This window comes from Stenotrophomonas sp. CC22-02 (assembly GCF_004365115.1).
Lineage (GTDB): Bacteria > Pseudomonadota > Gammaproteobacteria > Xanthomonadales > Xanthomonadaceae > Stenotrophomonas > Stenotrophomonas forensis.
In genome coordinates this window covers 2584962-2641549 of the sequence record NZ_SOCO01000001.1, presented here as the reverse complement: position 1 = coordinate 2641549, position 56588 = coordinate 2584962, and the positions used below count along the sequence as shown (strand labels likewise).

The window sequence follows — 56588 nt, the reverse complement described above, 5'->3', positions numbered from 1 at the left end:
CAACTCGACGATTGTTGACCCCAAGCATTTCGACCCGGGCAGTTTCGTGGATATCGTCGGCGACGAGTGCATCATCCCGCCGAACAGCTTCGCGCTGGCCCGGACCGTCGAGTACTTCCGCATCCCGCGCGACACCCTGGTGGTGTGCCTGGGCAAGAGCACCTACGCGCGCTGCGGCATCATCGTCAACGTGACCCCGCTGGAGCCGGAATGGGAAGGCCACGTGACCCTGGAATTCAGCAACACCACGCCGTTGCCGGCGCGCATCTACGCCAACGAAGGCGTGGCCCAGATGCTGTTCTTCCAGGCAGCATCCGATGACGTCTGCGAGACGTCGTACAAGGATCGTGGCGGCAAGTACCAGGGCCAGACCGGCGTGACCCTGCCGCGGACCTGATGACGGTGGGTTGTTGGTGGAGCCGGGCCATGCACGGCTCCAGCTCTGCCTGAAGGAAGGCGGCGCAATGCGCCGCCTTCGTCATTTCCCGCGACCGAACAGCATGGCGATGCCGACGCCCACCAGCGCCACTGGCCACCAGGTCAGCAGCAGCTTGGACAGGTTCAGGTGCGTCCAGCCGAGGTTGCTGGCGAGCATGAACAGGCCGATCAGGATCAGCAGGACGGCGGCAACGAGGTTGAATCGCATCGGGTCGGAAACGCTCAGGACTGGGCTGGATATCCTAGCCGTTCCTTCCAGTAGGCGACATGCTGGTCCAGCGCGCCTGGCTCGTAGCGGTGCGCGGGGCCGCTGCCCCAGACCGGGCCCGGCCACGCGGGGTCGCCGTCATGGCGGCCGATCACATGGAAATGCAGCTGGCGCACGATGTTGCCCAGCGCGCCGATGTTGATCTTCTCCACGCCGTCGGCGCCCTTCAGGGCCTTGCAGGCGCGGTTGAGCTCGGTGCGCAGCTTGTCCTGCTGCTCGCCGTCCAGCTCGATCCACTCGGTCACCCCGGCCAGGCGCGGTACCAGCACCAGCCAGGGGAATCGTTCGTCGTTCATCAGCCGCACTTGCGACAACGGTCCTTCGGCCACCAGCACGCTATCGGTGGCCAGGCGTGAATCGAGTTCGAAATCGCTCATCCAAGATGCTCCGAGAAGAAGTCCAGGGTGCGTTGCAGCGCCAGGGCGGCGCTGTCTGGATCATACGCATGTCCGACCTCGCGGTTGAAGGCGTGATCGGCCGGATAGACGTAGGTGGCCATCTGCGGCAGCTTCTCGCGGTGGGCCTGGACCGCGTCCGGCGGGATGCTCTTGTCCTGGGCGCCGAAGTGGAAGATCACCGGGGCCTTGGGCGTCTCATCGAGGAACTGGACGTTGCGCGCACCGTAGTAGCTGACCGAGGGCAGGCCCAGGCGCACTGCCGACAGCATCGCCACGGTGCCGCCCCAGCAGTAGCCGACCGTGCCGACCTTGCCGTAGGGGGCCAGTCGGGTTGCCGCGGCGCGGACCACTTCCAGTGCCTTCTCCATGCCCAGCGCGTTGACCCGTTCCAGGCCCTGTTTCACGCCGTCGGCGTCGTAGGGCAGGGCATCCGGATCGGCCTCGGCACCGTCGACCAGGTCGAAGAACGACGGCGCCAGCACCGCGTAGCCCTCGGCGGCGAAGCGCTCGGCCACGCTGCGGATGTGCGGGTTGGCGCCGAAGATTTCCTGCACCACCACCAGCCCGCCAAGCGGGGTGCCTTCCGGCAGGGCCTGCCAGGCCCGTACCGGGCCGTGATGCGTATCCAGGGTGATCCACTCGGCCATCGTCATCTTCCTCGTTGCAGGGAACAGGACTGCATTGTCGGCGCTGCGCGGGTTAGCGGCGTGTCAGCGGCTGTGCGGGATCGGGCGGCTGGCCGTTCAGAGCGCCGCGCCCAACCCCGGTATACTGGCGCCCTTTCAGGCCCCGGCCCCCAGGAACCCCTGCCACGCCGGCAGGGGCCCAGGCCCCCAGAGTCCCGCGATTCCATGTCCCAGCTGAACCCCAAAGTCGGCTTCGTCAGCCTTGGCTGCCCGAAGGCCCTCGTCGATTCCGAGCGCATCCTCACCCAGCTCCGCTCGGAGGGCTACGACATCGTCCCGTCCTATGATTCGGCCGACGTGGTGGTGGTCAACACCTGCGGCTTCATCGATTCGGCGGTGACCGAGTCGCTGGATGCGATCGGCGAGGCGATGAACCAGAACGGCAAGGTCATCGTCACCGGCTGCCTGGGCAAGCGCCCGGAACAGATCCGCGAGGCGTACCCGAACGTGCTGGCGGTGTCCGGCCCGCAGGACTACCAGAGCGTGATGGAAGCGGTGCACGAAGCACTGCCGCCCAAGCACGATCCGTTCGTGGACCTGGTGCCCGACTACGGCATCAAACTGACCCCGCGCCACTATGCCTACCTGAAGATTTCCGAGGGCTGCAACCACAAGTGCAGCTTCTGCATCATCCCGTCGATGCGCGGCAAGCTGGTCTCGCGCCCGGTCGACGAGGTGCTGCGCGAAGCCGAGCGCCTGGTGCGTGGTGGCGTGCGTGAACTGCTGGTGGTGTCGCAGGACACCTCGGCCTACGGCGTGGACGTGAAGTACGCCGAGAAGATGTGGCGCGACAAGGCCTACCAGACCCGCCTGAAGGCGCTGTGCGAAGGCCTGTCCGAGCTGGATGCGTGGGTGCGCATGCACTACGTCTATCCGTATCCGCATGTGGACGAAGTCGTGCCGCTGATGGCCGAGAACCGCATCCTGCCGTACCTGGATATCCCGTTCCAGCACGCCAGCCCGCGCATCCTGCGCCTGATGAAGCGTCCGGGTGCGGTCGAGAAGACCCTGGAGCGCGTGCAGAACTGGCGCCGCATCGCGCCGGACATCACCGTGCGTTCGACCTTCATCGTCGGCTTCCCGGGCGAGACCGAGGCCGAGTTCGAAGAGCTGCTGTCGTTCCTCGACGAAGCGCAGCTGGACCGCGTGGGCGCGTTCGCCTACTCGCCGGTCGAGGGGGCCACTGCCAACGATCTGCCCGACGCCGTGCCGGAGGAAGTGAAGCAGGAACGCCTGGCGCGCTTCATGGAGAAGCAGGCGCAGATTTCCGCCGCGCGCCTGGAAGCCAAGATCGGCACGGTGCAGCAGTGCCTGGTCGATGCCATCGAAGGCGACATTGCCGTGGCCCGTTCCAAGGCCGATGCGCCGGAGATCGACGGTCTGGTGCACATCCAGAACGCCGACCAGGTGCCGCTGCGCGTGGGCGAGTTCGTCGATGTGGAGATCACCGAGAGCGACGAGCACGACCTGTACGGTGACGCGCTGGCGGCCGCCACCCGCCCGGCGTTCGATCTCAAGATGCTGTGACCGCCGCCGCCGGTGACAGCGGCGGCTCCCGGCGCTTCGTGCCGCCGCCACGTGCGGCGGTCGATCCGCAGGCATTCAGGCATCCGTTGTTTGGCGGGCTGCAGGACTTCCATGATCTGCTGGACGGCACTGCATGGCCGTCCATCGCTGCGCTCGATGCACGGCTGGCGCTGCCTGGCCGACAGCTGCTCGAGCAGGACGCTGCGCTGCTGGCCGACGGCCTGCACTACGAGGTGCGTATCGCGCAGGGGCGCATCGCCACCCGCGCCGACAACTGGCATGACCTGTTCAATGCACTGGTGTGGGCCCGTTTCCCGCAGCTCAAGCAAGCACTCAACGCGCAGCAATGCCGGCACGTCGAGGCGATGCCGCCGGGCCAGCGCAACCGCGCGCAGGCGGCACTGACCCAGTTCGACGAAACCGGCGTGATCGTGCGTGTGTGCGATGACGCGTTGCTGCGCGCTTGGGATGGGCATGACTGGCCTGCATTGTTCGAGCCGACGCGCTGGCAGAGCGGTGACATCGCCATTGCTGCGGTATTCGGGCATGCGCTGATGGAACAGGCACTGCTGCCGGGGCGATTGCTGGTTGGCAAGTGCGTGGTGGTGCAGGGTGACGACGATGATGACGCCTGCGTCGCAGCGGTGGCCGCGGCCATCGGCGAGGGCAGGGCGATCACCGATCCGGCGCAGCTGCGGCCGCTGCCGCTGGCGGGTATCCCCGGCTGGCATGAAGGGCAGGATGCCGCCTTCTACGCAGACACCGGCTACTTCCGTCCGCTGCGCGCAGGTCGCGCGTACCCGCCGCCGTTGCACGCGGCCCAGTAGAGTCGAGCTCGCTCGACTGCCCCGTTGCGTAGCGTCGAGCTTGCTCGACTGGCTGCAGGTGTAGTCGAGCAAGCTCGACTCTACAACGGTGCGTACTCCACGCCGATCACCGCAAACGTGAACTGCCCGCCGGGCAGCTCCACCGAAAATTCATCATCCAGCCGCTTCTTCAGCAGTGCCCGCGCCAGCGGCGAATCGATGCTGATCCAGCCCAGGCCGGCGTCGGTCTCGTCCGGGCCGACGATGCGATAGCGGCTGGTGTCGCCGCTGTCGACATTCTCCAGCTCCACCCAGGCGCCGAAGAACACCGCCTGTGGGTCGGTCGGGGTGGTGTCGACCACGCGCAGCGCTTCCAGCCGCTTGGTCAGGTAGCGCACGCGGCGGTCGATCTCACCCAGCTGCTTCTTGCGGTAGGTGTATTCGGCGTTCTCCGAGCGGTCGCCCTCCGCAGCGGCCGCCGCCAGTGCCTTGACCACCTCCGGCCGTCGCACCCGCCATAGCTCGTCCAGTTCGGCCTTCAGCCGGGCGTGGCCGGCGGCGGTGATCAGGGCGGTACTCTTTTCTGCGGGGGGACGCCAACGGGACATGCAGTACGACTTCTCTTGCGATAGGAAACGGGCGCGTCGCACCAGGCCTGGCGCGACGCGCGGAAACAACAGGTGACCCTCAGCGCTTGCCGCCGAAGATGCCGCCCAGGATGCCACGCACGATCTGGTTGCCCAGCTTGGTGCCGACGGTGCGCGTGGTCTGCTTGGCCATGGTCTCGATCATGCCCTGGCGGCGCTTGGTGCCGAAGATCGCGTCCTTGATCGACTGGCCGAAGCCTCCTTCCTGCGCCTCGTCCTGCTCGCGGCTGCGTGCGGCAGGGGCCTGCGCCTGCTCGGTCGCCTTCTGCGCGCGCTGCGCCAGCAGCTCCGCTGCCGACTCACGGTTGATCGCGGTGTCGTAGCGGCTGCCGACCGGGCTGCCGGCGCGCACCTGGGCGCGTTCGGCGTCGGTGATCGGCCCCATCCGGCAGCGCGGCGGCGCGATCATCGTCTGCTGCACCGGCATCGGTATGCCCTTGTCCTGCAGCGTGGAGACCAGCGCTTCACCGGTGCCAAGCTGGCTGAGCACCTTGGCCACGTCCAGTTTGGGGTTCGGCACGAAGGTTTCGGCCGCGGTCTTCACCGCCTTCTGGTCACGCGGGGTGAACGCACGCAGTGCGTGCTGCACCCGGTTGCCGAGCTGGCCGAGGATGTTGCCCGGTACGTCGTCGGGGAACTGCGAGCAGAAATACACGCCCACGCCCTTGGAACGGATCAGGCGCACGACCTGCTCGATGCGCTGCACCAGTGACGGCGGCGCATCGTCGAACAGCAGGTGCGCCTCGTCGAAGATGAAGACCAGCTTCGGCTTGTCCAGGTCACCCACTTCCGGCAGCTGCTCGAACAGTTCCGACAGCAACCACAGCAGGAAGGTGGAATACAGCTTGGGTTTGAGCACCAGCTGGTCGGCGGCGAGGATGCCGATCATGCCGCGGCCGTCGTGATTGACCCGCATGATGTCGGCGAGCTCCAGCGCCGGTTCGCCGAAGAAGTGCTCGCCGCCATCCTGGGCCAGGCGCAGCACCGAGCGCTGGATCGCGGCGATCGACTGTGCGCTGACCAGCCCGTACTCGGTGGAAATGTCCTTGCGTTCCTCGGCCACCAGGCCGAGCAGGGCACGCAGGTCGTCCATGTCCAGCAGCAGCAGGCCACGGTCGTCGGCCAGCTTGAACACGATGTCGAGCACGCCGGCCTGGGTGTCGTTCAAGTCGAGGATGCGCGACAGCAGGGTCGGGCCCATTTCGCTGACGGTGGTGCGTACCGGGTGGCCGAGCTTGCCGTAGAGATCCCAGAAAATGGTCGGGCTGGCGGCCGGGGCATAGTCGGCCACGCCGATCTCGGCGGCACGCTGCAGCAGGTTCTCGGCGCCGGTGCCGGGCACGGCCAGGCCGGACACATCGCCCTTCACATCGGCCAGGAACACCGGCACCCCCAGCCGCGAGAAGCCTTCGGCCAGGGTCATCAGGGTCACCGTCTTGCCGGTGCCGGTCGCGCCGGCCACCAGGCCGTGGCGGTTGCCAAGTTTTGGCAGCAGGGTGACGGCAATATCGTCGGTAATGCCTTTGCCGAGCAGAATCGGATCCATGGTCCAGCCCTTGTAGTGAATAGCCCAATGTTAACGGGCAGGGGTGACGGTCCGAAGGTCCGGCTTGCCCCGACCTTGGCGGCGCCGCTACTCTGCCTGCCTGTTTCGCACACAGTGCCATCAATGCCCGTTCCTGTCCTGATTTCCCGCGGTTGGCCGCTGCTGGCCCTGGCCGGCCTGGTTTCCCTGGCGCCTGACGCCCATGCGCAACGGGTCTCGGCCCGGGACAAGGTGAAGGTCGATGCGCTGCAGCAGCGCATGACGGCCGCCGAGAAGCGTTACAGCGACGCCCTGCTGCTGGTCGCCAATGCCGACCCCAAGGGCAGCAACGAGGCCGACGCCGCGCTGGAGGACATGGAAGATGTCCTCAACGACTGCGTGAAGCAGAAGGGCTGCCAGATGGGCACCCTGCTCGCCAGCTACAAGCGCCTGCTCAAGCATGACGCCGATGCGGCGGCCAGCGATGACGTGGCCGACGAGGGCGGCGACCGCCTGGAAGCCGATCCCGACCATATCGGTCCGCTCACCGCCGATGTACCCGAGGCGGCCCGCGCCGCCGCACTGCTGAACGACAAGCGGCACGCCTTCGACACGATGGTCGAGTACAACCCGGCAGTGCAGGCCGGCATCCGCCGCTGGCTGACCGACATGCGCCCGGCGCTGCTGACCAGCTATGAGAACTACCAGAACCTGCGCGCGGTGATGTGGCCGGAGTGGGAAAAGCGCGGGCTGCCCGAGGCGCTGCTGTTCGGCATCATGGCCAAGGAATCCAATGGTCGCGTGCATGCCTCCTCGCGTGCGGGTGCCGCCGGCCTGATGCAGTTCATGCCGGCTACCGGCCGCCGCTTCGGGCTGGGCCCGGACGGCACCGGTTTCGACACGCGTTTCGATGCGCGCAGCGCCGCCGAAGCCAGTGCCAGTTACCTCAACGAGCGCCTGCGCGAACTCAACAACAACGTGGAAATGTCGGTGGCCGCCTACAACGGTGGCGAAGGCCGCGCCGCGCGGGTGTTCAAGCAGAGTGCTGGCCAGAGCTTCTGGACCGACAGCGTCTACAACCAGTTCCCCGGCGAGACCAAGGACTATGTGCCGATGGTGATCGCCGCGGCCTGGATCTTCCTGCACCCGCAGCAGTACGGCGTGGAGTTCCCGAAGATCAGCGCGCAGCCGGCCACGCTGCGCCTGGCCAAGTCCACCACCATCTACGAACTGACCATCTGCCTGGGCAGCCACGGTACCCGTGATGGCTACATGCGCGCGCTGCGCAACCTCAACCCGCGCTATGAAGCCGATGGCTGGATTCCGGCCGGCACGCTGATCAACGCCACCACCCGCATCGCCGGCCTGTACCAGCGCAACTGCGTCAGTGGCCCGCGCGCGGACCTGGCCCGCACCCTGATCACCGCCGACCTGAACGCGGCGATCAAGCGCCCGACCGCGGCCAGCTACACCGGCAGCGTGGCGGTGGGCGGCGTGGTGCCGGTGGCCGACGCCGCAGCCTCGACCAGCGTGCCGACGACCCCGGTGGCGGCGGTGGCGACCCCGCGTCCGGCGCCCGCCCGGGCAAAGCCGGTGCGCAGCCACAAGGTGGGCAAGGGTGAGACCCTGGGCGCCATCGCGGCGAAGTTCCAGTGCGACGTGCCGACCCTGGCCCGCGCCAACGGCCTGAAAGCCCCGTCCTACAGCCTGCGCCACGGCCAGACGCTGAAGCTGCAGGGCTGCGACAAGTAATCCCCACGACCCCTGGAACCCGCATGGACCTCGAAGACACCCGCAACCTGTTCGCCAACCTCCGCGAGAACACCGACTGGGACATCAGCGGCCCGTTGCTGTGGGGCTATTTCTTCGTTCACTCGACCGCCGAGCCGCTGCAGGCCCTGGCCGACCACCTGCAGGCGCAGGGCTACACCTTCGTCGAACTGTTCGAGCAGGAGCCGGAAGAAGGCGACGCGCCGTTCCATGTGCTGCACGTGGAGCGCGTGGAGATCCACGACGAAGCCTCGCTGGACCGCCGCAACCAGGAATTCGCGGCCCTGGCCACGGAAAAGGGCGTGGAAGACTACGACGGCATGGACGTCGGCCCGGCCCCGGCCCTGCAGTAACGACAAAAAGGGGACGGAGGGAATTAAGTCGTTTATGCATAAACGACTTAATTCCCTCCGTCCCCTTTTTGTCAGCGCAGCGTCGCCAGCGCCTGGCCCAGCTGCACCGGGCTTTCGGCGCCCAGCTGCGGGGCGAACTCGGCCACGCCGGGCGGCAGCAGCACGATCACGGTCGAGCCATAGTTGAAGCGCGCCATCTCGGCGAAACGCTCCAGCTGGATGCCCTGGCCGCGGTAGTCCTTGCGGGTGATGCGGTCGCCATAGGCCGGGATCTCTTCGCCGCTCCACACCGTTTCCACGCCGGACACCAGCAGCGCACCGACCATCACGCTGACCATCGGGCCGAAGCTAGTGTCGAAGTGGCAGACCAGGCGCTCGTTGCGCGCGAACAGGCGCGGCACGCCGTTCACAGCAGCCGGGCCTACGCTGAACAGGCGGCCCGGCACGTGCACGGTCTCGCGCAGGGTGCCGGTCCAGGGCATGTGCACGCGGTGGTAGTCGCGCGGCGACAGATAGACGGTGGCATACAACCCGTCGTTGTAAGGCTTGGCATCCTCGTCGCTGCCCAGCAGCTCGGCCGCGGTGAACGACTGGCCCTTGGCCTGGAAGATGCGGCCGGCCTCGATCTTCCCCAGTTGGCTGATGCGGCCGTCGGCCGGCATCACCAGGCTGCGCGGATCGGCATCGGCCACCCGCGCGCCCGGCTTCAGCGCACGGGTGAAGAACTGGTTGAAGGTGGCATAGCTGCGCGGGTCCGGGTTGGCCGCCTCATCCAGGTTGACGTTGAACTTGCGGGTGACGGTATCGATCAGCCAGCGCGAGACGCGCGGATCGTCCGAGTACGCCAGCGAGCGCGCCATCGAAGACAACAGTCGGTGGGGCAGGGCGTACGTCAGGGCGGTGGTGAGACTCATGGGGCGGTTTTCTCGGTCAGCTTCTGCAGGTCGCGGGCGATCGCCGGCGCGTTGAACGGGGGGCGCACCAGGCCGGCGAGGCGGCCCTGCGGGTCGAGCACGGCCAGGCTGGCCGAATGCTCGACGGTGTAATCCTCGGGGTTCTCGTCAAAGTGCTTGCCCGGAACCTTCTGGAACACGAAACCCAGCGAGGTGGCGAAGCGCTCCAGCGAGGGCACATCGGCGGTGGCGGCCAGGGTGTCCTTGTGGAAGCCGTGCACGTACTCGCCCAGGCGCGTGGCGCTGTCGCGGTCGGGGTCGACCGAGATGAACAGCACGCGCGGGCGCAGGCTGTCGGGCAGGGCTTCCCACTGGTTCTGCGCGCCGGCCAGTTCGGCCAGGGTGGTCGGGCAGACGTCCGGGCAGAAGGTGAAGCCCAGGAACACCAGCGTCCAGTGGCCCTTCAGCTCGCCGGGGATCAGGCGTGTGCCATCGGACTGCGCGAGGTTGAAATCGGGAAGCGCACGCGGCTGCGGGTACAGGGTGATCGCTTCGGTGGCCGGGGCGTTGGCCGGCGGCTTCGGCGCGAAGACCTGTTGCGCGGCCAGCAGGCCGAGCCCCGCCGCCAGGGCGATCAGCAGGATGATGCCGGCGTTGCGATTGAACATGGGGGCTCCCGCGCGAAATGGGCTCCATCATACCGGCTGCGGCCCGATCGTTTCCGCCGCAACGGATGCCGCCACGGGCGCCAGCCCCTATAATCGGGGGCCACTTTGCCCGCAGTACCGCCATGACCGCTGAAACGGCCGCCGAACTCCACACGATCATCGATCTGATCCGCTACGGCACCAGCCGTTTCAATGAAGCCGGGCTGACCTTCGGGCACAGCTACGACAACGCGCTGGACGAGGCGACCCAGCTGGTGCTGCACAGCCTGCATCTGCCCCACGACCTCGGCCCGGCCTACGGCCAGGCGCGCCTGCTGCAGGCCGAGAAGCTGCGCGTGCTGGAGCTGTTCCAGCGCCGCATCGACGAGCGCATTCCGGCCGCCTACCTGACAGGTGAAGCCTGGTTTGCGGGTTTGAGCTTCAAGAGCGACAAGCGCGCGCTGGTGCCGCGCTCGCCGATCGCCGAACTGATCGAGTGCGGCTTCGAGCCGTGGCTGGCCGGCCGCGACGTGTACCGTGCGCTGGACCTGTGCACCGGTTCGGGCTGCATCGCCATCGCCATGGGCCACTACTACCCGAACTGGCAGGTGGACGGCGTCGACCTGAGCGACGACGCGCTGTCGCTGGCTGAAGAGAACCGGGAGCGGCTGCAGGCATACAACGTCAACCTGGTGAAGTCGGACCTGTTCAATGGCCTGTCCGGCCGCCACTACGACCTGATCGTCACCAATCCGCCGTACGTCACCAACGACGAGACCGATGCGCTGCCGAAGGAATACTCCTACGAGCCGGACATGGGCCTGCGTGCCGGCGACGACGGCCTGGACCTGGTGCTGAAGATCCTGCGCGACGCCCCGCTGCATCTGAGCGAAGACGGCCTGCTGATCTGCGAAGTGGGCGAATCCGAACAGCATCTGATCAAGCTGCTGCCGGAAGTCGACTTTGCCTGGATCGAGTTCAAGGTCGGCCAGATGGGCATCTTCGCGGTCGAGTGCCGCGAGCTGATCGCCCACAGCGCGCGCATCACCGAACTGGCGGCGCAGCGCCCGTGAGTTCCAATTCGTTCGGCAAGCTGTTCACCGTCACCACGTTCGGCGAGTCGCACGGGCCGGCCATCGGCTGCGTGATCGATGGCTGCCCGCCGGGGCTGGCGCTGGACGCGGCCGAATTCGCCCACGACCTGCAGCGCCGCGCCACCGGCAAGAGCCGGCACACTTCGGCGCGTCGCGAGGCCGATGAGGTCGAGATCCTGTCCGGCGTTTACGAGGGTCTGACCACCGGCACCCCGATCGCGCTGCTGATCCGCAACACCGACCAGCGCAGCAAGGATTACGCCAACATCGGCCAGCAGTTCCGCCCGGGCCATGCCGACTACAGCTACTGGCACAAGTACGGCATCCGCGACCCGCGTGGTGGTGGCCGTTCCTCGGCGCGCGAGACCACCATGCGCGTGGCTGCCGGCGTGGTCGCCAAGAAGTGGTTGGCCGAGCGCTTCGGCGTCACCGTGCGTGGCTACCTGTCGCAGCTGGGCGATATCACCCCGGCCGGTTTCGACTGGTCGGCGGTGGAAGACAACCCGTTCTTCTGGCCGCACGCCGCGCAGGTGCCCGAGCTGGAGGCGTACATGGATGCGCTGCGCAAGTCCGGTGATTCGGTCGGTGCCTGCGTGGACGTGGTCGCCGACAACGTGCCGCCGGGTTGGGGCGAGCCCATCTACGGCAAGCTCGACGGCGAACTCGCCGCCGCGCTGATGAGCATCAACGCGGTGAAGGGCGTGGAGATCGGCGACGGTTTCGCCAGCGCCGCGCAGAAGGGCACCGAGCATCGTGACCTGCTGACCCCGCAGGGCTTTGCCAGCAACCATGCCGGCGGCATCCTCGGCGGCATCTCCACCGGCCAGCCGGTGGTCGCTTCGATCGTGTTGAAGCCGACCTCCAGCCTGCGCCTGCCGGGCCCGTCGCTGGATACGGCCGGTAACGTGGTCGAGGTGGTCACCACCGGCCGCCACGATCCCTGCGTCGGCATCCGTGCCACCCCGATCGCCGAGGCGATGGTGGCGATGGTGCTGATGGACCAGGCGCTGCGCCATCGTGCGCAGTGTGGCGATGTCGGCACGATCACCCCGCGCATTCCCGGGCAGATCGATGGCTGACACGCGGCCGACGGTGTGGGTGAGCCAGCCGCTGATCGATGCGGCCATCGCGCCGCTGCGCGATCGCGTGCAGCTGCGCGTCACCGACACTGTTACCGCCTGGTCGCCCGAGCAGATCGCCGCGCAGCTGGCCAGCGCCGACGGCGCGATCATCACCCTCAACGAGCGCATCGGCGCGGCCCAGGTGGCCGACGCGGCGCAGCTGCAGGTGATCGCCAATGTGGGCGTCGGCTACAACAATCTGGATGTCGATGCGCTCAGTGCGGCCGGCATCCTCGCCAGCAACACCCCGGACGTCCTGACCGAGACCACCGCCGATCTCGGTTTCGCCCTGCTGATGGCCACCGCGCGCCGCATCACCGAATCCGAGCGCTGGCTGCGCGAAGGCCAGTGGCAACAATGGTCGTTCCAGACCATGCTCGGTGCCGACATCCACGGCAGCACGCTCGGCATTCTCGGCATGGGCCGCATCGGCCAGGGCATCGCCCGCCGCGGCGCACACGGTTTCGGCATGAAGGTGCTGTACCACAACCGCTCGCAGCTGCCGGCCGACACCGAAGCGGCACTGGGTGCCTGCTACGTGGACCTGGATACGCTGCTGGCGCAGTCCGACCATCTGCTGCTGGTGCTGCCGTACACCCCGGCGTCGCATCACCTGATCGATGCCGCCGCGCTGGCGAAGATGAAGCCGTCGGCCACGTTGGTGAACATCGCCCGTGGCGGCCTGGTCGATGAAGTCGCGCTGGCCGATGCGCTGGCCAACGGCCGCCTGGCTGCAGCGGGTCTGGATGTGTACGAGGGCGAGCCGAAGGTGCGCCCGGAGCTGTTGGCACTGCGCAACGTGGTGCTCACCCCGCACATCGGCAGCGCCTCGCTGGCCACGCGAACGGCGATGGTACAGCTGGCCGTCGATAATCTGGTTGCCGGGCTCGGCCTGGACGGCGGCCCGTCGCGCATGCCGAGCGCGATCAACGCTGACGCGGCGATGGCCGCGCGCGTGGCTCTGGGCAAAAAAACCGGGAAACGATAGGGAACCTCCGCGCGTCCCGCTTGAGGAGGTTCCCCGAACCCTGCTGTCGTGCGTGATTTTTCCCATCCCCGTTTTCGTGAGAGTTTCCCCCCATGAGCAATGCACAGCGCAGTTTCCACGTCGCCGTCGTCGGTGCCACCGGCGCGGTTGGCGAGACCATGTTGTCGATCCTTGAAGAACGTGATTTCCCGGTGGGTACCCTGAGCGTCCTGGCCTCCGAGCGTTCGGCTGGCGGCGAGATCGAGTTCAACGGCCAGAAGGTCAAGGTGCAGGATCTGGCCACCTTCGACCCGAGCGGCGTCGAGATCGCCCTGTTCTCGGCCGGTGGCAGCGTATCGAAGGAATACGCGCCGAAGTTCGCCGCCGCCGGTGCGGTGGTGATCGACAACTCCTCGGCCTTCCGTTACGACGACGACGTGCCGCTGGTGGTGTCCGAGGTCAACCCGGACCAGGTCGCCAACCGTCCGCGCGGCATCATCGCCAATCCGAACTGCTCGACCATGCAGATGCTGGTGGCGCTGGCGCCGCTGCACCGCAGGTACGGCATCGAGCGCATCAACGTCTCCACCTACCAGTCGGTGTCCGGCGGCGGCCGCTCGGCGATGGAAGAGCTGGGCAAGCAGACCGGCCAGCTGCTCAGCTTCCAGGAAATCGATCCGCAGCGCTTCCCGGTGCAGATCGCCTTCAACCTGATCCCGCACATCGACGACTTCCAGGACAACGGCTTCACCAAGGAAGAGATGAAGCTGGTCTGGGAAACCCGCAAGATTCTCGGCGACGACAGCATCCTGGTGAACCCGACCGCGGTGCGCGTGCCGGTGTTCTACGGCCATTCCGAGTCGGTGGCGATCGAGACCCGCGACAAGGTAACCGTGGCCGAAGCGCGTGCGCTGCTGGAGCAGTCGCCGGGCATCGAAGTGGTGGATCGCCACGAAGCGGGTGGCTACCCGACCCCGGTTACCCACGCTTCGGGCACCGACGCGGTGTATGTCGGTCGCATCCGTGAGGACCTGTCGCACCCACGCGGCCTGAACCTGTGGATCGTCTCGGACAACGTGCGCAAGGGCGCGGCACTGAATGCCGTGCAGCTGGCCGAGCTGGTCGCCGCCGAACAGCGCTGAGCAGCGCGGTTGCCTCACCGGTAGTGCCGGCCGCTGGCCGGCATTGCCGTGATCCATGGGTTGAAGCGATTGCCGGCCAGCGGCCGGCACTCCCTCAAGGATCTTTGCGGTGGGTGCGGACCTTGGTCCGCACGCTTTATAGTGTCGCCCATGAATAAACGGGCCAGGGGCGCAACGCGCCCGCTCAGCTATCTTTCCGCCGCGCTGCTGGCCCTGGCCAGCAGTTCGGCGCTCGCCCTGGGGTTGGGCGACATCCGTGTCCTGTCCAGGCCGGGCCAGCCCTTGCTGGCCGAGATCCCGGTGGTCTCGGCCGACCCGTCCGAGCTGGAAAACCTGCGGGTGGCGCTGGCTTCGCCGGTCACCTTCGAGCGCGTCGGCCTGCAACGGCCGACCGGCCTGGTCAGCGAACTGCAGTTCGAACTGACCCGCAACGCGCAGGGCAGGGCGGTGGTGCGGGTGACCTCGCAGGCGCCGGTCGAGACGCCGTCGCTGAGCTTCCTGATCGAGGCCGACTGGGGCCAGGGCCGGCTGGTCCGCGAATACTCGGCGCTGGTCGATGCCCCCTCCAGCGCGCTGGCCGTGGCCGAGCCGGAGATCGTCGCACCGGCCGGCACCCTGTCCAATACCATCACCCGCGAGCCGGCAACGGCACCGGCACCGGTGGCAGAGGGGGCAGGTGCGCCGCCGTCCGCGCCTGCGCCCACGCCGGCACCGGCACGACCGCGTGCGGCGCCCGCGCCGGTTGCGGCTACTCCGGCCGATGGCAGTGTCACCGTACAGCGTGGCCAGACGTTGTCGCAGATTGCCAGCGCAGTGGCGCGTGGCAACCAGGTCAGTCGTGATCGCGCGATGATTGCCCTGCTGCGCGCCAATCCCGAAGCCTTCATCCGTGGCAACGTGAACCTGCTCAAGCAGGGCGCGGTACTGCGCATGCCAGGCAGCGATGCGCTGGCGGCGGTCGATGCTGCCGAAGCGGCTGCACTGGTGCGCGAGCATGCGGCGCAATGGCGGCAGGCGCGAACCGTGCCGCAGCCGGCAGGTACGGTCGCAGCGGTGGCCAAGGCAGAAACCGCGAACGCCGCGTCCCCGTCGGGGGCCAGCGGCGCACGGCTTGAAATCGCTCCGGCGCTGGCGTCCGACGCCGCGAACGCGGGTACAACCACCGGCACCGCAGCCGGCAGTGAGGGTGACATGATGGGCAACGAGCAACTGCGCCAGGCGCGTGAGGACATCGCTACCCGCGATGCCGAGATCGGCGAGCTGAAGCAGCGCGTGGCCGATCTGGAGAAGCTGAAGGAACAGCAGCAGTCGCTGATCGCGATGAAGGACAACGACCTGGCTGCGGCGCAGCAGCGTCTGGCCCAGGCGCCGGGCAGCCGCGACGCGGCAACGCCGTGGTACTGGCTGGGCCTGCCCGTGCTGTTGCTCGCTGCGGCGGCGGCCTGGCTGCTGCGCCGGCGCAAGCCGTCGCCGTTGCCGCCGCTGCGCGAAGAAGGCGATGCCACTGGCCTGGCTGCGGCGGTGCCGGCGGGTGCGGCGCTGGATACGCTGGCCGAGCAGTCCTCGTGGTCGTCGGTGGTGGACGACGGTGGCCGCCAGGAGCCCGCCATGCCGGCCTGGGCGACCGCAACCGAGGTGCAGGAGGACGTGGCTGCCGAACCGACCGCCGACGTCGCCGCCCAGGCTGACTGGCAGGCGCACACGCTGCGCGATGACGAAGTGGTGGAGCTGCCCGAGGCCGTGACGGATCTGCCGCGCTGGGACGAGCCGGTGCCCACGCAGGACACCCCCGTGCCGGATGAGCCGGTCGCGCAGGCGGTCCCTGACGAGATCGCGGTGCCCGACTATGCGCTGCATGCCGAGCAGCAGCCGCAGTTCCGTGGCGTGTTCGACCTGCCGGCCGAAGCGCATGAGAGCCCGGCGCAGGCCGATGCTCCACACCACGAAGACACCCCGTCGACTGCGGCTGCAGCCGACGGCGACGCAGGTTGGGCGCCGCGTGCCGGCCAGGAACGGCTGGAACTGGCCATCGCCTATCTGGACCTGGGCGATGCGCAGACCGCGCGTACCCTGCTGCTGGAAGTCGCCGAGGGCGGTGATCTGCACAGCCAGGCACAGGCCCGCGAGCTGCTGGCGCGCCTGCCGTGACCGAACCCGCCGACAAGGACCGTGCCATGAGCCGCGAGCGCCGCATCGACTACGTTGAATTCGCCTCCACTGATCCGGCGGCCAGCCGTACCTTCTTCGAGAAGGTGTTCGGCTGGTCGTTCGTCGACTATGGCAGCGACTACACCGCCTTCGACGATGGCCGCCTGCAGGGCGGCTTCTTCCGCGGTCAGCCGCAACGCGCCAGTGACACCGGCGCACCGCTGCTGGTGCTGTATGCCGACCACCTGGCCCCGGTCGAGGCGGCGGTGCGTGATGCCGGCGGCGGGATCGTGCGCCCGGTGTTTTCCTTCCCCGGGGGCAGCCGCTTCCAGTTCGTCGAGCCCGGTGGCAACGAACTGGCGGTGTGGTCCGAACGCGACCCGGCGTGAGCGCCGCCCCACCTGCAGCATCGAGGTAGCACATGCGTTACGCGCTTGGCGTCGAGTACGACGGCAGCGATTTCAGGGGCTGGCAGAACCTGGGCGAAGGTGGCCCCAGCGTGCAGGCCAGCCTTGAACTGGCCCTGTCGTCGGTCGCCGATGCGCCGTTGCAGGTGGTCTGCGCCGGCCGCACCGATGCCGGTGTGCACGGCCAGTGCCAGGTCGTGCATTTCGACACCGACGTGGTGCGCGATCCGCGCGCCTGGATGCTCGGCACCACCACCCGCCTGCCGCGCTCGATCGCGGTGCGCTGGTGCGTGCCGGTGGCCGATGATTTCCACGCCCGTTTTTCCGCGCGCGCGCGCCGCTACCGCTATCGGCTGCTCAACCGCGAAGTGCGGCCGGCGCTGGGCCGCCAGACCCTGAGCTGGGAGCGGCGGGCGCTGGACGAGGCCCTGATGCATGCCGCCGGCCAGGCGCTGCTTGGCGAGAACGACTTCAGCGCGTTCCGATCGGTGCAATGCCAGGCGTTGCATGCGCGGCGTGAACTGCAGTCGCTGCAGATCAGCCGCCAGGGCGAGGTGATTGAAGTGGCGGTGCAGGGCAATGCATTCCTTCATCACATGGTCCGCAATATCGTCGGATCCTTGATCCTGGTGGGCAGCGGCGAAAAACCGGTGGACTGGATCGCCGAACTGCTGGCCGGGCGCGATCGCACCGTAGCCGGTCCCACCGCACCGCCGCAGGGCCTGGTGTTCCTTGGGCCCCTGTACCCCGACAACTGGCATCTGCCCGCCGAGGTCACGCTATGAGCCGCTCCTACTACCGCACACGCATCAAGTTCTGTGGCATGACCCGGGCCGGCGACGTCCGCCTGGCCGGTGAGCTGGGCGTGGACGCAGTGGGTTTCATCTTTGCCCGCGAGAGCAGCCGCCGGGTCGCCCCGGCCGAAGCGCGCGCGATGCGCCAGGCGATCGCGCCGATGGTCGACGTGGTGGCGCTGTTCCGCAACAACAGCAAGGAAGAGGTGCGCGAGGTGCTGCGCACGGTGCGACCGACCCTGCTGCAGTTCCATGGCGAGGAAGACGAGAGCTTCTGCCGCAGTTTCAACATGCCGTACCTGAAGGCGATCGCCATGGGCGGGCGCGAAGAGGTCAATGCCCGTACCCTGCAGCTGCGTTACCCCAGCGCCGCCGGCTTCCTGTTCGACAGCCACGCGCCCGGCGGCGGTGGCGGCACGGGTGTCGCATTCGACTGGGGCCGCATCCCGACCGGCCTGCACCGCCCGTTCCTGCTGGCCGGCGGCCTGAACCCGGACAACGTCTATGACGCCGTGCTGGCCACGTTGCCATGGGGCGTGGATGTCTCCAGCGGCATCGAGCTGGAGCCGGGCATCAAGGATGGCTACAAGATGCGCACCTTTGTCGAGGAAGTACGTCGCGCGGACTGCACCGTTCTGGAGTGATCAGGGAAAGCGGCGGGCTGGCCCAGGTCAGCCCAGCTGCGAGCTGACCCAATCGGCCAGCGCATCCACGCGCGCATCGGCCAGACCTTCCGGCCGCGCCAGCACCCAGAAGCCGCCAGTGGCGGTAAACCCCCACGGCGCGATCAACCGCCCCGCCGCCAGGTCCTCGGCCACCAGCGGCTCGGGCGCGATCGCCGGGCCCAGCCCGGCTACCGCTGCCTCCAGCAGGTAATACAGATGCTCGAAAGCGGTGCCCAACTGCAGCTTCGATGCGTCCAGGCCATGTGCCTGCGCCCAGGCCGGCCACGCCTGCGGTCGTGAGCTGGTGTGCAGCAGGGTTTCCTGCAGCAGTGCCGAGGGTGGGGCATGCCGCAGGCGTTGCGCCGCGGGGTGGGAGGGGGCCACCACCACGCCGACCCGTTCCGGCGCCAGTTCGCGCACCTGCCAGCCGCGCGGCCACGGCCCCTGCGCCAGCAGCAGGACCGCATCCAGCGCGGCCTGGGCCTCGGTGAAGCTGCCGTCCAGTGCCGACCACTGCAGGCGCACGCCGGGCAGGGCGGCCTGCAGCGCGGGCAGTCGCGGGATCATCCAGCGCGCCAGTACGCTGCCGCTGCAGCCCAGCACCAGTGCCGGGGATGCCGTCGGCCGCCGCAGTTCACGCACGCAGTCTTCAATGCCGGTGAACGCCTCGCTGCATGCCACCTGCAGGCGGGTGCCTGCGGCGGTCAGGCGCAGGCCGCGACCGGCACGCTGGAACAAGGCCATGCCCAGATGATCCTCCAGCAGCTTCAGCTGCCGGCTGACCGCACCGTGGGTGACATGCAGGTCCTGTGCGGCGCGGCCGACCCCGCCCAGGCGGGCGGTGGCCTCGAACGCGCGCAGCGCATTGAGCGGCGGAAGCGATGAGCTGCTCATGTGAGATTTCCTGACAAGATGCGCCAGATAATATCCATTTTCCGGTCACGACCCGTGCGCTAGAGTATCCACCTGTCTTGAACCACCGGTCGTCTCCATGTCTGCCTCCCCCATTGCCGACTACCACGCCTTCCCGGATGCCCAGGGCCACTTCGGCCGCTACGGTGGCAGTTTCGTTGCCGAAACCCTGGTCGGCCCGCTGCAGGAACTGGCCCAGGCCTATGACCAGGCCCGCCAGGACCCGGCATTCCAGCTGGCCTACGACCGCGACCTGGCCCATTACGTGGGCCGGCCGAGCCCGATCTACCACGCCCAGCGCCTGAGCGACCATGTCGGTGGCGCCCAGATCCTGCTCAAGCGCGAGGACCTGAACCACACCGGCGCGCACAAGATCAACAACACCATCGGCCAGGCCCTGCTGGCGGCGCGGATGGGCAAGAAGCGCATCATCGCCGAGACCGGCGCCGGCCAGCATGGCGTGGCCAGCGCCACCGTCGCCGCGCGCCTGGGCCTGGAATGCGTGGTGTACATGGGCGCCACCGACATCGAGCGGCAGAAGATCAACGTCTACCGCATGAAGCTGCTCGGCGCGACGGTGGTGCCGGTCACCTCCGGCTCGGCCACCCTGAAGGATGCGCTCAACGAAGCGATGCGCGACTGGGTGACCAACGTGCAGGACACCTTCTACATCATCGGCACCGTCGCCGGTCCGGACCCGTACCCGCGCATGGTGCGCGATTTCAACGCCATCGTCGGGCGCGAAGCACGCGAACAGATGCTGGCCGAATACGGTCGCCTGCCCGATGCGATCACCGCCTGCGTCGGCGGCGGCAGCAATGCCATCGGCCTGTTCCATGCGTTCCTCAACGATCGCCAGGTCGAGATCGTCGGCGCCGAAGCGGCAGGTGATGGCATCAGTACCGGTCGCCATGCCGCGTCGATCGCCGCCGGTCGCCCGGGTGTGCTGCATGGCAACCGCACCTACGTGCTGTGCGACGACGACGGCCAGATCATCGAAACCCACTCGGTCTCGGCCGGCCTGGATTATCCGGGCGTCGGCCCGGAGCATGCGTTCCTGGCCGATACCCGCCGCGCGCGTTACCTCGGCATCACTGATGAAGAGGCCCTGCAGGCGTTCCACCTGCTGGCGCACACCGAGGGCATCCTGCCCGCACTGGAATCCAGCCATGCCCTGGCGCAGGCGATCAAGCTGGCGCGCGAGCGTCCGCGCGACCAGATCGTGCTGTGCAACCTGTCCGGCCGCGGCGACAAGGACGTGCATACCATCGCCGCGCGCGAAGGCCTGGTGCTGTGAATTGCATGCTGCGCCATGGCGGGGCATGGGTGCTGGCGGTCGGCCTGGGCGGCTGCGCGCCACCCGATCCGCCGGTGCTGGCGCCGGCGCCGGCATCCCCGGCGGCGATCGCCCCGGCACGCCAGGTTGCCAGCAACGACGATGCTGCAGCACACCGGCCGATCGAAGACGCACCGTTGCCAAGCGCAGACGATGCTGCCGGTGGCGACAGTGCTCCAGCGGTGGTTTCGGTGGCCCTGGACCATGCCGGCGAGGTGCTGATCGGCCAGCCTTTCAGTGAACTGCAGAGCGAGGGGCAGTGGCACTCGGCCGGGCTGAGCGAGGCAACCTCCGGGCGCTGCGAGTATTACGAGCGCGGCACGCTGCCTGAAGGCGTGGCGATGATGGTGCAGGACGGTGACGTGGTGCGTTTCGACCTGGCCCCCATCGACGATTCGGGCCAGGTGGTGGTCCAGCCGGGGCCGTTCGGCCTGCACCTGGACATGCCGCGCGCGCAGGCCCTGCAGCGGCTGCCCAAGGGCGTCTCCGTCCAGCCCTATGGCAATGACGTGGAGGCCGGCGAGACCCTGCTCTGGCAGGACCCCGGTTCCGACCTGGCGATCCGCGTGGAGATCGTCGACGGCACCGTATCCCGAATGTACTGGGGCGCCAGCGGCGCCGTTGACCTGATCGAAGGATGTACCTGACATGTCCGTATCCCGACTTGATGCCTGTTTCCAGCGCCTGCGCGAGCAGCAGCGCAAGGCGTTGATCCCCTTCATCACTGCCGGCGATCCCTCGCTGGAGGCTACCGTGCCGGTCATGCACGCACTGGTCGAGGCCGGCGCCGATGTGATCGAGCTGGGCGTGCCGTTCTCCGACCCGATGGCGGATGGCCCGACCATCCAGCGCAGCTCCGAGCGCGCGCTGGCGCGCGGTGCCGGCAGCCGCTACGTGCTGCAGGCCGTGGCGCAGTTCCGGGAGCGTGATGCGCAGACCCCGGTGGTGCTGATGGGCTACCTGAATCCGGTCGAGATCCATGGCTACGCAGCGTTCGCCGACGCCGCGGTGAAGGCCGGCGTGGATGGCGCGTTGCTGGTCGATCTGCCGCCGGAAGAAGCCGGTGAAGCACAGCAGGCCTTCGAGGCGGCTGGCCTGGCGCTGGTGCTGCTGGCGTCGCCGACCACCAGTGAAGCGCGTGCCGACAAGCTGCTGGCCCTGGCGCGTGGCTACCTGTACTACGTCAGCTTTGCCGGTGTCACCGGTGCGTCCGAGCGTTTGGACAGTGATGCCGCCAGCGCGCGCCTGCAGGCACTGCGCGAGCGCGCCTCGGTGCCGGTGGTGGCAGGCTTCGGCATCAAGGATGCGGCCAGTGCCGTGGCGATGGCGCGACAGGCCGACGGCGTGGTGGTGGGCAGCGCACTGGTGGCGGTGCTGGCAGAGGCGGGCTCGGCGGAAGAGGCCGCGCAGCGCGCCGGGGCCTTCCTCGCACCGTTGCGACAGGCGCTGGACGGGTAACGGTCGTGCCGGCCACTGGCCTGCATCCTCCGCACCCGCCTGCGTACAGGGGCTGCGGGCCAGCGGCGGGTACCACCCGGACCTAAACGTACGTCCCAGCATGGTTTTTTCCTGCTGGCCCGGGCACCGCAAGGGGTGCACGGGCGGGGGCAGCGGAGCTAGACTGTCCGCCTTTGCGGCCCGCGGGCCGCCCTGAACGGAAGTGTCCTCCCGCATGAGTTGGCTCAGCAAGTTGATGCCGTCCGGCATCCGCACCGACAACACCCCCAGCAAGAAGCGCAGCGTCCCCGAGGGCCTGTGGGAAAAGTGCAGCAACTGCGGCAGCGCGTTGTACCGTCCGGAACTGGAAGAGAACCTGGAAGTCTGCCCGAAGTGCGGCCATCACATGGCGATCCGTGCGCGTGCGCGGCTGGCGGCCCTGTTCGACGCCGACAGCACCACCGAGATCGGTGCGCGCCTGGGCCCGACCGACCTGCTCAAGTTCAAGGACCAGAAGAAGTACAGCGAGCGCATCAAGATCGCGCAGAAGAATACTGGCGAGTACGACGCGCTGATCGCCATGCGTGGCCTGCTCAAGGGGCGTGCGCTGGTGGCTTCGTCGTTCGACTTCGCCTTCATGGGCGGCTCGATGGGTTCGGTGGTCGGTGAGCGCTTCGCGCTGGCTGCCGAAACCGCAGTCGAGATCGGCGCCCCTTACGTGTGCTTCTCGCAGAGCGGCGGTGCACGCATGCAGGAAGGCCTGTTCTCGCTGATGCAGATGGCCAAGACCTCGGCCGCGCTGGGCAAGCTGCGCGAGGCCGGCCTGCCGTACATCTCGGTGCTGACCCATCCGACCACCGGTGGCGTATCGGCATCGTTCGCGATGCTGGGCGACATCAACATCGCCGAGCCGCAGGCGCTGATCGGCTTTGCCGGCCCGCGCGTGATCGAGCAGACCGTGCGTGAGAAGCTTCCGGAAGGTTTCCAGCGCTCGGAGTTCCTGCTGGAGCACGGTGCCATCGACCAGATCTGCGACCGCCGCGAAATGCGCGACCGCCTGTCCGACCTGCTGGCGATGCTGGGCCGTCAGCCGGCGCCGGAGGTGGTTTGATGGGGGGCCGCAAGTACTTCGGTACTGATGGCATCCGTGGCCGGGTTGGCCAAGGCGTGATCTCGGCGGACTTCGTGCTGCGCCTGGGCAATGCCCTGGGGCGCGTGCTGGTCGCCCAGCGCGGCCAGGACGGGCGGCGGCCGATCGTGCTGATCGGCAAGGACACCCGCATTTCCGGCTACATGTTCGAAGCGGCACTGGAAGCCGGGCTGGTCGCCGCCGGTGCCGACGTGCAGCTGCTCGGCCCGATGCCGACTCCGGCGGTCGCATTCCTGACCCGCACGTTGGGCGTGGATGCCGGCATCGTCATCAGCGCTTCGCACAATCCGCACTACGACAACGGCATCAAGTTCTTCTCCGCCCAGGGCGAGAAGCTCGACGATGCCACCGAACTGGCGCTTGAAGCGGCGCTGGATCTACCGTTCACCACCGCCGAATCGGAAAAGCTGGGCAAGGCGGCGCGGGCGCGCGAGGCGGTCGGTCGCTACATCGAGTTCTGCAAGGCCAGCGTGCCGCGCGCCTTCGATCTGCGTGGCCTGCGCCTGGTGCTGGATTGCGCGCACGGCGCCACCTACCAGATCGCACCGCTGTTGTTCCGTGAGCTGGGCGCCGAGGTGATCGGCATCGGCGCCGAACCCAATGGCATCAACATCAACGCCGGGGTCGGGTCCACCCATATCGACAACCTGGCGGCCAAGGTCCGCGAGACCCGCGCCGATCTCGGCATCGCCTTCGATGGTGACGGTGACCGCGTGCTGATGGCCGACGACCAGGGCAATCCGGTTGACGGCGATGACCTGCTGTACATCCTGGCACGTGCGTGGAAGGCCGAGGGTCGCCTGCATGGTCCGGTGGTCGGTACGCTGATGAGCAACTACGGCGTGGAGAAGGCCTTCGCCGACCTGCAGATTCCGTTCGTGCGCAGCAACGTCGGTGACCGCTACGTGCACCAGGCGCTGATCGAAGGCGGTGGCGTGCTGGGTGGTGAAGCCTCGGGCCACCTGCTGTGCCTGGACCGGGCAACTACTGGCGATGGCATCATCAGCGCCCTGCAGGTGCTGGTGGCGCTGCGCAGCAGCGGGCAGACCCTGCGCCAGGCGCTGAAGGGACTGGTGCGGGTGCCGCAGAAGACGGTCAACGTGCGGCTGGGCAATGTCTCGGCCAAGGCCACGGTGCAGGCCGACAGCGTGCAGGCCGCACTGGTCGTCGCGCAGCAGTCGGTGGCTGGTCGTGGTCGTGCGTTCCTGCGCCCGTCCGGTACCGAGCCGGTGGTGCGGGTCACGGTGGAAGCCGATGACGCAGCGCTGATGCAGGAGACGCTGGATCGTCTGTCAGCTGCGGTCCGTGAAGCCGCTGCCTGAGTCCGGCGGCCGTACAACCTGACACCACGACATGGCCGCCTTTGCGGCCATGTCGTTTTCCAGCGAGGGTGACTGAACCGATCGCGACCGGTGATCACGTTCAGCTGTGGCTGTGCGCTTTGTGACATGGCGTGAACGATACGCGGCGTATTCCGGGGATCAGGGTCTCGTGCATGCATGCATGCAGGCGCCGCGCAGACCGGGACCCGGTCGGAGCCGTTCGTGCTCCATCCTTTCACTGTTGTTGCAAGGACCATGACCATGAACACTTCATTGCGCTGCAGCCGCTGCCTGCTGGCAGGTGCGCTGCTGGTGCTGCCGTTGCTGGGTGGCGTCTCCATTGCGAGCGCCGAACGTCGTCCCGAAGGTGGGCCGCACATGTCCGCCCCGCGCGAGGAGCCGATGCGCGCGCCGTGGGGCTACCCAAGGATGGAACGCCCGCGCGAGCTGGGCAATGCACGGCCGGCGTTCCGCGAGGGGTACCGGCACAACTTCCGCGCCGACCATGCCTTCCGCATCGGGCCCTACCATCCACCGGTGGGCTATGCGTACCAGCGCTGGCATTACGGCCAGTTCCTGCCGCGTCCGTACTGGATCGACGACTATATTCTCAACGACTTCTGGCTGTTCGGCCTGGACATGCCGCCGATGGGCTACGAATGGGTGCGCTACGGGCCAGATGCGCTGCTGATCAACACCGGCAACGGCGAGATCGTGCAAGCCGTATACGGGCGTTTTTTCTGAGGCCGTCGCGGGCCTCCCGCGCCGCAGCGGGCGGGGGAGGCCCTTGCGCTCAGGGCCCCGGCACCATCTTCTTCTGGCGCGCCTTGAAGCCATTGAACAGCGGTGCGATCAGCGGGTTGTAGCTCTGCGCGATGCGCTTGCGCAGCCAGCTGGCCGGGCGGTTGCGGATCGCAAACCGGTAGATGCGTTCCGGATCGCCGCCCACCACGTTGCGGCCGAACGGGTGGGTGGTGTGCAGGTAACGGAAACCCTGCTCGCGTGCCACTTCAATGTGGTCCTGGTCGAAATCGCCGTAGGGCCAGCACAGCGTGTCGGATACTTCGCCCAGCTTTTCCTGCAGCACGTCGCGTGAGATCGCCAGGTCGTGGCTCAGGCCGGCGCGGCGCTGTGCACGGTCGAGGTCGTCGCGACGCAGCCAACGGGTATGGGTGTGGGTGTGGCAGTGCACTTCGAAGGTGCCGGCGGCGATGGCTGCACGCGCTTCGCTCCAGCGCATCATCACATCATCGCTGCGGTTCTGTTCGTAGATCGCCGCTTCGCAGCCACGGTGGTCCGGGGTGGCGGGCAGCGACGCTCCGGCGATGCCGGCGTGCGGCCGCTCCGGGCCTTCGCCCATCCAGCCGGTGACCACGAACACCACCGCGTGCATGCCGTACTTCTGCAGGATCGGGTGCGCGTAGACCCAGTTGTCCAGGTAGCCATCGTCGAAGGTGATCACGATCGACTTGCGTGGCACCGGCTTGCCGGCCAGGAAACCGGCGTACTGGTCCAGCGTCAGCGAGGTCCAGCCGTTGCCGGCCAGCCAGGCGATCTGGCTTTCGAAATTCTTCGGCGACACGGTGATCATGCCCGGCGATGGGCTCACGTGGTGGTGCATCAGCACCGGTACGGTTCGGGCATCAGCCATGTCCCAGCTCCTTCAGCCACTGGTGGTAATAGTGTTCGGTGGTTTCGCCGTGGCCATCCGGGGTGAAACGGTGCGCGCTGCGCATCCAGTCCCACCCGGCGCGGCCCATCTGCCGTCGCCGTTCCGGATCGTCCACCAGCAGGCGCAGGGCGCCGGTCAGGGCTGCATTGTCGCCCAGCCGGGTGAGGATCGCATTGCTGCCGTCGACCACCATCTCCGGTACGCCACCGACGCGGGTGGCCACGATCGGTACGCCGACGTAGGCCGCTTCCAGGAATACGGTACCGGCGGCCTCCTTGTGCGAGGCCAGCGCGAAGATGTCGAACCCGGCCATCAGCCGGCAGGCCCCATCGCGGTAGCCGAGCAGATGCACCTGCGCCTGCAGTCCATGCGCGTCGCGCATCGCCTGCAGTCGATCCATCACCGGCTGGCCGTCACCCACCACCACCAGATGCACGTTCGGGTTGGCCTTGCACAGCGGCACCATCGCCTGCAGCAGATCGGCGTGGCCCTTGGGCTCGCGGAGCACCGCCACGCATCCCACCACCACGTCCTGTTCGCCGAAGCCCAGCTCGGCGCGGACTTCGGCGCGTACTTCCTGCAGTCGCTGCCACGGGTTGTCCAGGTGGATGTCGCTCCAACGCGGCGGCACCGCGATCGGCGGCACGATACCGATGTGCTCGGCTGGAATGCCGCGGTCGGCCAGCAGCTGCTTGACGAAGCTGCTGACCGTCAGCACCCGGTGCGGGAGCCGGGTATAGGTCAGCAGTGAATTGACCGGGCTCATCAGGTGGCGCGAGCGCACCACCAGCGGGGCTCCGCCCAGGCGTGCACCGGCGGCAGCGATCAGTGCGTCGCGGCGGCTGGTCGTGTTGACCACGTCGTAGCGTTCGCGGCGTACCAGCCGCGACACCGACCAGATGCCGCGCAGCAACCGGGCCAGGCCGCCCATGCGCAGGGTGTGCACGGTGAAGCCATCATCGCGTGCCAGGGTGGCCAGCCGCGCATCGGGCTGGCACAGCAGCGACACCGCGTGGCCGCGTGCGCGCATCACCTGCATGTGGCGGAAGATGTAGATCTCCTGCCCGCCCATGCCTTTGGCGGCTTCGGTGTGCAGGATGCGCAGCGGACGGTTCATGCGGGTCGATCCTTGAGGCTCAGCGGTTGCGGAAGCGGGTCAGCGCTTCCCATGCAGTGCGGACAGCGCCCGCATCGGGGGGCTGCTGTGGCAGCGGGCGGTAATGCAGGTCCAGCGCGGTCGCGTTGCCGAACTTGTCGAACACGTAGATGGCATCGCCATCGCGCACCGCGCGCTGCGACCAGCTTTCGACCACCAGCGCGCGCCTGCCCTGCGGTTCGGCCAGCAGGTCGTGGCCGGTGCTGTAATCGGTCAATGCGTTCTCGCAGCCCAATGCATGGCGCATCAGGGTCGGTACCCAGTCCTCGTGTGAACTGGTGCGTGATTCACGACCGCTGGCCTGGCCCGGCCAATGCAGTACGAAGGGGACCTGCAGCTGATAGTCGGAGAAGTTGCCGTTGTGACCCCAGTAGTTCAGCTTGAGGTCGTTGAATTCCTCGGCATGGTCGCCAGTGACCAGCACGATGGTGTCTTCGGCCAGGCCTTGCGCGCGCAGATCATCAAGCAGCGTGCCGATCAGGCTGTCGGCATAGTGCACGGCGGTGCGGTAGCGGTTGAGTTCCGGCGTCGGGTCATGCTCCGGGCCGAATTTGAGGAAGTCGATGTCCGCAGCCATGGGCGTCGCCACCGGCGGGTAGCCGTCGGGCATGTGGTAGGGCGCGTGGGTGGAATCGAGGAACACGAAGCCGAACCACGGGCGCTGCGCGGCCTGGCTGGCGCGGATGTCCTGCTGCAGTGCGCTGATGATCGCGCGGTCGCGGCCGTCGGACTTCAGTGCCGATGGGCCCTGGTGCAGCTGGTCGCGCACATCGGCGAACACGGTGCGGTCGAATTCCGGGCTGTACAGCGGCGCACTGCCGTACAGGTGCAGGTCGTAACCCTGCTGGCCCAGCACCTGGAACAGCTGCGAGCCGCGCTGTTCGTCAAGCATGCTCGGCCAATAGCCGCCGGGCAGGCCGTAGAGCAGCCCGAACAGGCCATAGCGGGTGGCATTGCCGGTGCTGAAATGGTGGTCGAACACCCGCGCATCCTGCGCCAGCGCCGACGTGTTGGGCATCAGCTGCGGTGTCAGCACATCGCGGCGCAGCGATTCCAGTACCACCATCAGCACGTTGGGGCGATGTGGGCTCTGGCAGCGCAGCGGATGCAGCGGGTACAACAGCTGCGCATGGCGCGGGTCGGGCAGGCCTGCCTGCTGCTGGCTGACCACGCCCAGGCGCCGCATGAAGCTCTTGGCCGTGATCGGCTGTGCCCACGGCAGGTAGTTCCACTGCGCGATCACATCGCGGTCGCCCCGGGCGTCGTAGTAGGCCGTGGCGACCTGGCCACCACCCATCAGCAGCGCCACCACTGCCCAGGCCTGCAGCACCCTGCGCCGGCGTGGCGCGGCCGGCAGCAGTTTCCAGCACGCCCAGGCCAGCAGGCCCTCGGCGGTGAACACCGCGGCAGCCAGCAGCACGACCTGCAGCCAGGTCTTCCAGGACAGGGCAACCTGGTCCTGCAGGGCGCCGCCGAACACCATGTTCACGACCATGGCATTGAGGTGGAAGCGGTACAGGGTGAAGACCTTGGCGTCGACCAGCAGCAGGCACAGCCACAGGCCCTGCAGCAGTACGGCGCTGATGCTCAGCGTACGCGCACTGCGCGGCCACAGGCCCAGCAGCAATGGCAGCAGGCCGGCCAGCGCGCCGAAGGCGAGCAGGTGGCCGGGCAGGGCGACCGCCAGATAGGCCAGGCCGGCGCCGCCGCCCGGATTGTCACGCAGCGGTACATTGCCCAGCGCGATCGCGGCGGCCAGCACGGCATTGCCGGCGACGAACAGCGACCACCACGCCAGCCGGCGCCAACGCCGGGCGGAACCTTCTATGGCGGGGACGGCAGAGGCAGCTGCGGGCATGGCGGGGCAGGGTCAGGGCGCGCGGGAGGGGAGCGGGGTCCACGTGACGGAAGCGTTACTCCGCGCGCGGGTCGCGCATTGTATCGGTTTGTTTCCTTGTATCGAGTGGCGTCCCCCGGGCGATCTGTCACAATGTTCAGGCGGGCCATGAATGCGTTGGCCCCCTCAGACCCAACGACAAGCCAGGAACCGCTGTGAGCCAGATCCCCACCCTCGACATCACCCGTTTCGACAGCGACCGCGAGGCCTTCGTGGCCGAGCTGGGCGCGGCCTACCGCCAATGGGGATTCGCGGGCATCCGCAACCACGGCATCCCGCAGGCCGACATCGACGCGGCCTACGATGCCTTCAAGGCCTTCTTCGCCCTGCCGGACGAGGTCAAGCGCAAGTACCACGTGGCCGGCAGCGGTGGCGCCCGCGGCTACACCCCGTTCGGCGTGGAGACCGCCAAGGGCTCGAAGCATTTCGACCTGAAGGAGTTCTGGCACATCGGCCGTGAAATCGCCGACGATTCCAAGTACCGGGACGTGATGGCGCCGAACCTGTGGCCGACCGAGGTGGAAGGTTTCCGTGAGCGCGGTTACGGTCTGTATCAGGCGCTGGACAACCTGGGTTCGCGCGTGCTGTCGGCGCTGGCCCTGCACATCGGCCTGCCGGAGGACTTCTTCGCCGACAAGACCAACTTCGGCAACTCGATCCTGCGTCCGATCCACTACCCGCCGATCACCACCGACGACATCCCGAACGTGCGCGCCGGTGCCCACGGCGACATCAACTTCATCACCCTGCTGGTCGGCGCCAGCGCCGCCGGCCTGGAAGTGCAGTCGCACGAAGGCGAGTGGGTGCCGTTTACGTCAGACGCGGACACCATCGTGGTCAACATCGGCGACATGCTGCAGCGCCTGACCAACCACGTGTATCCGTCCACCATCCACCGCGTGGTCAATCCCCCGGGTGAGCTGGCGCGCCAGCCGCGCTACTCGGTGCCGTTCTTCCTGCACCCGAACCCGGACTTCCTGATCGACGTGCTGCCCTCGTGCGTCACCCCGGAGAACCCGAGCCGCTACCCGGAGGCGATCACCGCCCACGGCTTCCTCGAGGAGCGGCTGCGCGAGATCAAGCTGAAGTAACAGGAAGTGAAGGCCGCCGAAAGGCGGCCTTTTTCTTTGCAGGGCTGCGCCCTGCACCCGCAGAGGCCAAAGCCAAAGCCAAAGCGGCTCTGGGTTTCTGCGGGTTGGGCGGGGCGGTGTGGGTCGGCAGGACACGCCGTAAACCCATCCCTGGGGGCTCGATGGCGCCATCCATGGCGCCAACGGTCCTGCCAACCCACACCGCCCCACCTCCGACAGTTCCCCGGTGACGGTTGGTGGGTGTCGACCTTGGTCGACACGATTTCGCGCCATGTGTAGATGAGATCTGTCAGGTATCGAGGAGGGGAGGGAGCCCGGCTTCTGCCTTTGCTCTTCTTTTTTCTTTCCGTGGCGGGCGGAACCGCCGGAATGTGTCAGAGGCCGGGCGGGTGGGGCTGCGCAGGGGCGTGAGCCGCATGGATGCGGCGACCGAGCTTACAGGGACGTACTTGCAGCGACCCCTGCGCAGTCCCACCCGCCCGGCCAAGCCCCAGGTCCAACCGGGCTCTCTGCGACCCACCCAACCCCAAACCCGCCACGAGGGGCTGCGCCGTTGGCTGAAAATCCATGTAACCGCTTACACGGAAACGGATTTTTGCCGTAGCGGGTATCATGACCGGCTGACTTCACACAGGAGCCACCCGCTCATGCGCCGCAAGATCGTCGCCGGAAACTGGAAGCTGCATGGCAGCCGTCAATTCGCCAATGAACTGCTGGGGCAGGTGGCCGCCGGGCTGCCGCTGGAGGGGGTGGACGTGGTGATCCTGCCGCCGCTGCCGTACCTGGGCGAGCTGGTCGAGGACTTCGGTGACACCGGCCTGGTGTTCGGTGCGCAGGACGTCAGCAGCAACGAGAAGGGCGCCTATACCGGTGAGGTCTGCGCCGCCATGCTGCACGAGGTCGGTGCCCGCTATGGCCTGGTCGGTCATTCCGAGCGCCGCCAGTACCACCACGAAAGCAGTGAGCTGGTCGCGCGCAAGTTCGCCGCGGCCCTGCATGCTGGCCTGGTGCCGGTGCTGTGCGTGGGTGAAACCCTGGAGCAGCGCGAGGCGGGCCAGACCGAAGCGGTCATCGCCAGCCAGCTGGCGCCGGTGCTGGAGCTGGTCGGCGCGGCCGGTTTCGCCCAGGCCGTGGTGGCCTACGAGCCGGTCTGGGCGATCGGCACCGGCCGCACCGCCAGCAAGGAGCAGGCGCAGCAGGTGCACGCGTTCATCCGTGGCGAAGTCGCGCGCATCGATGCTAGAATCGCTGATTCACTGCCCATTGTTTACGGCGGTAGCGTGAAGCCCGACAATGCCGGGGAACTGTTCGCGCAGCCGGATGTCGATGGTGGGCTGGTCGGCGGCGCCTCCCTGGTGGCCGCGGACTTCCTGGCCATCGCAAGGGCGGCGGCCGCGAACTAATCCTAGAAGTATTGTCCGAGGGCGGTTTCCAATGCTGATGTTGATCCTCAATGTCGTCTACGTGCTGGTCGCTGTGGCCATGATCGCGCTGATCCTGATGCAGCGTGGCTCGGGTGCGGCGGCGGGTTCGGGCTTTGGTGCCGGTGCCTCGGGTACGGTGTTCGGTGCGCGCGGCGCCTCGAACTTCCTGTCCAAGTCGACCAAGTGGCTGGCCGTGGTGTTCTTCGGTATCAGCCTCTTCATGGCCTGGTATGCCGGTCACGGCACCCGCCCGGCAGCCGACCAGGATCTGGGCCTGATGTCCGCCCCGGCGGCCAGTGCCCCGGCGGCTCCGGCCGGCGAACTGCCGGCCGTTCCGAAGGCCGATGCGGTCCCGGCCGCCCCGGTTCCGGCCGCGAATGTGCCGGCCAAGGCGGAATCTTCGAATTCTGGTGAAGAAAAGCCTTCGGAAGGCTCCCAGAAAGACTGAAGCCGGTTACAATACGCGGCGCATCGGGAAGATAGTCTGATGTGATCGTTTGCCCAGGTGGCGGAATTGGTAGACGCACTACCTTGAGGTGGTAGCGACGCAAGTCGTAGGGGTTCGAGTCCCCTCTTGGGCACCATTTGTAAGTAAAGCGGGTTCGTCTGGCGCGCAAGGCGCCAGGCAGATTCCCGTCCACTCCCCCATGCCAAAGCGCCTGCAGGCGCAGCGGCAGAGGCAAGAGAGAATCGCTGTGCTGGCCGAATATTTGCCGTCTCTGCTGTTTCTGATCGTTGCCACCGGTATCGGCATTACGCTGATGCTGGTTGGTCGATTCCTCGGTCCCCGCCGCCCCGATCTGGAAAAGCTGTCGCCGTATGAGTGCGGCTTCGAGGCCTTCGAAGACGCGCGCATGAAGTTCGACGTGCGCTACTACCTGATCGCGATCCAGTTCATCGTCTTCGACCTGGAAATCATCTTCATCGTGCCGTGGACCCAGGTCTTCATGGAGCTGGGCGCGCGTTCGCTCATCACCATGGGCCTGTTCGTCGGCATGCTGTTCCTCGGTTTCATTTACGTCTGGAAGAAGGGAGCGCTGGAATGGGAGTGATTCAGACTCTCGATGGCCTCATGAACAACCCCACGCCGGAAGGCCGGGTTGATGACATCCTGCGGCCGGAAGGCGACAACCCGCTGCTGGAAAAGGGCTTCGTCACCACCAGCGTCGACGCACTGCTGAACTGGGCACGCACCGGTTCGATGTGGCCGATGACCTTCGGCCTGGCCTGCTGCGCGGTCGAGATGATGCACGCCGGCGCCGCGCGCCTGGACCTTGACCGCTACGGCGTGGTGTTCCGCCCGTCGCCGCGTCAGTCCGACGTGATGATCGTGGCCGGTACCCTGGTCAACAAGATGGCCCCGGCGCTGCGCAAGGTCTACGACCAGATGCCGGACCCGAAGTGGGTCATCTCGATGGGTAGCTGCGCCAACGGCGGTGGCTATTACCACTACTCCTATTCTGTCGTGCGCGGCTGTGATCGCGTGGTGCCGGTGGACGTCTACGTCCCGGGCTGCCCGCCGACCGCCGAGGCGCTGGTGTACGGGATCCTGCAGCTGCAGAAGAAGATCTGGCGTACACAGACCATCGCCCGCTGACCCCTTCACCTGACAAGAGCGCGCCAAGCCCCCATGGCAGAGCAAGCATCCTTCATCGACCGACTCTCCGCACGTTTCGCAGGTGCGAAGGTCATCGTGGTCGAACCCCGCGGCGAAGTGACGCTGGAAGTGCCTGCCGCCGAGTGGCACGCCACCGCCCTGGCGCTGCGTGACGAGTTTGGTTTCGAGCAGGCCGTGGATCTCTGCGGCGTCGACTACCTCGGTTATGGCTCCGACGAATGGGACACCGCCGACGTGTCCTCGCAGGGCTTCAGCCGTGGCGTCGAAGGCAAGGCCCAGGGCCGCTTCGCGTGGGGCGAGTTCCCCACCGAGGAAAACGGTGCCGACGGTGCCCGCCCGCAGCACATGCCGACCCAGCGTTTCGCCGTGGTCGCGCAGCTGCGTTCGTACCAGCACAACCTGATGATGCACCTGCGCTGCTTCGCTCCTGACGAAGCGCTGCCGGTGGTGTCCTCGCTGACCGGCATCTGGCCGGGCCTGAACTGGTTCGAGCGCGAAGCGTTCGACCTGTACGGCGTGATCTTCGAAGGCCACCCGGACCTGCGCCGGATCCTGACCGACTACGGTTTCGTCGGCCATCCGTTCCGCAAGGACTTCCCGCTGATCGGCAATGTCGAAGTCCGCTACGACGAAGAAAAGAAGCGCGTGATCTACGAACCGGTCACCTCGGTGGAGCCGCGTGTCGGCGTGCCGCGCGTGATCCGTGACGACGCCCGTCTGCAGACCGCAGAAGGTGAGCGCGCGCAGGAGGCAGTGAAGTGAGCCACGTACACCAGGCCGGCGAAGCCTTCGCCAGCAACGCCGCCGAAAGCCGGCAGGAAATCCGCAACTACACCATGAACTTCGGCCCGCAGCATCCGGCCGCTCACGGTGTGCTGCGCCTGATCCTGGAAATGGACGGCGAAACCATCATGCGCGCCGACCCGCACGTGGGTCTGCTGCACCGTGGTACCGAGAAGCTGGCCGAGTCCAAGCCGTTCAACCAGTCGATCGGCTACATGGATCGCCTGGACTACGTGTCGATGATGTGCAACGAGCACGCCTACGTGCGCGCGATCGAGACCCTGATGGGCATCGAGGCGCCGGAGCGTGCGCAGTACATCCGCACCATGTACGACGAGATCACCCGCATCCTCAACCACCTGATGTGGCTGGGTTCGAACGCACTCGATCTGGGTGCGATGGCGGTGATGCTGTACGCCTTCCGTGAGCGCGAAGAGCTGATGGACTGCTACGAAGCGGTCTCCGGCGCGCGCATGCACGCGGCGTACTACCGTCCGGGCGGCGTCTACCGCGACCTGCCGGACCACATGCCGAAGTACAAGGAATCGCGCTGGCACAAGGGCAAGGCGCTGAAGCAGCTCAATGCTTCGCGCGAAGGCTCGCTGCTGGACTTCCTGGAGAACTTCACTGTCGAGTTTCCCAAGCGCATCGACGAATACGAAACCCTGCTGACCGACAACCGTATCTGGAAGCAGCGTACCGTCGGCATCGGCGTGGTCACTCCGGAACTGGCCCACCAGTGGGGCATGACCGGCGTGATGCTGCGCGGCTCGGGCATCGCCTGGGACCTGCGTAAGAAGCGTCCGTACGCCAAGTACGATGCCGTCGATTTCGACATCCCGCTGGGCAAGGAAGGCGACTGCTACGACCGCTACCTGGTCCGCGTTGCCGAAATGCGCGAGTCCAACCGCATCATCAAGCAGTGCGTGGCGTGGCTGAAGGCCAACCCCGGCCCGGTCATGGTGAAGAACTTCAAGGTCGCTCCGCCCAAGCGCGAGGACATGAAGGACGACATGGAAGCGCTGATCCACCACTTCAAGCTGTTCAGCGAAGGCTATTGCGTGCCGGCCGGCGAAACCTATGCAGCGGTGGAAGCGCCGAAGGGCGAATTCGGCTGCTACCTGGTCTCCGATGGCGCCAACAAGCCGTTCCGCGTTCACCTGCGCGCACCGGGCTTCGCCCACCTGTCCTCGATCGATTCGATCGTGCGCGGCCACATGCTGGCCGACGTGGTGGCGATGATCGGTACCTACGACCTGGTGTTCGGCGAGGTTGACCGGTAATGCCGTCCGCCACGCCAACGCCCGCTGCAGGCAGCCGGCGCAAGCCGGCGCCGCAGTTTCTGCAATTTCACGTTATGCATTTCGCTGAGGTCGGCCGATGAAGGCGACAGGTAATTTCGAGGCGGCGCGCGACGTCGACCCGATGGTAGTGCTGAGCGACAAGACCCGCGCTCACATCGATCACTGGCTGTCCAAGTTCCCGCCGGACCGCAAGCGCTCTGCCGTGCTGCAGGGCCTGCATGCGGCCCAGGAGCAGAACGAGGGCTGGCTGACCGACGAACTGATCGCCGGCGTGGCCAAGTACCTCGACCTGCCGCCGGTGTGGGCCTACGAGGTCGCCAGCTTCTACTCGATGTTCGAGACCGAGAAGGTGGGCCGCAACAACGTGGCCATCTGCACCAACATCAGCTGCTGGCTCAATGGCGCCGAGGACATCGTCCGCCATTGCGAGAAGAAGCTGGGCATCAAGCACGGTGAATCGACCCCGGACGGCCGCGTCTACCTCAAGCGCGAGGAAGAGTGCCTGGCCGGCTGCGGTGGCGCGCCGATGATGGTCATCAACGGTCACTACCATGAGCGTCTGACCCTGGAAAAGGTCGACGAGCTGCTGGACGGGCTGGAGTAAGGGCATGGCACATCACCACGAATCCAAGGGTCCGGTCGGCCCCGCGCCGCTGCCGCACCAGGTGGTCTACACCACCCTGCATTACGACACCCCGTGGTCGTACGAAAGCTACCTGAAGACCGGTGGCTACGCCGCCCTGCGCAAGATCCTCGAAGAGAAGATCCCGCCGGAGCAGGTCATCGAGATGGTCAAGGCGTCGGGCCTGCGCGGCCGCGGTGGCGCCGGTTTCCCGACCGGCCTGAAGTGGTCCTTCATGCCCAAGGGCAACATGCAGAAGTACATCCTCTGCAACTCGGACGAATCCGAGCCGGGCACCTGCAAGGACCGCGACATCCTGCGCTACAACCCGCATTCGGTGGTGGAAGGCATGGCGATCGCCTGCTACGCCACCGGTTCGACCGTGGGTTACAACTACCTGCGCGGTGAGTTCCACCACGAGCCGTTCGAACATTTCGAGCAGGCCCTGGCCGATGCCTATGCAAATGGCTGGCTGGGCAAGAACGTGATGGGCTCGGGCGTGGACATCGACATCTACGGTGCGCTGGGCGCCGGCGCGTACATCTGCGGCGAAGAAACCGCGCTGATGGAATCGCTGGAAGGCAAGAAGGGCCAGCCGCGCTACAAGCCGCCGTTCCCGGCCAACTTCGGCCTGTACGGCAAGCCGTCGACGATCAACAACACCGAAACCTATGGTTCGGTGCCGGCGATCATCCGCAACGGTCCGGAGTGGTTCAAGGGCCTGAGCCTGACCGCCAACGGCGGCCCGAAGTGCTTCTCGGTGTCCGGCTGCGTGCAGAACGGCGGCAACTTCGAAGTGCCGCTGGGCACCACCTTCGACGACCTACTGGAAATGGCCGGTGGCCTGCGTCCGGGCCGCACCCTGAAGGGCGCGATTCCGGGTGGCGTGTCGATGCCGGTGCTGACCGCAGCCGAGCTGAAGGGCCTGCCGATGGACTACGACACCATCCGTGCACTGGGCTCGGGCCTGGGTTCGGGCGCCGTCGTGGTGCTCGATGACAGCGTCTGCTGCGTCAAGTTCGCCTGCCGCATCAGCCAGTTCTTCCACAAGGAATCCTGCGGCCAGTGCACCCCGTGCCGTGAAGGCACCGGCTGGATGCATCGCGTGCTGGAGCGCATCGTCGCCGGCAAGGCCACGATGGAAGACCTGCACCAGCTGAAGGCGGTGGCCGGCCAGATCGAAGGCCACACCATCTGTGCGTTCGGCGAAGCGGCTGCATGGCCCATCCAGGGCTTCCTGCGCCAGTTCTGGGACGAGTTCGAGTACTACATCGTCAACGGTCATTCGATGGTTGACGGCAAGAAGGTGGAGGCAGCCGCTGCATGAGCGCGCAACCCGTAAATCCGAGCGTCCCACCCGATCACGTCACCATCGAGATCGATGGCAAGTCGCTGGTCGTGCCCAAGGGCTCGATGATCATCCAGGCCGCCGACAAGGCCGGCATCTCCATTCCGCGCTTCTGCTACCACGAGAAGCTGCCGATTGCCGCCAACTGCCGCATGTGCCTGGTGGACGTGGAGAAGTCGCCGAAGCCGGCGCCGGCCTGCGCCACCCCGGTGATGGACGGCATGAAGGTCGCCACCCGCAGCGAGAAGGCGCTGAAGTTCCAGCGTTCGGTGATGGAGTTCCTGCTCATCAACCACCCGCTGGACTGCCCGATCTGCGATCAGGGCGGCGAGTGCGAGCTGCAGGACGTTTCGCTGGGCTATGGCCGTTCGGTCAGCCGCTTCAACGAGCGCAAGCGCGTGGTGCCGGACGAGGACATGGGCCCGCTGGTCGCCACCGAAATGACCCGCTGCATCCAGTGCACGCGCTGCGTGCGCTTTACCGCCGACGTGGCTGGCACCTATGAACTGGGTGGCATGTACCGCGGCGAGAACCTGCAGATCGGTACCTACGACGGCAAGCCGCTGACCACCGAATTGTCCGGCAACGTCGTCGACGTCTGCCCGGTCGGTGCGCTGACCAACAAGGTGTTCCAGTTCCGCGCCCGTCCGTGGGAACTGACCGCACGTGAGTCGCTGGGTTACCACGACGCGATGGGTTCGAACCTGTTCCTGCACGTGCGTCGCGGCGAAGTGCTGCGCACCGTGCCGCGCGACAACGAAGCCGTCAACGAATGCTGGCTGTCCGACCGTGACCGCTACTCGCACCAGGGCCTGTACAGCGAAGACCGTGCGGTCAAGCCGCTGCGCAAGGTCAATGGCGAGTGGAAGGAAGTGAGCTGGGCCGAAGGCCTGGCCGCGGCCGCCGAAATCCTCAAGGCCCACCAGGGCGACGACCTGGGCGTGCTGGTGCATCCGTCGACCTCGAACGAGGAGGGCGCGCTGCTGGCCCGCCTGGCCAAGGGCCTGGGTTCGAGCAACATCGACCACCGCATCAACAACCGCGATTTCTCCGACGCCGCGACCGCCGAAGTGTTCGGCCTGCCGCTGGCGGAAATCGAAGGCGCCGATCGCATCGTCGTTCTGGGCAGCAACATCCGCCACGAGCTGCCGCTGCTGCACGCCCGCCTGCGCAAGGCGCAGACCACCCATGGCGCCAAGATCCACGTCGTCAACCCGGTGGACTTCGACTTTGCCTTCAGCATCGCTGGCAAGCAGATCGTCGCGCCGTCGAAGTTCGTCGACGCACTGGCCAACGCCGAGCTGCGTTCGGCAGTGCAGGGCGGCAACAACACCGTGCTGATCGTCGGTGGCATCGCCGAGAATCACCCGCAGGCTGCCGCGATCCGCGCCGCTGCGCGTGACTTCGCAGCCGCCACCGGTGCCAAGCTGTGCCGCATCCCGCAGGGCGCCAACGCCGTTGGCCTGACCCGCGCTGGCGTGCTGCCGGCCGGCAAGGACGTCGCCGCGATGCTGGCGCAGCCGCGCCAGGCCTACGTGGTGTACGGCCTGGAGCCGGGCCTGGACTTCGCCGATGCTCCGGCTGCGCGCAAGGCGCTGGTCGGTGCCAAGGTGGTGGCCTTCAGCCAGTTCGCCTGTGTCTCCACCCGCGACGTCGCCGATGTGATCCTGCCGATCGGCGCGCTGCCGGAAATCGACGCCACCCTGACCAATCTCGATGGTCGCGAGCAGTCGGCCCGTGCCGGCGGCAAGCTGCCGGGCGAGGCGCGTGAAGGCTGGCGCGTGCTGCGCGCACTGGGCGGCGAAATGGCGCTGGCCGGTTTCGACTTCACCGACCTGGCCGGCCTGCGCGCCAGCCTGGCCCCGATGTCGGTCAACGTTGCCGCTTCGGCACAGCCGGCCGTGGCCGGCGAAGGCCTGGAAGTGGCTTCGACCGCCGCGATCTACCGCACCGATGCGGTGGTCCGTCGCGCGCCGGCGCTGCAGTCGCATCCGCTCAACAACGCCCCGCGCATCGTGCTGAACGCTGAAGATGCCGCTCGCCTGCAGCTGCAGGAAGGGCAGATGGCCAAGGTCGGCACCGATGCCGGCAAGGCCACCCTGCCGGTGGTGGTCGACGCCCGCGTCGCTGCGGGTTCGGTCTGGATTGAATCGGGCCACGGCGCGACCGCGCCGCTGGGTGCCGCTCGCGTAACGGTGGTGGCTGCATGAACGAATTGCTGTTGAACGCGGTCGACCCGCTGCACCAGTGGCTGCTTGGCCTGGGTGACATCGGCGCGCTGATCTGGATCATCCTGAAGATCCTGGTGATCACCGTTCCGGTGATCATCTCGGTGGCCTTCTACGTGGTCTGGGAACGCAAGCTGATCGGCTGGATGCACGTCCGCCACGGCCCGATGTACGTGGGCATGGGCATCTTCCAGGCCTTCGCCGACGTCTTCAAGCTGCTGTTCAAGGAAGTGGTGCAGCCGAGCAGCGCCAACAAGGCGATCTACCTGCTGGCTCCGCTGATCACCCTGGCCCCGGCCTTCGCGGCCTGGTCGGTGGTGCCCTTCGATTCGCAGATCGTGCTGTCCAACGCCAACGCTGGCCTGCTGTACCTGCTGGCGATGACCTCGCTGGGCATCTACGGCATCATCCTGGCCGGTTGGGCCTCCAACTCGAAGTACGCGTTCCTGGGTGCCATGCGCGCCTCGGCGCAGATGATCAGCTACGAAATCGCCATGGGCTTCGCCCTGGTCGGCGTGATGATCGCCTCGGGCAGCCTGAACCTGAGCAACATCGTGATGGCGCAGGCCGGCAGCTCCGGTTTCTTCGACTGGTTCCTGCTGCCGCTGTTCCCGCTGTTCGTCATCTACTGGGTGTCGGGCGTGGCCGAAACCAACCGCGCGCCGTTCGACGTGGTGGAAGGCGAGTCGGAAATCGTTGCCGGCCACATGGTCGAATACTCCGGCGGTGCCTTCGCGCTGTTCTTCCTGGCCGAATACGCGAACATGATCCTGATCAGCTTCCTGATCTCGATCTTCTTCCTCGGCGGCTGGCTGAGCCCGGTCCAGGGCTGGGTCAACTTCGGCGATGTCTCGCCGCTGGTCGACTGGATCTGGAAGGGCGGTGCACCGTGGCTGTTCGTCAAGGTGTTCTTCTTCGCCAGTGCCTACATCTGGTTCCGTGCCAGCTTCCCGCGCTTCCGCTATGACCAGATCATGCGCCTGGGCTGGAAGGTCTTCATCCCGCTGGCCATTCTGTGGATCGCGGTTACCGCCGTCATGGTGTTCTTCGGCGTGATTCAAAAGGGCGTCTAAAGTGATGAACAGGATTACCCATTACTTCAAGAGCCTGCTGCTGCTCGAACTGCTGGCGGGCCTCTGGCTGACGCTGAAGTACAGCTTCAAGCCGAAGTACACGATGATGTACCCGATGGAGAAGTTCCCGCAGTCGCCGCGCTTCCGTGGCCTGCACGCCCTGCGCCGTTATCCCAACGGTGAAGAGCGCTGCATCGCCTGCAAGCTGTGCGAAGCGGTGTGCCCGGCGCTGGCCATCACCATTGACTCGGCCAAGCGCGAAGACGGCACCCGCCGTACCACGCGCTACGACATCGACCTGTTCAAGTGCATCTTCTGCGGCTTCTGCGAGGAAAGCTGCCCGGTGGACTCGATCGTCGAAACCCACATCCTCGAGTATCACTTCGAGAACCGTGGCGAAAACATCGTTACCAAGCCGCAGCTGCTGGCCCTTGGCGATCGTCTCGAAAACGAGATCGCCGAGCGTCGCGCCGCCGATGCCGCTTACCGCTGAGGTCGAGAGATGGATTGGGTAAATATCGCTTTCTGGGTGTTCGCCATCGCGGCAACGGTTTCGGCCGGTGCGGTGATCAGCGTGCGCAACCCGGTTCACGCCGTGCTCTGCCTGGTGCTGACCTTCTTCTCCATCGCCTGCGTGTGGCTGCTGGTGGGCGCCGAGTTCCTCGGTGTGGCCCTGGTGCTGGTCTACGTCGGCGCGGTGATGGTGCTGTTCCTGTTCGTGGTGATGATGCTGGACATCGACCCCACCAAGCTGCGTGAGGGCTGGGTGCGCTACCTGCCGGTCGGCCTGATCGTTGCGGTCGCGATGCTGGTGCAGATGCTGATCCTGATCGGCGTCAAGGCGCGTTCGGTCACCCCGTTCCCGGCCGACAACGCCGCCGCGGTCGCCGCCGACAGCTCCAACGTCACCTGGCTGGCGCGCACGCTGTTCACCGAGTACCTGCTGCCGTTCGAATTCGCTGCCGTCATCCTGACCGTGGCCGTCGTCGCCGCCGTGATGCTGACCCTGCGCCGCCGTACCGGCGTGAAGAGCCAGAACCCGGGCGAGCAGACCATGGTCAAGGCCGGCCAGCGCCTGCGCATGGTCAAGATGGGCGCCGAAGCACCGGTCGTGCACAGCAACAGCAAGCCGGCCGCCGGCGAGGAGACCCAGCCGTGATTACCCTTGGCCACATGCTTGCGCTCGGCGCGGTGCTGTTCGCCATCAGCCTGGCCGGCATCTTCCTCAACCGGAAGAACGTCATCGTCCTGCTGATGTCGATCGAACTGATGCTGCTGTCGGTGAACATCAATTTCGTCGGCTTCTCGCGTCAGCTGGGCGATCCGTCCGGCCAGCTGTTCGTGTTCTTCATCCTGACCGTCGCCGCCGCGGAAGCCGCCATCGGCCTGGCGATCCTGGTGACCCTGTTCCGTACCCGCCGCACGATCAATGTCGGCGAAGTCGATTCGCTGAAGGGCTGATCCACAGATGGAAATCACTCTCTCCAAGAGTCTGTTGATCGCAGTGGTGCTTGCACCGCTGTTCGGCAGCATCATCGCCGGCCTGTTCGGTCGCCAGGTCAAGCGCTTCGGCGCGCAGACCATCACCATCCTCGGCGTCGCGGTTGCCTGCGGCCTGTCGATGTACACGCTCTACCAGCTGCTGTGGGGCGGCGCGCAGCCGTTCAACCAGAACATCTACACGTTCTTCGAAGTCGGCCAGTATTCGGCCCACGTCGGCTTCATGGTCGACAAGCTGACCGCGATGATGATGGTGGTGGTGACCTTCGTGTCGCTGCTGGTCCACATCTACACGATCGGCTACATGCAGGACGATCCGGGCTACCAGCGGTTCTTCAGCTACATCTCGCTGTTCACCTTCTCGATGCTCACCCTGGTGATGAGCAACAACTTCCTGCAGCTGTTCTTCGGCTGGGAAGCGGTGGGCCTGGTGTCGTACCTGCTGATCGGCTTCTGGTTCAAGCGCCCGACCGCGATCTTCGCCAACATGAAGGCGTTCCTGGTCAACCGCGTCGGTGACTTCGGCTTCCTGCTGGGCATCGCCGGCGTGCTGTGGGTGTTCGGCACCCTGGACTACTCGCAGGTGTTCTCGCAGGCCGGCATGCTGGCTGACCCGCGCGCCCAGCTGCAGATCTGGGACGGCACGATCCTCGGCATGCAGCTGCTGAACGAGCCGGTGATCTGGTCGATCGCCACCGTCATCTGCATCTGCCTGTTCATCGGCGCCATGGGCAAGTCGGCCCAGGTCCCGCTGCACGTGTGGCTGCCGGACTCGATGGAAGGCCCGACCCCGATCTCGGCACTGATCCACGCCGCGACGATGGTGACCGCCGGTATCTTCATGGTCACCCGCATGTCGCCGCTGTTCGAGCTGTCGCAGACCGCGCTGAACTTCATCCTCTTCATCGGTGCCACCACCGCGTTCTTCACCGGCCTGATCGGCATCGTGCAGAACGACATCAAGCGCGTCGTCGCGTACTCCACGCTGTCGCAGCTGGGCTACATGACCGTGGCGCTGGGCGTGTCGGCCTATTCGGCCGCCGTGTTCCACCTGATGACCCACGCCTTCTTCAAGGCCCTGCTGTTCCTGGGCGCCGGCTCGGTCATCATCGCGATGCACCACGAGCAGGACATGCGCAAGATGGGCGGCCTGCGCAAGTACATGCCGATCACCTTCGTCACCATGTGGATCGGTACCCTGGCGCTGGTCGGTACGCCGTTCTTCTCGGGCTTCTACTCGAAGGACACCATCATCGAGGCGGCCGAGATCCACGCCCACATGCAGAACAGCTGGGTGGCCACCTATGGCTACTGGGCGGTGCTGGGTGGCGTGCTGGTGACCAGCTTCTACAGCTTCCGCCTGCTGTTCATGACCTTCCATGGCAAGGAGCGCTTCCGCGACGCGCATGATGACCATGGCCACGGCCATGACGATCACCACGCCGCAGATGCGCACCATGCCGATGCCCACCACGGCGATGCCCATGACGACCACGGCCATGGCCACGGTCCGCATGAGCCGCATGAAACCCCGTGGGTGGTGACCCTGCCGCTGATCCTGCTGGCCATCCCGTCGATCGCCATCGGTTTCTTCAGCATCGGTCCGATGCTGCATGGCACCGACTGGGCCGGCCACCACGCCCACGCGGCGATCCAGGGCCAGGTCAACACGTTCTTCACCGGCATCGTCGACTTCTACGATCCGGCCAAGAACACCGTTGCCTTCCTGGGTGAAGAGTTCCACGGGCCGGTGGCGTTCGCGCTGCACGGCATGATGCTGCCGCCGTTCTGGCTGACCCTGGCGGGCTTCCTGCTGGCTGCACTGTTCTACCTGTGGAAGCCGGACCTGTCGGGCAAGGCGCGCAAGACCTTCGCCCCGCTGGTGTCGGTGCTGGAAAACAAGTACGGCTTCGACAAGCTGTGGATCGATGGCTTTGCCGGCGGCAGCGTCAAGCTGGGCAAGGTCGCACGCTGGATCGACAGCAACATCGTCGACGGCGTGGTCAATCTCTCGGCACGTGTTGTGGACGTCGCAGCCGGTGTGCTGCGTCGTACCCAATCCGGTTTCCTCTATCACTACGCCTTCGCGATGATCATCGGCCTGATTGCCCTGCTGGGCGTGCTGATGCATTACCTGCGTTGATGACCTGTACGGAATAAGAAGACGTGTCGAACTGGCCTCTACTCAGTGTCCTCATCTGGCTGCCGATCCTCGGTGGCGCCCTGATCCTTGCGATCCGTGATGCGCAGACCGCCCGCTGGGCGTCGCTGGGCGTCGCGGTGCTGACCTTCGTGGCGAGCCTCTCGCTGCTGAGCGGCTACAACGCGGGCATCGACGGTCTGCAGTTCGTCGAGACCCATGCGTGGATCCCGGCGTACAAGATCGGCTACAACCTGGGCGTGGACGGCATTGCCGTGGCGCTGATCCTGCTGACCACCCTGGTCAGCGTGCTTGCCCTGATCGGTGCCTGGAGCGCCATCGACAAGCGCGTCAACCAGTACGTGGCCGCCTTCCTGATCCTGGAAGGCGTCACGGTCGGTATCTTCTCGGCCACGGACGCGATGCTGTTCTACGTGTTCTTCGAGGCGATGCTGATCCCGATGTTCCTGATCATCGGTGTCTGGGGTGGCCCGCGCCGCATCTACGCCGCGCTGAAGTTCTTCCTCTACACCTTCCTCGGCTCGGTGCTGATGCTGGTGGCACTGATCTACCTGTACCTGAAGGGCGGCAGCTTCCAGCTGGCCGACCTGTATGCGCTGCCGCTGTCGGCCAAGGAACAGACCTGGATCTTCTTCGCCTTCCTGATCGCCTTCGCGGTCAAGGTGCCGATGTTCCCGGTCCACACCTGGCTGCCGGATGCCCACGTGGAAGCGCCGACCGCCGGTTCGGTGATCCTGGCCGCCATCGCCCTGAAGATTGGTGGCTACGGCTTCCTGCGCTTCAACCTGCCGATCGTCCCTGACGCATCGCAGGAATGGGCCTGGCTGGTGATCGCGCTGTCGCTGATCGCGGTGATCTACGTCGGCCTGGTCGCCCTGGTGCAGGACGACATGAAGAAGCTGATCGCGTATTCGTCGATCGCGCACATGGGTTTCGTCACCCTCGGTACCTTCATCGCCCTGTGGCTGGTGCGTGAAGCCGGCAACGCCGATGCGGCCCGCCTGGGCCTGCAGGGCGCCATGGTGCAGATGATCTCGCACGGCTTCGTGTCCGGCGCGATGTTCTCCTGCGTCGGCGTGCTGTACGACCGCATGCACAGCCGCCGCATCGCCGATTACGGCGGCGTGGTCAACGTGATGCCGTGGTTCGCCACCTTCGCCATGCTGTTCTTCATGGCCAACGCGGGCCTGCCGGGTACCAGCGGCTTCGTCGGCGAGTTCATGGTCATCCTGTCGGCGTTCCAGCGTAATCCGTGGATCGCGCTGGGCGCGGCCACCACTCTGATCATCGGCGCCGCCTACACCCTGTGGCTGTACAAGCGCATCTTCTTCGGCGAAGTGGCCAACAGCCACGTTGCCGAACTGAAGGACATCAACGGCCGCGAATGGCTGGTGCTGGGCGTGTTCGCCATCGGCGTGCTGGCCCTGGGCATCTACCCCAAGCCGCTGACCGACCTGATGGAGCCCTCGATCGCGAAGCTGGCGATGCAGATCGCATCCAGCAAGCTGCTGTAATTCCAGGATTTGATGATGACCACCTCGCCGCTGCTGCCATTGACCGCTGCTGACCTGCCACCGCTCGCTCCCGAGCTGGTGCTGATCGGCAGCGCCTTCGCCCTGATGATCCTCGACCTGTTCGTCAGCAACCGGAACAAGATCGTCACCCACCTGTTCTCGCTCGCTGCGCTGGCCGTGGTGCTGTTCATGCTGGCCACCGGCGTGGGCGGGCAGGGGGAGGTCTTCCATGGCATGTTCGTGCGCGATACCGCCGCGGACGTGATGAAGACCGGGATCGTGCTGCTCAGCGGCCTGACCCTGGTCTATGGCTGGCGCTACCTGCGTGATCGCAACCTGTTCCAGGGCGAGATCCCGGTGCTGATCCTGTTCGGCACCGCCGGCATGATGATCCTGGTCTCGGCCGGCAGCCTGCTGATGGTGTACCTGGGCCTGGAACTGTTGGCGCTGTGCTCCTACGCGCTGGTCGCCAGCAACCGCGAAAACGGCCTGGCCTCGGAAGCGGCGATGAAGTACATCGTGCTCGGTTCGCTGGCCTCGGGCCTGCTGCTGTACGGCATGTCGCTGATCTACGGCGCCACCGGCAGCCTGCACCTGGACGTCATCCGCGATGCCATCCCGCACTCGGAAGAGCGCGTGCTGCTGATCACGGGTGCGGTGTTCATGATCGCCGGCGTCGCCTTCAAGCTGGGTGCCGCGCCGTTCCACATGTGGCTGCCCGACGTGTACCAGGGTGCCCCGGCGCCGATCGCACTGTTCATCAGCTCGGCGCCGAAGCTGGCCGCGTTCGGCATGGCCTACCGCCTGCTGGAAATGGGCGTGGGTCCGCTGTCGACCGAACTGCAGTTGTTGATTGCCGGCCTGGCCGCGGTGTCGCTGGTCATCGGCAACCTGATGGCCATCGCGCAGAGCAACCTGAAGCGCATGCTGGCGTTCTCCACGGTTTCGCACATCGGCTTCCTGCTGATGGGCATCGCCGGTGGTGGTGCGCAGGGCTATGCCGCCGCGCTGTTCTACGCGCTGGCCTACGCCATCATGTCGACCGCCGCCTTCGGCGCGATCATCGCGCTGTCGCGTGCCGGCTTCGAAGCCGAGAACATCGAAGACTTCAAGGGCCTGAATGCCCGCAACCCGTGGATGGCCGGCCTGGTGCTGTGCATCATGGCGTCGCTGGCTGGCATCCCGCCGTTCCTGGGCTTCTGGACCAAGCTGGCCGTGCTCGGCGCAGCGGTCAACGGCGGCCTGCTGTGGCTGGCGATCCTCGGCGTGCTGTGTGCCGTGGTCGGCTGCTTCTACTACCTGCGCGTCATCAAGGTCATGTACTTCGATGAGCCGGTGGGCGAGGCCATGCCGCGCAGCAACGACCGCGTGCTGGGCCTGGTGCTGGGCGTGAACGCACTGGCGCTGCTGGCGCTGGGCATTGCCTGGAACCCGATCATGGTCTGGTGCCAGCAGGCATTTGCGCATCTTGCATAAAAGTTGACACAAAGCTGCGCGATTCGTGTAATATGCGCAGCCTGAGTTGTCACTGCAGCGGTTCAGCCAGAACATCGTTGCGGTAGCCCTCCTCGAAAGAGCAGGGCAGCAGTTCGAACACTTCCGGTGCGGGGTGGAGCAGTCTGGCAGCTCGTCGGGCTCATAACCCGAAGGTCGCAGGTTCAAATCCTGCCCCCGCTACCAACGTCGGATCGGCGCCAACCGGTTTGATGAATGAGGGAGAGCTTGCATTTATCGCAGCAATGCCTCATGATTCCGCTTCTGATGCGGGGTGGAGCAGTCTGGCAGCTCGTCGGGCTCATAACCCGAAGGTCGCAGGTTCAAATCCTGCCCCCGCTACCAAGTAAAGAATGCGCCTTCGAAGTCCTGCTTCGAAGGCGTTTTTCTTTGGGGTGGTCCGCATTTTGTAGCGTCGAGCCATGCTCGACTGTCCTTCCCGCATCGGGTCATGCCCCGCGGCGGGGGAAGGGGTTTCGGGGCCGCCAAGCCTTGCACCAGCGCGGTGCAGCCGCTATCATCAGCGGCCTAGCAGTACCCCTGAAGGCGGCCTCCCAGCGGGAGTCCGGACCCGGAAGGAGGGCCGCAACCGGCAGGCACTGCAGGTTGCAACCGGAATCCAGTCACCGGAGTCTTTCCGGAAAAGGGGCCCAGCGGGCCCTTTGTCGTTTCCGGGGCGTCATGTTTCCACGCTGGCCAAGGCCGGCACCCAACCATAGAGATCAAGGCAGGCTGTGAGCGACAAGGCAACCGACATCGCGAATCTGCTCGCCCCGACCGTTGTGTCGCTGGGCCTGGAGCTGCTGGGCGTTGAGTATCTGCCGGCCCCCGGCGGTGCGACCCTGCGCCTTTACATCGACGTGCCGCTGGCTGAACAGCCCGAGCGCATCATCAATGTCGACGACTGCGAACGCGTCAGCCGTGAAGTGTCGGCACAGATGGACGTCGAAGACCCGATCAGCGGCAACTACACGCTGGAAGTGTCTTCGCCGGGCGTGGACCGTCCGCTGTTCAACCTGGAGCAGTTCGGCCGTCACCTCGGCGAAATGGCCAAGGTCACCCTGAAGCTGCCGCAGGATAATCGTCGTCGCCTGCAGGGTCGCATCGAAGCAACCGACGAGGCCGCAGACACCATCACCTTCGTTGTCGACAAGACCGAAGTGATCGTGTCGGCCGACAACATCGACAAGGCACGGATCATGCCCGACTGGGTGGCGCTGGGGCTGGCCCCGAGCAAGCCGACCGGTCCGGCACCGAAGCGTCCGAAGCCGAACAAGAATTCTTCTTCCAACGAGCCGGCGGCAAAGAAGCCGCGCGCGGAGTGAGCCAATGAGCAAGGAACTGTTGCTGGTAGTCGACGCAGTCGCCAACGAGAAGGGCGTGCCGCGTGAAGTGATCTTCGATGCCATCGAGGCCGCCCTGGCCTCGGCAGCGAAGAAGCGCTATCCCGACGAGGAAGTGCTGACCCGCGTGGTCATCGACCACAAGGATGGCAGCTACGAAACCTACCGCCGCTGGGAAGTGGTGGCCGATGACGTGGTGATGGAATCGCCGGATCGCCAGATCCGCCTGATGGACGCCGTCGATGAAGCCGAAGGCGTGGACGTCGGCGACTACATTGAAGAGCAGATCGAGAACCCGGACTTCGGCCGCATCGCCGCCCAGGCTGCCAAGCAGGTCATCGTCCAGCGCGTGCGCGAAGCCGAGCGCCAGCAGGTCGTGGATGCGTGGAAGGATCGCGTCGGCGAACTGATCACCGGTGTGGTCAAGCGCGCCGAGCGCGGCAACATCTATGTCGACCTCGGTGGCAACGCCGAAGGCTTCATTCCGAAGGACAAGGGCATTCCGCGCGACGTGCTGCGTGCCGGTGACCGCGTGCGCGGGTACCTGGCCGAAGTCCGCTCGGAGCCGCGTGGCCCGCAGCTGTTCATCAGCCGCGCCGCCCCGGAATTCATGATCGAGCTGTTCAAGCTGGAAGTGCCGGAAGTCGGCCAGGGCCTGGTGGAAATCAAGGCCTGTGCCCGCGATCCGGGCGACCGCGCCAAGATCGCCGTGCTCGCCCACGACCAGCGCACCGATCCGATCGGCGCCTGCATCGGCATGCGCGGTTCGCGCGTGCAGGCCGTGTCCAACGAGCTCAATGGCGAGCGCGTGGACATCGTGCTGTGGAACGACAACCCGGCCAACTTCGTCATCAACGCGATGGCGCCGGCCGAAGTGCAGTCGATCATCGTTGATGAAGACAAGCACTCGATGGACCTGGCCGTGGCTGAAGACCGCCTGGCCCAGGCGATCGGCAAGGGCGGCCAGAACGTGCGCCTGGCCAGCCGCCTGACCGGGTGGCAGCTCAACGTGATGACCCAGGACCAGGTCACCGCCAAGTCGGAGGCCGAGCAGGCTTCGGCCCGCCAGCTGTTCATGGACAAGCTGGAAGTGGACGAAGAGATCGCCGGCATCCTGGTCAGCGAAGGCTTCGGCACCGTCGAGGAAATCGCATATGTCCCGGTCGGCGAACTGCTGGCCGTGGAAGGTTTCGACGAGGACATCGTCGAAGAGCTGCGCGCTCGTGCCCGCGATGCGCTGCTCAATGAGGCCCTGGCAGTCGAAGAAGGCCTTGAAGACGGCCAGCCGGCGCAGGACCTGCTGTCCCTGAAGGGCATGGACGAAGCCACCGCGTATGCGCTGGCCGGCCACGGCGTGCGTACCAGCGAGGACCTGTCCGACCTGGCCGCCGACGAGGTCATGGACTTCGGCATCGAAGGGCTGGATCAGGCGCGCGCCGCTGCGCTGATCCTGGCCGCCCGCGCCGAAGAGATCGCCCGACTGGAACGCGGCGAATGAGCCGGCAATGAACAGGGCCCTGAGCCGCTCAGGGCGTAGAATCCGCGCCACCTCCAGATGCGGGGGGGCGCCCACAAGATCATAGGATCCGAATGTCGCAGCAAACCACCATCCGCAAGCTTGCCGAACTGGTCAACACGCCGGTCGAAAAACTGCTGGAACAGCTGGCCGGTGCCGGCATGAAGTTCAGCGGTCCCGACCAGGTCGTGACCAGCTCCGAGAAGGTGAAGCTCCTGGGCTTCCTTCGTCGTTCGCATGGCAAGCCCGAGCAGGCCCCGGAAGAGACCGATCAGTCTGCAAAGAAGATCACGCTCAACCGCCGGAAGCAGCAGGAAGTGACGGTCAATTCCGGTCGCAGCAAGACGACCGTGAATGTCGAGGTGCGCCAGAAGCGTACCTACGTCAAGGATGGTGCTCGCGCCATGACGCCGGACGAAGAGCGCGCCGACATCCTGCGCAAGCTGGAAGAGTCGCGTGCGCGCAACCTTGCCGAACAGCAGGCCCTGGCCGAGAAGGATCGTCTGCGCGACGAAGCCATCGTCCGTGCCCGCGAGGAAGAGGTTGCCGCCAAGGAACGCGCCGAGGCCGAGAAGAAGGCCGCCGAAGAAGCTGCGGCCGCCGCCAAGGCTGCCGAGGCGCTGGCGGCCAGCAAGCCCAAGCGTGCTCCCATCGATGAAACCGCGCCGCGCCCGCCGCGCACTCCGGCCGCCCCCCCGGCTGCGCCGCGTGGTGCACCGCCGCCGCCGCGCAACGATGACCGCAACAACCGCAGCGCGCCGCGCAACGAGCGTGGCCCGGGCGATCGCTTCGCCGGCCAGATGCATCTGTCGGCCGCTGACCGCGCGCGTCGTGGCAACAGCAACAACAGCAACACCCGGGGTCGTCCGGGCGGTCGCAACCAGTCCGGTGGCCGTCGCGACATGTCGCGCGGTGGCAACAATGCCGGTCCGCACGGCTTCGAGCGTCCGACCGCACCGGTGGTGCGTGAAGTGGCGATCGGCGACACGATCACCGTGGCCGACCTGGCGCAGAAGCTCGCGCTGAAGGGCGGCGAGGTGGTCAAGGCGCTGTTCAAGATGGGCGTGATGGCCACCATCACCCAGTCCATCGACCACGACACCGCCGCGCTGGTGACCGAAGAGCTCGGCCACAAGGCGATCCGTGCCAACGACAACGACGCCGAAGACGCACTGCTGGCCTCGACCGGTGAAAACCAGGGCGAAGCCACCCAGCGCCCGCCGGTGGTCACCATCATGGGCCACGTCGACCACGGCAAGACCTCGCTGCTGGATTACATCCGCCGCACCAAGGTTGCCACTGGCGAAGCCGGCGGCATCACCCAGCATATCGGTGCCTACCACGTGGATACGCCGAAGGGCGTGATCAGCTTCCTGGATACCCCGGGCCATGCTGCCTTCACCTCGATGCGTGCCCGCGGCGCCAAGCTGACCGACATCGTGGTGCTGGTCGTGGCCGCCGATGACGGCGTCATGCCGCAGACCAAGGAAGCGATCCAGCATGCCCGTTCGGCGGGTGTGCCGCTGATCGTGGCGATCAACAAGATCGACAAGTCCGACGCCGACCCGATGCGGGTCAAGAACGAACTGCTGTCCGAGCAGGTCGTGGCCGAAGACTTCGGTGGTGACACCCAGATGGTGGAGATCTCGGCCAAGACCGGCCTGGGCATCGACGACCTGCTGGACGCCATCTCGATCCAGGCCGAACTGCTGGAACTGAAGGCCGTCGACGAAGGCCGCGCCTCGGGCGTGGTGATCGAATCGTCGCTGGACAAGGGCCGTGGCCCGGTCGCTACCGTGCTGGTGCAGCAGGGCCGCCTGAAGAAGGGCGACTACCTGGTGTGCGGCATCCAGTATGGCCGCGTGCGTGCGCTGTTCGACGAAACCGGCAAGCAGCCGGAGTTCGCCGGCCCGTCCATCCCGGTGCAGGTCCTGGGCCTGTCCGGCGTGCCGGAAGCCGGTGACGACTTCGTGGTGGTCGAGGACGAGCGCCTGGCCAAGGACGTTGCCCAGCAGCGTGAGACCAAGCGTCGTGAATCGCGCCTGGTCGCCACTGCCGGCAGCCGCATGGAAGACATCATGGCGACCCTGGGCAAGGGCGAGGGCCAGCAGGTCCTCAACCTGGTCATCAAGGCCGACGTGCAGGGTTCGGTGCAGGCGTTGAGCCAGGCACTGGTCGCGCTGTCCAACGAAGACATCCGCATCAACGTGATCCACTCCGGCGTGGGCGGCATCACCGAGTCGGACGCCAATTCGGCGGCCGCTTCGAAGGCCACCGTCATCGGCTTCAACGTGCGTGCGGATGCTTCGGCCCGTCGCATCATCGAATCGAACGGTGTTGACCTGCGTTACTTCTCGATCATCTATGACGTGATCGATCAGGTGAAGCAGGTGGCTTCCGGCCTGCTGGGCGTGGAGATCCGCGAAGAGATCATCGGTATCGCCGAGGTCCGCGACGTCTTCCGCAGCTCCAAGCTGGGCGCCGTTGCCGGCTCGATGGTCATCGAGGGCGTGGTCAAGCGCAACAAGCCGATCCGCGTGCTGCGCGACAGCGTGGTGATCTTCGAGGGCGAGCTGGAATCGCTGCGCCGCTTCAAGGAGAACGTCGAGGAAGTCCGCAACGGTACCGAATGCGGTATCGCGGTGAAGGCCTACAACGACGTCAAGCCGGGTGACCAGATCGAGTGCTTCGAGCGTATCGAAGTGCCGCGCACCCTGTAATGCTGCAACGGACCGGCCCTCGCGGGCCGGTCCGCCCCCTGGTGGGGCCCGACCTTGGTCGGGCCGCTCCTCCTGGTAGGACCCGACCCTGGTCGGGTCACATTTGAATCGAGAGCCCGACCGCGTGCCCAAGACTTTCCATCGAACCGACCGTGTCTCCGCCCAGCTGCGCCGTGAACTCGGCACCCTGGTGCACAACGCCGTGCGCGAGCACGGGTTGCCCTCGGTGAGCGTGTCCGACGTGGAAATCACCCGCGACATGGCCCATGCCAAGGTGTTCGTCACCGCGCTGATGCCGGAACGTTCGGCTGAAGCCGTGGCCGGCCTGAAGGAGCTGGGCTACCGCCTGCGCATGGACCTGGCCCGTGCCATGAAGCTGCGCCACGTGCCGGAGCTGCATTTCCACTACGACGACTCGGTCGACCGTGGTGAGCACATCGACAACATCCTGCGCGACCTGCCCGATACGCTGGCCGCGGAGAAGCGTCGCGAGAGCGACGAAGAATAAGGCAGCGCCGGGCCCGTGCCCGGCGTCTTTCCGTTCCGGCAACGCGATGCCCGTGCGGGCCGCGCTGCGGCAGCCGGGCATGGCTCGGCTCTACAACATCCTGTCATGACCCGAATTCAGTTCCGCCGCCTGGATGGCATCCTGCTGCTCGACAAGTCGACCGGCATGAGCTCCAACGCCGCCCTGCAGGTGGCCCGCCGCCTGTTCCGTGCCGAGAAGGGCGGTCACACCGGCAGCCTCGACCCGCTGGCGACCGGCCTGCTGCCGCTGTGCTTCGGCGAGGCAACCAAGATTGCCGGCCTGCTGTTGGGCTCGGCCAAGGCCTACGACGCCGAGATCGTGCTTGGGCAGACCACCGATACCGACGATTCCGAAGGCCAGGTGCTGCTGCAGCGCCCGGTGCCGGCGATCAGCGCGCAGGCCCTGCAGGCCGCGCTGGTGCCGCTGACCGGCAGCATCCTGCAGCGGGCGCCGATCTATTCGGCGCTGAAGCAGGGCGGTGAGCCGCTGTATGTGAAGGCCCGCCGTGGCGACGTCATCGAGGCGCCCGAGCGCGAGGTGCAGGTGCACGCCATCGAGGTGCTCGAGCAGCAGCCGGAACGGCTGCGGCTGCGCGTGACCTGTGGCTCCGGCACCTACATCCGCAGCCTGGCCCGCGATCTGGGCGAACGCCTGGGCTGCGGCGCCCATATCAGCGCACTGCGCCGGCTCTGGGTCGAGCCATTCCGCGCACCGGCGATGGTCACCCTGGACCAGCTGCGGGCGATGGTCGAGGCGGGTGACGAGGCCGGCATGGATGCGCTGCTGCTGCCCCTGGCCGCCGGCCTGGCCGAGTACCCGCGGGTCGACCTCGACGCCGACCAGGCCCACCGGTTCTGTGTCGGCCAGCGCCAGCGCGACCTGTCCTGGCCGCGCGGCCTGGTCGCCGTGTTCGGCCCGGACGATGCTGTCCAGGGGCTGGGCCAGGTCGATGACAGCGGCCTGCTGGCGCCCCAGCGCCGTTTCAACCTCTGACCGGGGGCCTGCCGGTTCAGCCCCGGACCTTGTCCCGGAAGCCCCCGGCCGTTACAATTTCGCGGCCGTTTTCCGGCAACCTGCCTTGCGCAGGTTTCATCCTCGTAGTCCACGGCGAGCCTGGCGGTGCGCGAAGCGCGTTCCTGCCGGCCACGCATCACAGAGAAAAAAGAAAATGTCGATCGACACCCAGAAGGTCATTGAAGACAACAAGCGCAGCGCCGCCGACACCGGCTCCCCGGAAGTCCAGGTGGCCCTGCTGACCGCCCGCATCGAACTGCTGACCGGCCACTTCAAGACCCACAAGAAGGACCACCACAGCCGCCGCGGCCTGCTGCAGATGGTCAACCGCCGTCGCAGCCTGCTCGACTACCTGAAGAAGAAGGACGTCGAGCGTTACAAGGCCCTGATCGAAAAGCTTGGCCTGCGTCGCTAAGCAACGAATCCCCCGCGGCGCAGCGATGCGCCGCGGTTTTGTTTTGTAGCACCGCAATCCCCGATTCAGGCCGGAACAATCCGGCCACCCGCAGGCGGCAAGGGTCGCCGACGGTCCAAATTCGCAGACAGCATCCCCAAGGACACCCTCCGTGGCAAAAATCACCAAAACCTTCCAGTACGGCAAGCACACCGTCACGCTTGAGACCGGCGAAGTCGCCCGCCAGGCCAGCGGTGCCGTCATCGTCAAGATGGACGACACCGTACTGCTGGTCACCGCCGTCGCCGCCAAGAGCGCGCGCGAAGGCCAGGACTTCTTCCCGCTGACCGTCGATTATCAGGAAAAGTTCTACGCCGGCGGCCGTATCCCGGGTGGTTTCTTCAAGCGCGAAGGCCGTGCGACCGAGAAGGAAACCCTGATCTCGCGTCTGATCGACCGTCCGATCCGCCCGCTGTTCCCGGAAGACTACAAGAACGAAGTGCAGATCATCGCCACGGTCATGTCGCTGAACCCGGACGTGGACGGTGACATCCCGGCCCTGATCGGTGCCTCGGCTGCCCTGGCCCTGGCCGGCACCCCGTTCATGGGTCCGATCGGCGCTGCCAAGGTCGGTTACAAGAACGGCGAGTACATCCTGAACCCGACCGTCAGCGAACTGGCTGACTCGCAGCTGGAACTGGTCGTCGCCGGTACCTCCAACGCCGTGCTGATGGTCGAGTCCGAAGCCGCGCTGCTGTCCGAAGAAGTGATGCTGGGCGCCGTGACCTTCGGTCACCGCGAAATGCAGAAGGTCATCAACGCGATCAACGAGCTGACCGTCGAAGCCGGCACCAAGCCGTCGACCTGGGAAGCCCCGGCCAAGAACGACGCGCTGATCTCCGCCCTGAAGGAAGCCATCGGTCCGCGCCTGGGCGAAGCCTTCCAGGTGCGCGACAAGCTGCAGCGCCGCGACGCCATCTCGGCGATCAAGAAGGACGTGGTTGAAACCCTGGCTGGCCGCGTGGCCGCCGAGGGCTGGAACCCGGCCGAGCTGTCGAAGGAATTCGGCGAGCTGGAATACCGCACCATGCGTGACTCGGTGCTGGACACCAAGGTCCGCATCGACGGCCGTGCGCTGGACACCGTCCGCCCGATCGCCGTGAAGACCGGCGTGCTGCCGCGTACCCACGGTTCCTCGCTGTTCACCCGCGGCGAAACCCAGGCCATCGTGACCATCACCCTGGGCACCGCCCGTGATGGTCAGGTCATCGATGCCGTTGCCGGTGAGTACAAGGAAAACTTCCTGTTCCACTACAACTTCCCTCCGTTCTCGGTGGGTGAGTGCGGCCGCATGATGGGCCCGAAGCGTCGCGAAATCGGCCACGGTCGCCTGGCCAAGCGCGGCGTGCTGGCTGTCATGCCGTCGCTGGAAGCCTTCCCGTACACCATCCGCGTCGTCTCGGAAATCACCGAGTCGAACGGTTCTTCGTCGATGGCCTCGGTCTGCGGCTCGTCGCTGGCCCTGATGGACGCCGGCGTGCCGGTGAAGGCGCCGGTGGCCGGTATCGCCATGGGCCTGGTCAAGGAAGGCGAGCGCTTCGTCGTCCTGTCCGACATCCTGGGTGACGAAGATCACCTGGGCGACATGGACTTCAAGGTGGCCGGTACCGCTGAGGGCATCTCCGCCCTGCAGATGGACATCAAGATCGAAGGCATCACCGAAGAGATCATGAA

At 66.5% G+C, this 56588-nt stretch carries 54 protein-coding genes and 3 tRNA genes (2 of these 57 cut by a window edge); 46 read left to right on the top strand and 11 right to left on the bottom strand.

Features of this window, described 5'->3' with window-relative positions:
• Positions 1–397, top strand: the 3' portion of a protein-coding gene (gene dcd, locus N440_RS12245; RefSeq protein ID WP_006459366.1) for a dCTP deaminase. 176 nt of this gene lie to the left of the window's left edge; only the last 397 of its 573 coding nucleotides appear in the window; its start codon lies beyond the left edge, outside the window; it ends in the stop codon at positions 395–397.
• Positions 398–478: 81 nt separating this feature from the next.
• On the opposite strand, the gene N440_RS20370 is transcribed toward dcd, so the two are convergent.
• From N440_RS20370 to N440_RS12235, 3 genes are read right to left on the bottom strand one after another with little or no spacing between them, the layout of a single operon-like run.
• Positions 479–646 carry a DUF5668 domain-containing protein gene (locus N440_RS20370; RefSeq protein ID WP_005418011.1) on the bottom strand — a complete coding sequence of 56 codons (168 nt, stop codon included), beginning with the start codon at positions 644–646 and terminating at the stop codon, positions 479–481.
• Positions 647–660: 14 nt separating this feature from the next.
• Positions 661–1083, bottom strand: a complete 423-nt coding sequence (locus N440_RS12240; protein ID WP_010483023.1) for an HIT family protein — start codon at positions 1081–1083, stop codon at positions 661–663.
• The gene (locus tag N440_RS12235; protein ID WP_133935228.1) at positions 1080–1751 is read right to left on the bottom strand and encodes a dienelactone hydrolase family protein; all 672 of its coding nucleotides are present in this window, start codon (positions 1749–1751) and stop codon (positions 1080–1082) included. Before N440_RS12235 ends, N440_RS12240 begins: the two co-directional genes overlap by 4 nt.
• A 204-nt stretch (positions 1752–1955) precedes the next feature.
• Between N440_RS12235 and rimO the strand changes: the two genes are divergently transcribed.
• Together rimO and N440_RS12225 are read left to right on the top strand one after the other, a co-directional pair.
• Positions 1956–3317, top strand: coding sequence for a 30S ribosomal protein S12 methylthiotransferase RimO (gene rimO / locus N440_RS12230; RefSeq protein ID WP_006459296.1), 1362 nt, complete (start codon positions 1956–1958; stop codon positions 3315–3317).
• Positions 3314–4144, top strand: a complete 831-nt coding sequence (locus N440_RS12225) for a DUF3025 domain-containing protein (protein ID WP_133935227.1) — start codon at positions 3314–3316, stop codon at positions 4142–4144. The genes rimO and N440_RS12225 overlap by 4 nt, the downstream gene beginning before the upstream one ends.
• 80 nt (positions 4145–4224) lie before the next feature.
• Here the strand turns inward: N440_RS12225 and greB are convergent, their stop codons facing one another.
• Positions 4225–4731 carry a transcription elongation factor GreB gene (gene greB / locus N440_RS12220; protein ID WP_049458814.1) on the bottom strand — a complete coding sequence of 169 codons (507 nt, stop codon included), beginning with the start codon at positions 4729–4731 and terminating at the stop codon, positions 4225–4227.
• A gap of 79 nt (positions 4732–4810) precedes the next feature.
• Positions 4811–6316, bottom strand: a complete 1506-nt coding sequence (locus N440_RS12215) for a helicase HerA-like domain-containing protein (RefSeq protein WP_133935226.1) — start codon at positions 6314–6316, stop codon at positions 4811–4813.
• 123 nt (positions 6317–6439) lie between these two features.
• Here N440_RS12215 and N440_RS12210 point away from each other — a divergent pair, with 123 nt between their 5' ends.
• Both N440_RS12210 and N440_RS12205 read left to right on the top strand, forming a co-directional pair.
• A complete protein-coding gene (locus N440_RS12210) occupies positions 6440–8047 on the top strand; it encodes a transglycosylase SLT domain-containing protein (RefSeq protein WP_133935225.1) in 1608 nt (535 codons plus the stop codon).
• A 23-nt stretch (positions 8048–8070) separates the two neighbouring features.
• A complete protein-coding gene (locus N440_RS12205; RefSeq protein ID WP_049458810.1) occupies positions 8071–8418 on the top strand; it encodes a ribonuclease E inhibitor RraB in 348 nt (115 codons plus the stop codon).
• Positions 8419–8489: 71 nt separating this feature from the next.
• Here the strand turns inward: N440_RS12205 and asd are convergent, their stop codons facing one another.
• Both asd and N440_RS12195 read right to left on the bottom strand, forming a co-directional pair.
• Positions 8490–9332 carry an archaetidylserine decarboxylase gene (gene asd / locus N440_RS12200; RefSeq protein ID WP_019336666.1) on the bottom strand — a complete coding sequence of 281 codons (843 nt, stop codon included), beginning with the start codon at positions 9330–9332 and terminating at the stop codon, positions 8490–8492.
• The gene (locus tag N440_RS12195; protein ID WP_006459101.1) at positions 9329–9979 is read right to left on the bottom strand and encodes an SCO family protein; all 651 of its coding nucleotides are present in this window, start codon (positions 9977–9979) and stop codon (positions 9329–9331) included. Before N440_RS12195 ends, asd begins: the two co-directional genes overlap by 4 nt.
• Positions 9980–10101: 122 nt before the next feature.
• Here N440_RS12195 and prmB point away from each other — a divergent pair, with 122 nt between their 5' ends.
• The 8 genes from prmB to N440_RS12155 all read left to right on the top strand — a co-directional run bounded on the left by prmB (position 10102) and on the right by N440_RS12155 (position 18275).
• Positions 10102–11031, top strand: coding sequence for a 50S ribosomal protein L3 N(5)-glutamine methyltransferase (gene prmB, locus N440_RS12190; RefSeq protein ID WP_053509400.1), 930 nt, complete (start codon positions 10102–10104; stop codon positions 11029–11031).
• Positions 11028–12131, top strand: coding sequence for a chorismate synthase (gene aroC / locus N440_RS12185; protein WP_008264593.1), 1104 nt, complete (start codon positions 11028–11030; stop codon positions 12129–12131). Before prmB ends, aroC begins: the two co-directional genes overlap by 4 nt.
• Entirely contained in the window at positions 12124–13161 is a 1038-nt protein-coding gene (locus N440_RS12180; RefSeq protein WP_133935224.1) for a D-glycerate dehydrogenase, read from the top strand. Before aroC ends, N440_RS12180 begins: the two co-directional genes overlap by 8 nt.
• A 92-nt stretch (positions 13162–13253) precedes the next feature.
• Positions 13254–14282: an aspartate-semialdehyde dehydrogenase gene (locus tag N440_RS12175; protein ID WP_133935223.1), complete on the top strand. Its 1029-nt coding sequence runs from the start codon at positions 13254–13256 to the stop codon at positions 14280–14282.
• A gap of 150 nt (positions 14283–14432) precedes the next feature.
• Positions 14433–16430 carry a FimV/HubP family polar landmark protein gene (locus N440_RS12170; RefSeq protein WP_133935222.1) on the top strand — a complete coding sequence of 666 codons (1998 nt, stop codon included), beginning with the start codon at positions 14433–14435 and terminating at the stop codon, positions 16428–16430.
• A 26-nt stretch (positions 16431–16456) separates the two neighbouring features.
• The gene (locus N440_RS12165) at positions 16457–16819 is read left to right on the top strand and encodes a VOC family protein (protein ID WP_133936028.1); all 363 of its coding nucleotides are present in this window, start codon (positions 16457–16459) and stop codon (positions 16817–16819) included.
• A 32-nt stretch (positions 16820–16851) separates the two neighbouring features.
• Positions 16852–17622, top strand: coding sequence for a tRNA pseudouridine(38-40) synthase TruA (gene truA / locus N440_RS12160; protein ID WP_133935221.1), 771 nt, complete (start codon positions 16852–16854; stop codon positions 17620–17622).
• Complete coding sequence (locus tag N440_RS12155) at positions 17619–18275, top strand: phosphoribosylanthranilate isomerase (RefSeq protein ID WP_006458876.1); 657 nt, start codon at positions 17619–17621, stop codon at positions 18273–18275. The genes truA and N440_RS12155 overlap by 4 nt, the downstream gene beginning before the upstream one ends.
• Before the next feature lie 27 nt (positions 18276–18302).
• Here the strand turns inward: N440_RS12155 and N440_RS12150 are convergent, their stop codons facing one another.
• Positions 18303–19190, bottom strand: a complete 888-nt coding sequence (locus N440_RS12150) for a LysR family transcriptional regulator (protein ID WP_133935220.1) — start codon at positions 19188–19190, stop codon at positions 18303–18305.
• A gap of 97 nt (positions 19191–19287) precedes the next feature.
• Here N440_RS12150 and trpB point away from each other — a divergent pair, with 97 nt between their 5' ends.
• The 6 genes from trpB (at position 19288) to N440_RS12120 (ending at position 25197) form a co-directional block, all read left to right on the top strand.
• A complete protein-coding gene (gene trpB / locus N440_RS12145) occupies positions 19288–20505 on the top strand; it encodes a tryptophan synthase subunit beta (protein ID WP_133935219.1) in 1218 nt (405 codons plus the stop codon).
• Positions 20502–21191: a hypothetical protein gene (locus N440_RS12140; protein WP_166671557.1), complete on the top strand. Its 690-nt coding sequence runs from the start codon at positions 20502–20504 to the stop codon at positions 21189–21191. Before trpB ends, N440_RS12140 begins: the two co-directional genes overlap by 4 nt.
• 1 nt (position 21192) lies before the next feature.
• Complete coding sequence (gene trpA, locus N440_RS12135; protein WP_133935217.1) at positions 21193–22002, top strand: tryptophan synthase subunit alpha; 810 nt, start codon at positions 21193–21195, stop codon at positions 22000–22002.
• Positions 22003–22216: 214 nt separating this feature from the next.
• Positions 22217–23092: an acetyl-CoA carboxylase, carboxyltransferase subunit beta gene (accD, locus tag N440_RS12130; RefSeq protein ID WP_049456113.1), complete on the top strand. Its 876-nt coding sequence runs from the start codon at positions 22217–22219 to the stop codon at positions 23090–23092.
• A complete protein-coding gene (glmM, locus tag N440_RS12125; RefSeq protein ID WP_049456112.1) occupies positions 23092–24453 on the top strand; it encodes a phosphoglucosamine mutase in 1362 nt (453 codons plus the stop codon). The genes accD and glmM overlap by 1 nt, the downstream gene beginning before the upstream one ends.
• Before the next feature lie 261 nt (positions 24454–24714).
• On the top strand, positions 24715–25197 hold the full coding sequence (locus N440_RS12120) for an RcnB family protein (protein WP_133935216.1): 483 nt from the start codon (positions 24715–24717) through the stop codon (positions 25195–25197).
• 49 nt (positions 25198–25246) lie between these two features.
• Here N440_RS12120 and N440_RS12115 read toward each other — a convergent pair whose 3' ends face one another.
• Genes N440_RS12115 through N440_RS12105 form a run of 3 tightly spaced genes read right to left on the bottom strand, consistent with a single transcriptional unit; the run spans position 25247 to position 29139 of the window.
• Positions 25247–26104: a polysaccharide deacetylase family protein gene (locus N440_RS12115; protein ID WP_133935215.1), complete on the bottom strand. Its 858-nt coding sequence runs from the start codon at positions 26102–26104 to the stop codon at positions 25247–25249.
• The gene (locus N440_RS12110) at positions 26097–27242 is read right to left on the bottom strand and encodes a glycosyltransferase family 4 protein (RefSeq protein WP_133935214.1); all 1146 of its coding nucleotides are present in this window, start codon (positions 27240–27242) and stop codon (positions 26097–26099) included. Before N440_RS12110 ends, N440_RS12115 begins: the two co-directional genes overlap by 8 nt.
• Positions 27243–27261: 19 nt before the next feature.
• Positions 27262–29139 (bottom strand): sulfatase-like hydrolase/transferase, encoded by a 1878-nt coding sequence (locus N440_RS12105; RefSeq protein ID WP_133935213.1) that lies wholly within the window; start codon positions 29137–29139, stop codon positions 27262–27264.
• Positions 29140–29333: 194 nt separating this feature from the next.
• Here N440_RS12105 and N440_RS12100 point away from each other — a divergent pair, with 194 nt between their 5' ends.
• The 27 genes from N440_RS12100 to pnp form a co-directional block, all read left to right on the top strand.
• A complete protein-coding gene (locus N440_RS12100) occupies positions 29334–30269 on the top strand; it encodes a 2-oxoglutarate and iron-dependent oxygenase domain-containing protein (RefSeq protein ID WP_133935212.1) in 936 nt (311 codons plus the stop codon).
• Positions 30270–30916: 647 nt separating this feature from the next.
• Complete coding sequence (tpiA, locus tag N440_RS12095; RefSeq protein WP_049458796.1) at positions 30917–31672, top strand: triose-phosphate isomerase; 756 nt, start codon at positions 30917–30919, stop codon at positions 31670–31672.
• Positions 31673–31703: 31 nt separating this feature from the next.
• A complete protein-coding gene (gene secG / locus N440_RS12090) occupies positions 31704–32141 on the top strand; it encodes a preprotein translocase subunit SecG (RefSeq protein ID WP_006458798.1) in 438 nt (145 codons plus the stop codon).
• A 51-nt stretch (positions 32142–32192) separates the two neighbouring features.
• A tRNA-Leu gene (locus N440_RS12085) sits at positions 32193–32277 on the top strand.
• A 111-nt stretch (positions 32278–32388) separates the two neighbouring features.
• Positions 32389–32745, top strand: a complete 357-nt coding sequence (locus N440_RS12080) for an NADH-quinone oxidoreductase subunit A (protein ID WP_008265012.1) — start codon at positions 32389–32391, stop codon at positions 32743–32745.
• The gene (locus N440_RS12075; RefSeq protein ID WP_005410463.1) at positions 32736–33290 is read left to right on the top strand and encodes an NADH-quinone oxidoreductase subunit B; all 555 of its coding nucleotides are present in this window, start codon (positions 32736–32738) and stop codon (positions 33288–33290) included. Before N440_RS12080 ends, N440_RS12075 begins: the two co-directional genes overlap by 10 nt.
• Before the next feature lie 33 nt (positions 33291–33323).
• Positions 33324–34073, top strand: coding sequence for an NADH-quinone oxidoreductase subunit C (locus N440_RS12070; RefSeq protein WP_005410462.1), 750 nt, complete (start codon positions 33324–33326; stop codon positions 34071–34073).
• Complete coding sequence (locus N440_RS12065) at positions 34070–35377, top strand: NADH-quinone oxidoreductase subunit D (protein ID WP_006458796.1); 1308 nt, start codon at positions 34070–34072, stop codon at positions 35375–35377. Before N440_RS12070 ends, N440_RS12065 begins: the two co-directional genes overlap by 4 nt.
• A gap of 97 nt (positions 35378–35474) precedes the next feature.
• Positions 35475–36002, top strand: a complete 528-nt coding sequence (gene nuoE, locus N440_RS12060) for an NADH-quinone oxidoreductase subunit NuoE (protein ID WP_006381132.1) — start codon at positions 35475–35477, stop codon at positions 36000–36002.
• A 4-nt stretch (positions 36003–36006) separates the two neighbouring features.
• Positions 36007–37347: an NADH-quinone oxidoreductase subunit NuoF gene (nuoF, locus tag N440_RS12055; RefSeq protein WP_006458704.1), complete on the top strand. Its 1341-nt coding sequence runs from the start codon at positions 36007–36009 to the stop codon at positions 37345–37347.
• Positions 37344–39578 carry an NADH-quinone oxidoreductase subunit NuoG gene (gene nuoG, locus N440_RS12050; protein ID WP_133935211.1) on the top strand — a complete coding sequence of 745 codons (2235 nt, stop codon included), beginning with the start codon at positions 37344–37346 and terminating at the stop codon, positions 39576–39578. The genes nuoF and nuoG overlap by 4 nt, the downstream gene beginning before the upstream one ends.
• On the top strand, positions 39575–40669 hold the full coding sequence (nuoH, locus tag N440_RS12045) for an NADH-quinone oxidoreductase subunit NuoH (protein ID WP_006458641.1): 1095 nt from the start codon (positions 39575–39577) through the stop codon (positions 40667–40669). Before nuoG ends, nuoH begins: the two co-directional genes overlap by 4 nt.
• A gap of 4 nt (positions 40670–40673) precedes the next feature.
• On the top strand, positions 40674–41162 hold the full coding sequence (gene nuoI / locus N440_RS12040; protein ID WP_005410456.1) for an NADH-quinone oxidoreductase subunit NuoI: 489 nt from the start codon (positions 40674–40676) through the stop codon (positions 41160–41162).
• 9 nt (positions 41163–41171) lie between these two features.
• A complete protein-coding gene (locus N440_RS12035; protein ID WP_006458640.1) occupies positions 41172–41828 on the top strand; it encodes an NADH-quinone oxidoreductase subunit J in 657 nt (218 codons plus the stop codon).
• Positions 41825–42130 (top strand): NADH-quinone oxidoreductase subunit NuoK, encoded by a 306-nt coding sequence (nuoK, locus tag N440_RS12030; protein WP_005410454.1) that lies wholly within the window; start codon positions 41825–41827, stop codon positions 42128–42130. Before N440_RS12035 ends, nuoK begins: the two co-directional genes overlap by 4 nt.
• 7 nt (positions 42131–42137) lie before the next feature.
• Positions 42138–44312: an NADH-quinone oxidoreductase subunit L gene (gene nuoL, locus N440_RS12025; RefSeq protein ID WP_133935210.1), complete on the top strand. Its 2175-nt coding sequence runs from the start codon at positions 42138–42140 to the stop codon at positions 44310–44312.
• Positions 44313–44335: 23 nt separating this feature from the next.
• Complete coding sequence (locus N440_RS12020) at positions 44336–45844, top strand: NADH-quinone oxidoreductase subunit M (protein ID WP_008268294.1); 1509 nt, start codon at positions 44336–44338, stop codon at positions 45842–45844.
• 15 nt (positions 45845–45859) lie between these two features.
• A complete protein-coding gene (nuoN, locus tag N440_RS12015; protein ID WP_049456506.1) occupies positions 45860–47320 on the top strand; it encodes an NADH-quinone oxidoreductase subunit NuoN in 1461 nt (486 codons plus the stop codon).
• A gap of 127 nt (positions 47321–47447) precedes the next feature.
• Positions 47448–47524: transfer RNA gene (locus N440_RS12010), tRNA-Met, on the top strand.
• Positions 47525–47606: 82 nt separating this feature from the next.
• Positions 47607–47683 (top strand) — tRNA-Met (locus N440_RS12005).
• Positions 47684–48072: 389 nt separating this feature from the next.
• Positions 48073–48663: a ribosome maturation factor RimP gene (gene rimP, locus N440_RS12000; protein WP_006458581.1), complete on the top strand. Its 591-nt coding sequence runs from the start codon at positions 48073–48075 to the stop codon at positions 48661–48663.
• Between the two features lie 4 nt (positions 48664–48667).
• On the top strand, positions 48668–50179 hold the full coding sequence (gene nusA, locus N440_RS11995) for a transcription termination factor NusA (RefSeq protein ID WP_006458580.1): 1512 nt from the start codon (positions 48668–48670) through the stop codon (positions 50177–50179).
• 92 nt (positions 50180–50271) lie between these two features.
• A complete protein-coding gene (infB, locus tag N440_RS11990; RefSeq protein ID WP_133935209.1) occupies positions 50272–52917 on the top strand; it encodes a translation initiation factor IF-2 in 2646 nt (881 codons plus the stop codon).
• Positions 52918–53041: 124 nt separating this feature from the next.
• Complete coding sequence (rbfA, locus tag N440_RS11985) at positions 53042–53425, top strand: 30S ribosome-binding factor RbfA (RefSeq protein ID WP_005410447.1); 384 nt, start codon at positions 53042–53044, stop codon at positions 53423–53425.
• A 105-nt stretch (positions 53426–53530) separates the two neighbouring features.
• The gene (gene truB / locus N440_RS11980) at positions 53531–54439 is read left to right on the top strand and encodes a tRNA pseudouridine(55) synthase TruB (protein WP_133935208.1); all 909 of its coding nucleotides are present in this window, start codon (positions 53531–53533) and stop codon (positions 54437–54439) included.
• 175 nt (positions 54440–54614) lie between these two features.
• On the top strand, positions 54615–54875 hold the full coding sequence (gene rpsO, locus N440_RS11975) for a 30S ribosomal protein S15 (RefSeq protein WP_005417886.1): 261 nt from the start codon (positions 54615–54617) through the stop codon (positions 54873–54875).
• A 151-nt stretch (positions 54876–55026) separates the two neighbouring features.
• On the top strand, positions 55027–56588 hold the 5' portion of the coding sequence (gene pnp / locus N440_RS11970; protein ID WP_006458359.1) for a polyribonucleotide nucleotidyltransferase. It continues 547 nt past the right edge of the window; the window shows 1562 of its 2109 coding nt (coding positions 1–1562); it begins with the start codon at positions 55027–55029; the stop codon falls past the right edge of the window.

Bases quoted from the DNA above. Each gene is read 5' to 3' on its own strand.
- N440_RS20370 (WP_005418011.1), bottom strand. From the start codon at position 646: ATGCGATTCAACCTCGTTGCCGCCGTCCTGCTGATCCTGATCGGCCTG.
- N440_RS12240 (WP_010483023.1), bottom strand. From the start codon at position 1,083: ATGAGCGATTTCGAACTCGATTCACGCCTGGCCACCGATAGCGTGCTG.
- N440_RS12235 (WP_133935228.1), bottom strand. From the start codon at position 1,751: ATGGCCGAGTGGATCACCCTGGATACGCATCACGGCCCGGTACGGGCC.
- rimO (WP_006459296.1), top strand. From the start codon at position 1,956: ATGTCCCAGCTGAACCCCAAAGTCGGCTTCGTCAGCCTTGGCTGCCCG.
- greB (WP_049458814.1), bottom strand. From the start codon at position 4,731: ATGTCCCGTTGGCGTCCCCCCGCAGAAAAGAGTACCGCCCTGATCACC.
- N440_RS12215 (WP_133935226.1), bottom strand. From the start codon at position 6,316: ATGGATCCGATTCTGCTCGGCAAAGGCATTACCGACGATATTGCCGTC.
- N440_RS12210 (WP_133935225.1), top strand. From the start codon at position 6,440: ATGCCCGTTCCTGTCCTGATTTCCCGCGGTTGGCCGCTGCTGGCCCTG.
- N440_RS12205 (WP_049458810.1), top strand. From the start codon at position 8,071: ATGGACCTCGAAGACACCCGCAACCTGTTCGCCAACCTCCGCGAGAAC.
- asd (WP_019336666.1), bottom strand. From the start codon at position 9,332: ATGAGTCTCACCACCGCCCTGACGTACGCCCTGCCCCACCGACTGTTG.
- N440_RS12195 (WP_006459101.1), bottom strand. From the start codon at position 9,979: ATGTTCAATCGCAACGCCGGCATCATCCTGCTGATCGCCCTGGCGGCG.
- prmB (WP_053509400.1), top strand. From the start codon at position 10,102: ATGACCGCTGAAACGGCCGCCGAACTCCACACGATCATCGATCTGATC.
- N440_RS12180 (WP_133935224.1), top strand. From the start codon at position 12,124: ATGGCTGACACGCGGCCGACGGTGTGGGTGAGCCAGCCGCTGATCGAT.
- N440_RS12175 (WP_133935223.1), top strand. From the start codon at position 13,254: ATGAGCAATGCACAGCGCAGTTTCCACGTCGCCGTCGTCGGTGCCACC.
- N440_RS12170 (WP_133935222.1), top strand. From the start codon at position 14,433: ATGAATAAACGGGCCAGGGGCGCAACGCGCCCGCTCAGCTATCTTTCC.
- N440_RS12165 (WP_133936028.1), top strand. From the start codon at position 16,457: ATGAGCCGCGAGCGCCGCATCGACTACGTTGAATTCGCCTCCACTGAT.
- truA (WP_133935221.1), top strand. From the start codon at position 16,852: ATGCGTTACGCGCTTGGCGTCGAGTACGACGGCAGCGATTTCAGGGGC.
- N440_RS12155 (WP_006458876.1), top strand. From the start codon at position 17,619: ATGAGCCGCTCCTACTACCGCACACGCATCAAGTTCTGTGGCATGACC.
- N440_RS12150 (WP_133935220.1), bottom strand. From the start codon at position 19,190: ATGAGCAGCTCATCGCTTCCGCCGCTCAATGCGCTGCGCGCGTTCGAG.
- trpB (WP_133935219.1), top strand. From the start codon at position 19,288: ATGTCTGCCTCCCCCATTGCCGACTACCACGCCTTCCCGGATGCCCAG.
- trpA (WP_133935217.1), top strand. From the start codon at position 21,193: ATGTCCGTATCCCGACTTGATGCCTGTTTCCAGCGCCTGCGCGAGCAG.
- accD (WP_049456113.1), top strand. From the start codon at position 22,217: ATGAGTTGGCTCAGCAAGTTGATGCCGTCCGGCATCCGCACCGACAAC.
- glmM (WP_049456112.1), top strand. From the start codon at position 23,092: ATGGGGGGCCGCAAGTACTTCGGTACTGATGGCATCCGTGGCCGGGTT.
- N440_RS12120 (WP_133935216.1), top strand. From the start codon at position 24,715: ATGAACACTTCATTGCGCTGCAGCCGCTGCCTGCTGGCAGGTGCGCTG.
- N440_RS12115 (WP_133935215.1), bottom strand. From the start codon at position 26,104: ATGGCTGATGCCCGAACCGTACCGGTGCTGATGCACCACCACGTGAGC.
- N440_RS12110 (WP_133935214.1), bottom strand. From the start codon at position 27,242: ATGAACCGTCCGCTGCGCATCCTGCACACCGAAGCCGCCAAAGGCATG.
- N440_RS12105 (WP_133935213.1), bottom strand. From the start codon at position 29,139: ATGCCCGCAGCTGCCTCTGCCGTCCCCGCCATAGAAGGTTCCGCCCGG.
- tpiA (WP_049458796.1), top strand. From the start codon at position 30,917: ATGCGCCGCAAGATCGTCGCCGGAAACTGGAAGCTGCATGGCAGCCGT.
- secG (WP_006458798.1), top strand. From the start codon at position 31,704: ATGCTGATGTTGATCCTCAATGTCGTCTACGTGCTGGTCGCTGTGGCC.
- N440_RS12075 (WP_005410463.1), top strand. From the start codon at position 32,736: ATGGGAGTGATTCAGACTCTCGATGGCCTCATGAACAACCCCACGCCG.
- N440_RS12070 (WP_005410462.1), top strand. From the start codon at position 33,324: ATGGCAGAGCAAGCATCCTTCATCGACCGACTCTCCGCACGTTTCGCA.
- nuoE (WP_006381132.1), top strand. From the start codon at position 35,475: ATGAAGGCGACAGGTAATTTCGAGGCGGCGCGCGACGTCGACCCGATG.
- nuoF (WP_006458704.1), top strand. From the start codon at position 36,007: ATGGCACATCACCACGAATCCAAGGGTCCGGTCGGCCCCGCGCCGCTG.
- nuoG (WP_133935211.1), top strand. From the start codon at position 37,344: ATGAGCGCGCAACCCGTAAATCCGAGCGTCCCACCCGATCACGTCACC.
- nuoH (WP_006458641.1), top strand. From the start codon at position 39,575: ATGAACGAATTGCTGTTGAACGCGGTCGACCCGCTGCACCAGTGGCTG.
- nuoI (WP_005410456.1), top strand. From the start codon at position 40,674: ATGAACAGGATTACCCATTACTTCAAGAGCCTGCTGCTGCTCGAACTG.
- N440_RS12035 (WP_006458640.1), top strand. From the start codon at position 41,172: ATGGATTGGGTAAATATCGCTTTCTGGGTGTTCGCCATCGCGGCAACG.
- nuoL (WP_133935210.1), top strand. From the start codon at position 42,138: ATGGAAATCACTCTCTCCAAGAGTCTGTTGATCGCAGTGGTGCTTGCA.
- nuoN (WP_049456506.1), top strand. From the start codon at position 45,860: ATGACCACCTCGCCGCTGCTGCCATTGACCGCTGCTGACCTGCCACCG.
- nusA (WP_006458580.1), top strand. From the start codon at position 48,668: ATGAGCAAGGAACTGTTGCTGGTAGTCGACGCAGTCGCCAACGAGAAG.
- infB (WP_133935209.1), top strand. From the start codon at position 50,272: ATGTCGCAGCAAACCACCATCCGCAAGCTTGCCGAACTGGTCAACACG.
- truB (WP_133935208.1), top strand. From the start codon at position 53,531: ATGACCCGAATTCAGTTCCGCCGCCTGGATGGCATCCTGCTGCTCGAC.
- rpsO (WP_005417886.1), top strand. From the start codon at position 54,615: ATGTCGATCGACACCCAGAAGGTCATTGAAGACAACAAGCGCAGCGCC.